The sequence below is a fragment of the Oceanobacillus senegalensis genome (assembly GCF_900176885.1).
In the GTDB taxonomy this organism is placed as follows: Bacteria; Bacillota; Bacilli; order Bacillales; family Amphibacillaceae; genus Oceanobacillus; species Oceanobacillus senegalensis.
In genome coordinates, this window is sequence record NZ_LT839648.1 from 613113 (window position 1) to 670783 (window position 57671).

A 57671-nucleotide genomic window follows, 5' to 3' on the forward strand; every position below is an offset into this window, starting at 1 on the left:
CTAACACAAATTTTAATAACATTTCATAATTTTTCCGAGTAAATTTTAAGTTAATGGTACAAGCTAGATACCGTAAGCCTTAAAACAAAAATTACTTTAGGAGGATTTATTTACTATGGCACAACAACAAAATCAACAACAATTACAACAAGCTGTACAAGCAGCTCAGCAGGCACAGCAAGCTGTTCAACAAGCACAAGCAAATGCAAATCCACAGCAATTGCAACAAGCTCAACAGCAGTTACAACAAGCAGAGCAGCAAGTTCAACAGGCTCAACAACAAGCGGGAGCAAACGCTCAACAAAATCAACAGTTACAGCAGGCACAGCAACAAGTACAGCAAGCCCAACAGCAAATCCAACAAGCTCAAGGAAATGCACAAGCTAACCAAAATAATAATCAAAAATAGAAGTAAAATATATAAAAAGGAAGTTCCTTCAATGAACTTCCTTTTTATTTGGAAATACTTTTGTAAAACTAAATCATGCTTTCATTTGTTTTATTTTGATGATTAGAGCTCCAAATAGAATAACAATAAATGAGATGATTCCCATTCCTACAACTATATATGTGAATGAATACTCTTCATTACTAGAAAAAAGAGTATTCATTGTTATAGCTCCAACCAATAAAGACATCGCAATCTCTGTCATAAATGGATGATTAGATTCATTTGTTTTTTTAAAAGTTTCGTTTTCATAGTGACAAAACAGGATAATAGCTAACATTACCAATAAAATAATAAATTCTCCCACCTCACATTACATCGTATCAAATTTTTAATTATTGGAATAAACACATTGTTACCACCTATTCATATAATGGTTACGTGTTATCTTTATATGTTAGGTGAGGATGTTTTATGGACTATTTAACATTTTATATCTATCCTGAAGCACTCATTTTATTACCCACTTTGTATTTTATCGGATTAATTCTAGATCAAACTCCCATCCTACCAAGATGGTCACATGCATGGATTAAATTGATCTTTGCAGTAGTTGCCTGCCTTATTTATTTTGGTGTTGACATTCGATTTGTCGTTCAAGGTATTTTAGTAACAGGAACAGAAATGATTTTTCGAGATGCTATCCATGATTCTATTATAGATTTAGTTAGTCGTTATTCTAAAAACGAAACAAAAGAGGAGCAAGATGAGTATCATGAATAACGATTTTATAGACGGAATACCAAATGGTTACTATTTACAATAAACTAAATTCGTTAGGGGACTAAAATGTTTTAATTTGCTTCACCGAAATAAAAAGAGCCCTAGATTTTTTGAAACTAGGGCATGTCCTTATCTCATAATATTTCCCGGTTTAAAAAATGGAAGGTAAGGGAGTAAAAGGGAAAACATTGAGCATCTCATGCACAAGTTCTTCCTTATCCTTTAATAGAACTTCTCTAAATCATTTGATTACTGATGGCGTTAGGCTAGACCAAACGTTTTCCTTTGGTATCATACCAACCAACTTTTGATCCGTTATAATTGCTATCGGATAGTTGGTTTTTATTGTCTTATCTATCAAATCCCGTACATAATCTTCTGGGGCAGCAGTTTCATAGTCATTCCTAATAACATGTCGTAACTCTCTTTCCTCTTCCAAACCACTTAATGCATCGTCTAGGGAAACCAATCCTTGTAATATTTGATTTTGATCCACAACATATAAATGTGAAAGGCGATTTAATTGCATTTCTTTTATGGCCACATTCAAGCTTTCTTTGATATTAATGAAAGCATTTGGTTCAAGCATAATACTTTTCGCTTGGATTATTTTAGATCGATCAATGTCCTTGACGAAGTCTTCTATATAGTCATTAACAGGGTTATTAAGGATATCTTCAGGTGTACCGATTTGTTCTACTTTCCCATCCTTCATTACTGCAACACGATCACCAATCTTAAATGCTTCATTGATATCATGTGTAATAAAAATAATAGTTTTTTTGAGTTTCTTTTGTAGGTCCAATAGTTCAAATTGCATTTCACGACGAATTAACGGATCTAATGCACTAAATGGTTCATCCATTAACAAGATGTCTGGGTCATTAGCGAGAGCTCTTGCCAATCCAACACGTTGCTGCATACCACCACTTAATTCATCAGGATATTTATTTTCCCATCCTTTTAGTCCTACTGTTTCTAAGCACTTTTGAGCGATTTCAAGTCGTGTCGCTCGTAATACGTTACGTACTTCTAGACCGTATGCAACATTTTCTATTACTGTCCGGTGATTAAACAATCCAAAATGTTGGAATACCATCGCTATTTTCTTTTGCCTGTACTCTTTTAATTCTCGTTCATTATATTTTGTGATATCTTCACCATCCACATAAATACTTCCATCTGTTGGTTGGTTTAATAGATTAAAACATCGAATTAATGTGGATTTCCCACTACCAGATAATCCCATTATGACAAATAATTCTCCATCTTCAATATTAAACGATACATTTCCAATTCCGACTGTATGGCCTGTTTTCTCTAATATTTCCTGTTTCGACATATCCTCTTTAATATTTTTTAATACTTTTTTAGGGTGAGAGCCGAATATCTTTGATACTCCCTTAATTTCTAATTTAGCTGTCATCTATGTGTACTCCCTTCTTTCAGGACCGTCTTTGGTATTTTTCTGAAATGGCAAGTGTTAGTCGGTCAATTATAATGGCTATAAATACAATACTAATACCAGCCTCGAATCCTTTTGCGACGTCAATTTGGTTTAAGGCAGTCAATACTTCCAAACCAAGACCTTCTACACCAACCATAGAGGCAACAACAACCATTGCGAGTGCCATCATCGTTGTTTGGTTGACACCAGTCATGATGGTAGGCAATGCTTGTGGAATTTGCACCTTTTTTAATAGCTGCCATTTGGAAGAACCAAAAGATAAACCTGCCTCAACAACTTCGCTAGGAACCCCACGAATAGCCAGATTGGTTAGTCTTATGATTGGTGGTAGTGCGTAAATAATGGTGGACAATACACCCGGAACAAGACCTAAACCAAAGAAAAAGATACCCGGTATGAGGTAAACAAAAGTTGGCATGGTTTGCATAGCATCAAGAAGTGGTTTGATAAAAACTTCAAATCTCTTATTGTATGACATTAAAATTCCCAGTGGTATACCAATAATGACAGAGATAACTACACTTGCAATGACAATGGTTAACGTAAACATCGTTGCATCCCATAATCCAAATACACCAATCAAAAATAAAAATACCGAGTATAAAATACCGGATGAAACCGATTTATATTGGCATGCCAGTAAAAAGATGGCTAAAATAAAGTACCACCAAGGCACCCAAGTTAGAAAATCATTAAAATGAAGAAGTAACCATAAAAGACCTGACTTAATCGCTTCAAAAAAGCCACTCCAATGCACCGTCAGCCAATCAACAATATTACTTATATAATTACCTATATGGAAGGTTAAATTTTCTGGAAACTCAAACATGATTAAGGTTGCTTAGGCACAACCTTTCACCTCACTTTCTATTACTACTTGTTTTTACAAAGCTGATTTTATTCTTTCGGCAACATCTTCAGGAACCCATTTCGTCCATAATTCCTGATGTTCTTCAAGCCACCACTTAGCAGCTTCTTTTGTAGTTGCATCCTGTTCTTGCATATAAAGAAGCGCTTCGCCTGTTAATTCATTAGAAGTTTCATAGTTTCTTAGTAATTTAGTAACGTCCGGCGCCTTTTCTGGGAAATCCTTATGAACTACAACATATATTTGATTTTCTGGAAAGGCTGTTCCATAATTCTTGTTCCAAATTTCTTCATCATACGCAGGCTCTTCTAAAAGTGTCATATCGTATTTACTTAAAATCCATGTTGGCGACCAGTAATAGCCAACCCATGGCTCGTGATTTTTAAATGCTTTTTCAATGGATGCACTAGTTGCTCCAGAAGACCCAGGTGAAAAATAATTATAATATTCATCAAGACCATACGTTTTGACTTTTTGCTTCATAATTTCTTGGGCAACTGATCCACTGTGACCACCAACAATTCTTCCTTTAGAAGGGTCTGTCGGGTCTTTGAATAGTTCTGGATATTTTTTTAAATCTTGTACTGTTTTTAAGTCAGGTGCCATTGGTTCAATCCCGTGCTCCGGATCTCCCTCAATTACAAATGTTGGGACAAAAAATCCTTGCTGGTTCGTTGTGAAGTTAGTTGCAAGTTCGATAACTTCTCCTGCTTTTTTTGCCTTGAGATATGGTTCCTCTAAATTGTTCAACCAAAGTTCCATATAAATGTCAATTTCCCCTGTGCGAAGACCTGTAAAAGTGGCAGAAGAGGAACCGTTTATAAAGTCAACATTGTAGTTATAGCCGTTTTCTATCATAAACTTCGCTATTTCGTTATGTACGCGCATACTATCCCATCCAGCATCTGCAATAGTAATGGTCCCGCTACTTTTTTCATTTGCTTCTCCTATGGACACATTACTGTATATACCTAAACCTATTAAAAGGCAAAACATCAATGACCAAATATATTTCCATTTATTTCTCATATTCTCTCTCCTTCCTATTTATTATTAGGTTTAATCTACTATTAAATCCGACAATTTTCAACAAATTTCAAAAGGATTTTCTTTTTAATTTTTTTTAATGAGTAAGAAATGATTAAAATAGTAATATTGAACGTATTAAAGGGTAAAGAATTACTATGGTTTTTTATGGAATCGTTATTACAACCATAATTGGAATGATTGCTGGTTTAATTCAAATACCATCATCCATTATGGGTGAAATTCCAAGCCTTGAATCAACATTTGGTATCGTATTCTCGCATTTACATGAGATTTTCACACCTGAATTACTAGCAGTTATTTTTACTTTTTTATTTGTTGCTTTCTTTGATACGGCCGGGGCATTAATTGCAATTACAAGTCAGGCAGGTATTATGAAGGATAATAAGATTCCTAATATTGGAAGGGCATTATTAGCTGATTCTTCAGCTGGTGCAATCGGAGCAGTACTAGGTACATCCACTCCTGCAACAAGTGTTGAGTTCTCTGCTGGTGTTGCTGTTGGAGGGCGGACAGGATTTACATCTGTCATCATTGCTGCATGTTTTTTGATTGCTTTATTCTTTTCGCCGATTATTTCAGTAATAACCGCTGAGGTAACTGCACCTGCATTAATTATAGTTGGTGCGTTAATGGCAATGGAAATTAGTAAAATTAACTGGGGTAAACTCGAAATTGTTATTCCATCTTTTATAACAATTATCATGATGCCTTTAACGTCAAGTGTAGCAACAGGTATTGGACTAGGATTCGTTCTGTATCCCCTAACATTCATCGCGCAAAGGTGTTTTAAAGAGGTCCATCCAATCATGTATGTACTTGGTTTGTTATTTGTTTTGTATTTTGCTTTTATTGTATAAGTAGAACCGAGAAAATGGTCTTCATTGTTTGTTTAATAAAGCCATTTTAAAATCCAATAAGCCCATCATGTGGAATTCATGAAGGGCTTATTGGATTTTCTATTATATTTTTCCTTTTCCACTAGTCTCTTCATAACCATTCACTCTATTCCTATAGGATATCATCACAATATATCCAAGACCGAGGATGCCAAACATTCCAAGCTTTCCTGGAAGAATAAGTGATGCACTGATATTGAAAAGTAGAGTAGAATGAACTTGCATGATAGAATAAACGAAATGGAAAACAATGTAAACAAGGGGCTATATATATGGAAGTATCTATCGTATTTAAGAAGAATTATCATGTTGATTTGCGAGATGTTGATTTTACCAAACGATTAAAATCGAGTACATTATTTAGCTATTTTCAAGAAATCGCTAGTTTATCAGCTGCGGAGCTTGGAGTAGGAATAGAAGTGTTAGCTGATAAGCATGGGGTTGCGTGGATCTTAACGCGAACTCGTGTAGAAATCATCCGGATGCCAAGTTGGGATGAAGAAATTGTAATAGAAACTTGGCCACAGGAGCCAGGAAGATTAGAATTTGAAAGAGATTTTATTGTACGGGATAAGGAAGGGAATCCAATTATTCGTGCGATATCTGGATGGGTCATTATGGATTTAAAAGAAAGGAAAATAAAACGCCCATCAACCATTTCATTTGACACTTCTTCCATACATGAAGACCGTGCACTGGATGTTAAGTTGAAAAAGTTAAAAAGTCCTGGAGGGCTGGAGGTTGTTTATGAAAAGGTGATAGGTTACAGTGATGTTGATTTTAATGGACATTTAAATAACTCAAGATATGTGGATTATATAATGGATTGCTTCCCAATAGAGGAACATCGGACACATACAGTCAGAGCAATTGAGGTAAATTTCAATCATGAAGCATTACCAGGAGATACGATTGTTCTTCAAAAAAATACGAAAGGCATAGATACAAAAGGTGTATACATAGAAGGCTTGAATAAAAGGAAGGATCTGGTTGTGTTTAAAGCAATGATGGAAGTTGAAGAGAAATAGACTGATAAACAGGGGCATTTGATTAAATTGTCCCTGTTTTTTACCTTCAAAATGGGATAAAGCAGTAATGGATAGAATAAAGGTAAAGCATAGAGAGTTCTGTCTAAATTTTAAATGGTAAGGAGGATTTGTATGGAAAAAAAGTGGTGGAAGGAAGCGGTTGTATATCAAATTTATCCTCGGAGTTTTATGGATTCCAATGGGGATGGAATTGGTGATATTCAAGGAATTATATCTAAATTGGATTACGTAAAAGATTTAGGTATCAATGTGATATGGGTTTGTCCCATTTATCAATCACCAAATGATGATAATGGATACGATATTAGTGATTATAAGGCTATTTCGGAAGATTTCGGTACGATGGATGACTTTGAACAATTATTGGAGGAGGTACACCGCCGAGATATGAAGCTAATTATGGATTTGGTGGTGAATCACACATCTGACGAGCATCCATGGTTTGTTGAATCCCGTTCATCCAAGAATAATCCATACCGAGATTACTATATATGGCGTCCAGGTAAAAATGGGAAGGAACCAAATAATTGGGGATCTATATTTGGTGGTTCTGCTTGGAAATATGATAAGAAAACGGATGAGTATTATCTTCATGTTTTCTCAACCAAGCAACCGGATTTAAATTGGGAAAATCCCAAGGTTAGACAAGATATTTATAAGATGATTAACTGGTGGCTGGATAAAGGGATTGACGGCTTCCGAGTTGATGCAATATCTCATATTAAAAAAGTACGTGGCTTACCAGATTTACCAAATCCCAAAAAATTGGACTATGTTCCATCTTATAAAGGACATATGAACCGGAAAGGAATCCAATCGTTTTTACAAGAATTAAAAAAGGAGACATTTACTAAATATGACATCATGACAGTCGGAGAAGCAAATGGTGTGTCTATCAAAGATGCTGAAGGCTGGGTTGGTAAGGAAAAGGGCATATTTAATATGATTTTTCAGTTTGAACATCTAGACCTTTGGGGGAAGGGAACGGATAAAGGATTGGACATTCATGCACTAAAAGAAACATTAAGCAAATGGCAAAACGGGTTAAATGGAGTTGGTTGGAATGCTTTATTTCTTGAGAATCATGATCAGCCCCGTTCGGTATCAACATGGGGAGATGATCAAGATTATCGTGAAAAATCAGCTAAAAGTTTAGCAACGATGTACTTTCTGATGAAGGGAACTCCTTTTATTTATCAAGGACAGGAAATCGGCATGACAAATGTACAATTCCCTTCCATTGAGGATTATGACGATGTGAATAGTAGAAATTTTTATCATTCGGAGCGAAAGAAGGGAGTCCAGAAGGAAGAAATTATGGAAGTGATATGGAAAACGAGTCGTGATAATTCCCGTACACCAATGCAATGGAATGACCATACTAATGCTGGATTTACAACAGGAACTCCTTGGTTAAAGGTTCATCCAAAGTATAAGGAAATAAATGTGGCAAGAGAATTGAAAGATAAAAATTCTATTTATCATTATTATAAAAAGTTGATTCAGTTACGAAACGAAATCCCTACATTGATTTATGGTAGTTATGAACTCCTTTTAGATAATCATGATTATATTTATAGCTATACAAGAACTTTGGAAAATAATCTTGTCTTGGTATTAACCAATCTGTTTAATGTCGATGCAGATTTTAATTTACCAGAAGAGCTGAAGGTGAATAAGAAAGAGTTGTTGTTATGTAATTATGAAGAGTCTGGTATGGAAGAATTAACATTGAGACCTTATGAGGCTAGAGTTTATTTGCTGGAGATATAGATTATGTCTAGGATTTATGTCACCGAATTGTTGAACAATCAGTACAAACGATGTTGAAAATGATTTTCAATATTGCTTATTATAAAAGTGAGTTCACTTTGGAGGTGGCGTGATGAGCAAAATATTAATGATTTACGCAAGTGGAACTGGTAATACAGATATGATAGCAGATGCCATATTAGATTATTTGAAAGATCATAACTATCATGTGGATGTAAAAGTGTTTGATGAAGATAAAATAAACACCAAAGATGTAATTGATTATGATGTAATACTTATGGGGGTTTACACCTGGTCAGACGGGGAAATACCTTACGAAGTAGAAGATTTTTATGAAGGCTTAGATTTTGTCGACCTTACTAGGAAAATCTGCGGTGTATTCGGTTCTGGAGACCAGTTTTATGATGTGTTTGCAGGAGCGGTAGATATTTTTTATGAACAATTTGAAGAAAATGGTGCAAAGATGATTCCGATACGTCTGAAAATCGACTTAGCCCCTGATGAAGAGGGGATTAAGCAATGTCAGGAGTTTGCGCAGAGTGTGATTGAATTGATGAGTGAGAAGGTTGGAAAGAAAAGGTAAAAAGGACTTTATTCCTAGTGAATTATGTGGAGGAGAAAGCAGATATAACTATTACTTCAAAATGAGAGGACAGTAATTCTTATCATTTTACATTTGTAAGATTGATGAAACTAATTTGTGCTGATCTAGGGTAAATGATTAAAAAAATAAGCTATGATTCATGGAAAAATTTTATTTCCATTAACTTACAATTTATAACTTAGTTATTATTAGCAATGCAGTTATTTTGTCCTACTAGACATTCCGAAATTCATTCTAAAGCCACTTGTTGAGAGTGTTCGTTCCTTATATGCTGAATCTAGGGGAGGAATATGAGTTGACTAAAAAGATGATTGAAGAATTATTAGAACTCATCACAATCTGGTTAGATGATATTAGAGATATTAGGGTCAACAGTCTGCATATGGATGAACTGGTCAATCAGCTGGAGCAACGAGTTAATGATATTGGTTCCAATATTAATGGATTAGAGAAAGATGTTCAAAATATTGAGGAAAGCATAAGTGAAATCTCCGATTGTGTAGTGAATAATAAGCAAAAAGCGATGACACAAAAGGGAGCAAATTAAAAAAGCGTGCGATCTAGCAGGCTTATTTTTTTATAACAAAATTTATCAAATTATTCAAATTCCTCAGTTTTTCATGATACGATAGACATATTGACTGGGGGAGAGAGTATGTCAAAACAAGAAGGAACTTTATTATCCATCCTTAGAAAACGTAAGAGCCTTGTGCGGATTCTTATCTTAATTGTTACCATTTTATGGGGGTATGCTTGGGTGCTAATGAAAGCTTCACTAGAATTTATGGGTCCTTTTGCGTTTTCATCCTATCGATTTGGGATTGGTGCAGTTACATCCCTTTTAATTGTGTACATATTAAAAGTTGGTTTACCACCGAAAAAATACTGGAAGCATCTAGTAGTGCTAGGTATGTTACAAACTAGTGCTGTATTTCTACTTGTTATGTTTGCTTTGCGATATGTCGAAGCTGGTAAGTCATCTGTACTTCTTTATTCTATGCCAATTTGGAGTAGTATCTTAGCTGTGAAAATCCTTGGGGAAAAATTAACAACCATGAAAATAGCTGGCCTTAGTGTAGGAATGCTTGGCTTACTAACGATTTTTGGATGGGATATATGGACTGGACAGAGCATTAAAATTATTTTTGGTGAAATTTTAATCATTATTGCGGCAGTTACATGGGCTGTTTCTAATATCTATTATCGTTTAAAATTACAAGAGTTGTCACAATTACAAGTAAATGCCTTTCAAATGCTATTTGGAGCTATTGGGATCTTCTCTGTTACCATCATTATGGAGTGGGGAGAACCGGTGATTTTAAATATCCAAAGTATTTACTATGTATTATTTACCGGTATTCTTGCTTCTGCTCTATGTTTCACCGTTTGGTTTATCATTATGGGTTTGGTTGATATGGTAACAGCTACAATTTCAACATTATTAGTTCCAATTTTTGGGCTTTTATTTAGTAGTCTTTTATTAGAGGAGGAAATGACCGTTAGTATGTTTATTGGCTCATCAATGATTATAGTCGGTATTGCTCTAGCTCAATTAAAAAATCCTCGGCAAGCGTAATGTTTTGGTGGTTTGCGCCATAAAGCTTTTAATTATAACTAAACGGATTTAAATTGGTTACCGATATAGTAAATGATACGAAATTACTATATAAAATTGATGAACGGACTCTATCGTCTGGGGTAAATCAAGGAGGGAATCAAAAGTTTTAATACGGTTAAACGTTATACCTCTAATCATTTTACTAAAAAGCGAAAGAGAGAAAATGGAGGAAACGAATCATGGCAGAGCTATCAACATACATTATTTTTAAACTTGCAGACCAATCATTTGGAGTTGAAGTAAATCAGGTTATTTCCATAGAGCACCTACAAGAGATTACAGAGATACCTAGAACATCTCATTTTATTAAAGGAATAACGTACATTCGAGATGAAACAACCCCAATACTAGACTTAAAAGAACGACTTTTAATGAAGGAAATAGAAAGCACGAAGGATACGAGAATACTGGTTGTACATATAAATAATCTTCAAATCGGACTTATTGTAGATGCTGCATCAGAAGTAAAGGATATTGATGTAGCATTCATTAATCCAGCTCCTTCCATTATTGGTGGTGTGGATGATACGTTCGTCCAGGGTATTGCTAAATTAGATGAAGGCTTACTTACTTTATTAGATTTAGAGACAATTATTGATTCAAGTGAAACAAAAGAATTGCGAGAAGTAGTTACGAAATAAAGAGGATAAGAGTAGTTTTCCTGCTTTCTTTAAGTATGAACGGCAAATGAAGCAATTCTCCTATAAAGTGCCATATTTCCTGGGAAATCTTTACTTATTTTTAACCTTCGACATTTAATACCTATATTAAAGAAAGATGTAGAGGTGAAGAAGGCATGTAATTTTTCATTTTAAACTTATAGACTTTGAATCTATGCTAAAATGTGTAATATTGATTAATATTAGTATGATGTAGGAAGTGAATTTATGCACTCGCAGCCAAGGAAGTACGGCATACGTGATTTCTATTTTTGGAAAATAACAATCAGCTTAGCCTTTGCATCTTTTTTTGTCTTTGCTGGACTTTACATTGTTCAACCACTACTACCATTATTTGTTGAAGAGTTCGGGGTATCGGTAAATACATCAAGCTATGCTTTGTCATTAGCTATTCTAGGATTGATTGTCGGTTTAATCTCACTAGGGTTTTTATCGGATCGAAATGGTAGGACATTATACATAAAATTTTCGATAATAGGATCAGTCATTCCTTTTTTTATTATGCCACTTTTAGATTCTTTTACCATAATATTGATTCTGCGCTTTTTACAGGGGGTTGCTTTTGCGGGATTGCCTGCAGTAGCTATCGCTTATATAAGTGAAGAAATGGAAAAGCGTAGCATTGGTGTGGCAACGGCCTTATACATTTCTAGTAATGCAATAGGAGGGATGACTGGCAGGGTTGTGACTGGATATATATCGGACCATTACTCCTGGCAATATGCTTTTTATCTTTTCGCTATGATTGGTTTAGTGATAGCTTTACTCGTTATTCTTTTTCTCCCTAAATCACGTTATTTTGAGTCAAGTAACGAATCCTTTCAAAAAGATATAGAGGGTTTTTTCTTTCATCTAAAAAATCCAGCAATGGTATTAATTATAGGAATGGGAATTGTCCTTCAATTATCATTTTCTGGAATTTGGACATACTTACCGTTTTATTTAGAAAAAGAGCCATTTTCTCTTCCTCTTGAAGTTATTTCCTATACCTTTTTTGCTTATGGACTAGGAGTAATCGGCTCACCTATGGCAGGGTGGTTATCTGGAAAATTTGGGTTAGATAAAGTACGAAATTTAGGGATAATTGTCGTATCGTTAGGGGCTTTTTTAACGTTATTTCAATCGCTTATTATTATTATCATAGGTTTATGTGTACTATGTCTTGGATTTTTTACAGCCCACTCTCTAACAGCATCTTCAGTGGGCGAGAAAGCAACCCATCATAAAGGCAGTGCATCCAGCCTTTATTTAGTTGCTTACTATATTGGGGTAATGCTTGGAAGCTCTGCGCTTAGTCCCATTTGGGAATTAGCAGGTTGGAAGGCAATCATCATTGTTTCAGGACTCTTACCTATTGTTTATTTACTTTTTGTAAATATGATGAATAAATACCAAAGAAAACAATCATAAGAGTTTACGAAAATGTGGATTCCATTAGAACAGTATAGTAGCTTATGGGCTATAAATGGTTTTCTTATCGTTTTATCGCAACCTTTGATAAAATGGGTAGAAAAGAAAATATTAAAAGGAGTGTAATGATGGCTAATAACACCAAGATAAAATTAATTGCACTGGATATGGATGGGACGTTACTTACTTCCAATCATGAAGTTTCTCAACGAACAAAAAATGCTATTGCCAAGGCTTTAGAAAAGGACATTCATGTTGTTTTAAGCACGGGACGTGGATTTCAAACTTGTCATCCTTTCGCTAAGGAATTGAAATTGACATCCTATTTAATTACAGCAAATGGTGGAGAAATATGGACGGTGGATAAACGACTTCTCAATCAGCATTTGCTTCAAGCGGAGACTATTGAGAAATTATGGAACACTGGAAAAGAAGTTGGCGTGGATATGTGGATGATATCTACGGATCGAATTTTTCGAAATGAGGCTCCAGATAATTTTTATGATTATAAATGGCTTAAATTTGGGTGCCAATCTAAAGAACAAGATAAATTGGACAGAATGGTAGAAGATCTTTCTTATTATGAGGGATTAGAGCTTACAAACTCTTTACCTATCAATGTTGAAGTAAATCCTAAGGGTGTTAGTAAGGCAAAAGCATTGCATTTCCTTTGTGAAAAAATCGGTATTACCATGGATGAAATCATGGCATGTGGTGATAGCTTGAACGATATTAAAATGATTCAGGAAGCTGGAATTGGAGTAGCTATGGGAAATGCACAAGAAGCTATCAAAAATGTGTCAAACTATGTGACAGATACGAATGATAACGATGGTGTAGCGAAGGCTATTGAAAAATTTGTACTGTATTAGTAAAAGGAACCTCCACAAATGTGTGGGGGTTTTTTGTTAGGTATGAGGAAAAGACGATAGATTAGAAGGAAAGCTGATAAAAGAGGGGAACGCAGAATCAAAGGAAGTCCTTCATAAGTAAAATATACTCCCTAAACAGCATCTCCCCTATACACATAATCTTAAATTCCAGCAATCCAATACATTAATAACGAAACAAGTATAGAAGCTATCAACATTGCTAAAAACGGACGCAATGCTTTTTCACGAACATCTTTTAAACTAACATTAAGGCCTAGTCCAACCATGGCAGAAGTAAGTATGAAGGTAGTTGCTAGACTAATTCCATCCATCACGCCTTCTGTAATAGGAATCACGTTTCCTAAAATATAGCTTCCAAATAGACTCATAGCTATAAAGCCTAGCAGGAACCATGGGAAGGATACTGTGGCATTTTCTCGTTCATCCGATGTTTTACGCTTTTTCATCCAATAAATTAATATAAAGCAAAGAGGAACAAGTAAAAATACACGACCAAGCTTTGCCAGAAGTGCCACAGCCAATGCTCCTTCACCAGAAGGTTCAGCAGCTAGGGCAACATGTGCCAATTCGTGTAAGCTCAAGCCTGACCAAATACCATATTGAAGGTTTGAAATCGGTAGAATCGGTAGCAATAATGCATAAATAATAGAAAATACTGTACCAACTAATGCGATGATTCCTACACTAATAGCAGTGTCTTCATCCTTGGATTTGACAATCGGTGCAACAGCTGCAATTGCTGCAGCCCCGCAGACCCCAGTTCCTACTCCAAGTAAAAGAGCAATTTGAGTATTCCCCTTTAGTAATTTTGCTAAAAATACAGTGACTAAAATAGCAAAGATTATTGTAATGCTTCCTTTAACTAATAGTCCTAGTCCTTCACTAAAAATAACTTCAATGTTTAATTTTAGTCCGTATAAAATGATTGCAAAACGTAATAAGTATTTAGATGAGAACTGTATTCCATTACGGAAAGATTCTGGATATCCAAATATCTGGCGATAAATAATAGCTAACATAATTGCACAAGCTAGTGGACCAATCTGATTAAACCCAGGAATTATAGAAAGTAAATATCCAATAAATGCAATGAAAAAAGTAAATAGTACACCAATAACTATACTTTTGTCTTGATTGCACTCTCTAGTTGTCATATAAACAGTCCTTTCTAAAGATGACTTTTATCATTATAAGTTTTGTCCTATAATAAGGAAAATAAATTATAATTATAATGATAATAAGTAATCCTTATTATAGACAGTCGTATTATAAAAAAGGAGCTATAAAAATGGATCAGCAATTAATCGTTTTTGTAGAAGTGGCTGAACGGAAAAATTTTTCACGTGCTGCAGAGGTTTTACATATGACGCAGCCTGCCGTTAGTCAATATATCGCTTCCTTTGAAAGGGAATTGGGTGTGCCACTTTTAGAAAGAACAAATAAGTTTGTAGAGTTAAACAGGGCAGGGGAAATCGTCTATCCATATGCTAAAACCATATTAAGAAATTACGAGCAAATGAAAACATTGGTTTCCGACATTAAGAACGATCCAAGTGGTGAGTTAAAAATAGGTGCTAGTTATACGATTGGAGAGTATATGCTCCCGAAATTTCTTGCAAGGCTGCAGGAATGGTATCCAAAAATTATTCCAGCTGTATCTATAGGAAATACGGAGGAAATAGGTAAAAAATTGATTAACCATGAAATTGATATTGGATTAATTGAGGGGAAAGTGTCACACACACGTATCGTTACAAAGGAGTTTGCAATGGACGACATGTATATCATTGCAGGTGGTAGGGAAGCCTTAGAAGGAGAAAAAATTTCCAAGTCATTTTTGGAAAAACAGACGTGGATTATACGAGAAGAGGGTTCTGGTACTCGTGCAATGCTGGAGAAATTTTTGGAAAAGAATCATATTACACCAGCACGTCTCATATCCTTTGGTAGTACGCAAACTATTAAAGAGGGTGTAGAATCTGGCTTAGGTATTAGTTTACTTTCTGATTTAACCTTTAAAAACGAATTACAGCTAAAGCGGATACAAAAATTACCAGTAGAAGGGACACCATTACAACGTCATTTTTCCATTATCAAAAACCAACAAGATTTTTACCCTAAAGCATTGCAAGTATTTGAAGCGTTAGTTCAATCCAATGACTAGAGCCCAGCAAAAATGGATGGGCTTCCTTTGCTTGAGGGAAAGATGTATAATAGGAAGTGGATAAAGAAAGGGGATGCTTTCATGGCATTTTCTCGAGGACCGAAAGAACCGGTTCAAGAGGTAGAAACGAACGTATGGTCATGTACAAGTGAAGATTGTCAAGGTTGGATGAGAGAGTCATTTAGTTTTAATGATGAACCATCATGTCCACTTTGTGACTCCTCTATGGAGCGAGAAGTACGCGTACTTCCTGAGGTGAAGTAGAGAAGTATCTCCATCATGTACAAAGCTAAACAAGAACGGTGTCCTAAAAGGCATCTTTTTTATTAGCATCCACAGCCCTGATTCTATTTGAATCGGGGTTTTTGTGATTAGGTAGGTATAAAATTTTACGTGTAATACGATGCATAAGTAGGAATAGCCATGTCCACAATAGGCTAAATCTTTAGGCAGACTTCCTCCACCACATGAAACTTGGTGAAATCCGAGGCTTAGTTGTACTTTTACCCTTGTGGTGGAAGTCAACATCGACCTAAATTCTAGGGAAGGCCTATTAAGAACAGGCTTGCACTTTTAATCCTCATCTCAAGGAAATTATTATCGCAGGTTAAGGGGTAGCAATACCATCACTTTTAGGTGGGGGATGAAAGAAAACTCCCACTGATTGAAGATTAACTTTATAAAATAATTCACTATCCGCCCAATTTTTCATATCCTATACCAGAACCTAAAAAAGGATGTGTCTCTTTGAAGAAATATTATGTAACCGCAAATACGGCAGAAGGGTTTATTAATTTGCTTTCCAGCAATGTAACAAATTTTAATCAAATAATTATATTAAAGCATCCGTCACATACCTTGAAGACAGCATTAATCAAGGATATTTTTGAAACATATTATTCAACAGATGATGTTGAAATATTGCTTAGTGCTTTAGGAAAGCAATATTTAGATGGAATTATTATTCGTAATAAAGCTTTAGCAATAATTGATGACCGGATTGCAACACCGGATTTAAACGGGACGATTGAAATAGATTGTCAGTTATTTATTAAAGAAAAGCCTTATATTAATAAAGAATATGAGGATAAATTTGTTTATTATACACATAGTGCTTATAACCATTTTAAAGAAGGATTAACCATTCATGATGATTTAGAGGGTATTTACATTAAAGAAATGGATTTTGAGAAGGCTGATAAATTAGCGGAAGAGTTTACTGCAAAATTAATTACAAGTCAGCAGAAACAAGTTCGTGATGCAACAACGGTTCGCCGTTTGTTTGGAACCAATACATTTGACGGGGTAGTAAATGAGGTCCCACACATTATCAAAAATCTTTCAAGGGTTTATCACGTAAAGGGACGTGCAGGAACAGGGAAATCCACCTTCATGAAAAAAATCGCAGAAGAAAGTATGAAGTATGGCTATGATGTGGAGTTATATCATTGCAGCTTTGATCCACAAAGCATTGATATGGTACTCGTTCCAGAATTAGACTTTTGTCTTTTTGATAGTACGGATCCACACGAATTTTTTCCGCAGCGGGATGGAGAAGAAATAATTGATCTTTATGAGGAAGCTGTTACCCCTGGAACCGATGAAAAATATAAAGATCAAATCGTGAAAGTAAACAATCGTTACAAATCATATATGAAGCAAGGTGTGAAAGAACTAGCCAAGGCTGGGGGATATCTAGAAAGAGTGGAAAATAGTTTCGTTTATACCCATAAGGAAAAAAATAATATTTCAGGCTATATTAAAAATCAAATAATAAAATAACGCATTTAAGGACAGTGCCAAAAGGTATTCTGTCCTTAAATTATTTAATATCAGAAAATTAAATAAAATTTAAAAAATATCAGGTATTCCTCTTGATATTTTTTAAAAAGTAATGTACAATGAATTAACAATTAACAGAAAATTTTGATAGGTTAACTATCAAAAAATTAAGGGGAGGTGGATTGGATGGTAACAGTTAAAATGTTAAAACCTTACTATATTAAGACAGATAGTAAGTATGTCCGAATTGTGCTTGCATACCAATATTTCTCCGTTGTAATAGACAATAAAGACTACCAGTTTATTCCTATCGAAGCAAATGAGTTTCGAATCAACCGTCGAACCCAGAAGGTGGAAAATATTGATGCGAAATTTGCCTTTCAGCATGGGAAAGAAGTCGTTTACCTCACTTTGGCCAAACTAATTACCCTCCCGGATTTCTTACAACAACTTCATGCTATCGCCGGGTCATATTACATTCGTGAAACAAAAGAGACGAATGAGATGGAAGAAAGTAAGAAGGACAACAGTATTGAAAGCGCAATCATTATTGAGGAATTAGAGAAAATGAATGTTAAACGCTTAATTGATAAGGCATTAGATGATCGCGATGAAGCGGTGTTTAAGGAATTAGTTAAATATCTTTAAGATAATAAAGGAAGCCAGTCGTTAAGGCTAGCTTCTTTTTTTGGAAAGTATTTATCGCAGGTTAAGGGCAGTCATACCCACCTCAATGATGGAGGAAAAACGAATCCTTTTAGGTGAGGATAAACTGCCCCTAAAAGCCCACTTCGTTCGGGTTTACAGGATGTAAATCTCAGGTCGCCTAGCAACGGGAGCTCAGACTTTAGCCTTTGTTCCTGTGCTTTAGTGGGGGATGAAAGACCCCATGGATTGAAGCTTCATTTTATTTACCTGATACATCTCTTAAAATCTTTATAGTTTTCTCTATAGGGTGTCCGTTATTTGCTTTATGCGTATTTTCAACCTTCATTGCTATTACAGAACTGAAGCAAGCTATGAATGAACAAGTGGTGTAGGTCGACGCAAGGTGAATCGTACTTATTTGTACTTCCCCTTGGCATCCTTAATGTCACCATACCCTCTGTAAAAGCATCGGTATCCACAGCTTTTTTAGTAAAATAAATATTATCTGAGCGTGTTTGAGCATCCTTTAAATCAATTGATCCAATAGAGGTTGAAACACGTGTAATCTCATAGTTTCCCCAGGATTCCTTACCCCAAGTTAGTCCATCAATTTCGATTTCCTCATCCGGTTTTATCCATTTTGTAATCCAATGGCAGATGTAACGGGTTTTAGAATGAAACCTGGTGAGAAAGTGGATGTCATCCGGTTAGTTAATAGTTGGTGCTATTCTAATTTTGTCCACATATTTAATGTTGTTCCGTACATAAATTCATTCGCATCAAAACTAGGGATACTTACTAATGCTAATGTTTCCCCGGATTTAGGATGTATAGCCGCGGTTGTATCTAACTGAATGAAAAGATATCGTCTACCACTAGTTATGGATAGGTTATGTATTATATAGTTAATTATATACAGAAAAAATCAACTTGATCATAAGGCTTTAAATTTGAAAGTAGGTGAGAGTACTTGATTGGTGAAAGAATGAAAAGTTTACGTCTAGAAAAGAATATGTCACTATCAGAGCTGGCCGAAAAAGCAGGAGTTGCAAAATCCTATTTAAGTTCGATTGAACGTAACCTTCAATCGAATCCTTCTATTGAATTTATCGAGAAAATTAGTAGTGTTTTAGGTGTTTCCATAAATGACATATTGAATGTTAATAAAGGTCAGGTAGAAGACACTAATGAATTAGATTCGGAATGGTTAGAGATCGTTAAAGAAGCTATGGAATTAGGTGTTTCTAAAGAACAATTTAAAGAGTTCCTGGAGTTTGCGAAATGGCGAAAACAGAATGAGAGTTAATGAGGAACCGTAAAGCAAAATAGCTTTATGGTTTTTTTATCGCAGGTTAAGGGGCAGTAATACCCCCACTGATTGAGATTCATTTTATGTCAATACGATTATCTGGGAGAATAACCAAATTTAATTTATCTTGTATAAGTACTTTCATTTGAAGAATTATTGCATATGATATTGTAAAAAATTAGTAATAATATGAAACTGAATATATCTGTATTGTTGTTACTATCGGGGAATTTATAAGGCATTCCTTACTGTTTTAAATATTGCAATGGTATATCATAGAGACAACAAAAATATTAAAACTTTAGTTAGATTAAAATTAGAGTAGTATATTTCATATCTATGTGATACTATTCTTTTAGGTTATATCGACAGAATAAAACAAAAAATGATCAGCTCATCTAGGATGGACGATATTTTTCAAAAAGGCGGGAAATCCAGGTATGAGGGAACAAGAAAAGTATACAAGGATGCTTAAGCAATTAATTCATGAAACAGAAAACCAACAAATCAAGTCTGCTGAAGAGCTCATACAGAAGTTGATAAAGGAATTATCAAGTAATCAAACCTTAAGTGAACATACACAAATATAAGGAAAAGCTACATTCCTAGAAATGTAGCTTTTTGTATTGGAGTAAGACATTTAAGAATATAGAAATTGACATGATAATATAGTTTGAAAAAACGAATATTATTCAGATGTACTCTTCTCATCTATTTCGATATATTTCGGGTCTAAATCTGAGATTTGGGCTTGGTCATTCGTTAGATCCACGATCCAATCTTTAAAAGGTTCCTCGTCACCATCCTTTACATAGACAATAAACTCAACATTTTCTAAGTAATTTATCGTTTCCAAAATATGTTCAGAGTTACGGATAACATTTTCGAGTTTTCCTAATAGACCATATTCAACGGTAATAGAAACACCTTTCATGAGCTGTCTTTTGACAACACCTGTTGTTTTAATTGCTTGAGAGGTAGTGCTTCCATATGCACGAATTAATCCGCCTGCACCAAGCTTAATGCCTCCGAAATAACGAGTTACAACGACGGCGGTATCTTTTAGGTGTTGTTTTTTCAGCACCTCTAATATGGGAACACCAGCTGTTCCGCTAGGTTCCCCATCATCATTAGCTTTTTGAATTTCGTCATGTTCTCCGATGATATAGGCCGAGCAGTTATGTGTAGCGTCATAATGCCTTTTTTTAATCTCTTGAATAAACGCTTGGGCCTCTTCTTCTGTCGTTACTCGTTTTACATAACCAATAAATCGCGACTTTTGAATTGTTAGTTGGTCACTTCCCTCTGGTTTTACGGTATAATAACTAGATAACATATGGATGAATCCTCCTACATAGGAAAATATAGTTTGACTTTTGGATATAAAGGGTATAATATCCTAGAATATTTTTTTGACCCTCTAAAATTTAGAAATAGTTACGTATAAGTATAACATAGGTTGGTGGAAAACAATGGCGGTGAAATTTAGTGAAAAAGCATTGGATCATGTCATAAATGAGATGATTAATGTCGTTGATCATAGTAAGGATGAGGTTTTCAATATTAGTGAAGGGGCTCGTTCTGAATATGAGCGGCTTTTGGTTGAGCTTAAAGAAACAAAAGAAAAGGTCATAAAGCATATCGAAAATGGAGATAAGCTTGATCAAAAGGTGCGGTTTTCCAGACAACGTTTAGCAGAGGTTAGTAAATATTTTGATAGGTATTCTGAAGAAGAGATACGTCAAGTATATGAAAACACACATAAAATGCAAACAAAGCTTGCCATTTTACGGCAGGAAGAGAAAATTTTACGAGATAAACGGGATGATTTGGAGAGAAGGCTTATAAATCTTTCCAAAACGATAGAACGAGCAGAAGGTCTGGCAAGTAAAATTACGGTTGTATTGAATTATTTACAAGATGACTTCCAGCAAGTAAATGAAATGATTGAAGATGCAAAGGAAAAACAGGAATTTGGTCTTAAAATTATTGAGGCACAAGAGGATGAACGACGCAAAATTTCAAGAGAAATTCATGATGGTCCTGCACAAATGCTTGCTAATATATTACTTCGCTCTGAAATAATCGGGAAAATTTACCAACAGGGTGATGCAAAAAAGGCATTAGATGAAATGCGGAGCATTCGAGAAATGGTCAGATCCTCTTTATATGAAGTCAGAAGAATAATTTATGATCTTCGACCAATGGCATTGGATGATTTAGGATTAATTCCAACGATTAAAAAATATATATCATCTGTTTCAGAATATCAACAATTAGATATTGGATTTGTGTTGTTAGGTGAGGAAAAACGTTTAAATCAAAAATATGAGATAGCGTTTTTCCGTCTTATGCAGGAAGCACTACAAAACGCTATTAAACATGCGGAAGCTTCTTCTATTCAGGTAAAATTAGAAATAGGAGAAAATCAATTAACTTTAATTGTAAAAGATAATGGAAAAGGTTTTGACCCTGGAATAAAAAGTGATAAATCCTTTGGTTTGATTGGAATGAAGGAGCGTGTTGAGATTCTTGATGGAAAGCTTACCATTCAGTCCGTCATTGGAAAAGGGACAACTATATCCATTCAAGTTCCATATAACGCAACATAGCGTTATAATAAATAGATAAAAATAGTTTTTAAGACTAGACTTATAGTAATGGGGATATATTTAACATATATCTAGGAGGAGAAAAGAATGAGTAATGAAAAGCGTATTCGTTTAGTATTAATTGATGACCATAAATTGTTTCGTGAAGGAGTTAAACGAATTTTAGATTTTGAACCTACTTTTGAGGTGGTTGCTGAAGGTAACGATGGTTCAGAAGCAGCGAAGTTAGTAAAGGAAAATAATCCTGACGTTGTTCTTATGGATATTAATATGCCGGAAACGAATGGCGTACAGGCAACAGCAGACCTAGTTCGTTATTTTCCAGAAACCAAAGTGATTATTTTGTCTATTCATGATGATGAAAGTTATGTTACTCATGCATTGAAAACAGGTGCACAAGGTTATCTATTAAAAGAAATGGATGCGGATGCGCTAATTGAGGCGATTAAAGTTGTAAGTGATGGCGGATCTTATTTACATCCAAAAGTAACCCATAATCTAGTAAAAGAATATCGTAGACTTGCTAAAGAAACGTCATCATCTATTGCAAATAAAGGCATTGAATATCGTCAGCCATTACATTTATTAACAAAACGTGAATGTCAGGTTCTACAACTGCTAGCAGATGGAAAAAGTAACCGTGCTGTTGCTGAAACCTTGTACATTAGTGAAAAAACGGTAAAAAACCATGTAAGTAATATCCTACAAAAAATGAATGTCAATGACCGTACTCAAGCAGTCGTCTCTGCTATCCGTAAAGGCTGGGTAGAGGTAATTTAATAAATTACATGATGATTTGATTGACAAAGGATATCATATAATGTCCAACACTCAAGTACCCTGTATTTAAGTGTTGGACATTTTATCGCAGGTTAAGACTTCTGATAGACAATAACTATTAATGCTTTTTTTAAATGAATCATGTAAAATAATGAAGCAAAGGGTTATTCTATGATAGAGGAGAAGATATTACGATGAAGGTAGCTGTCATGACAGATAGTACAGCATATATTCCTGCTGATGTGCGTGAGAAGCATGAAATTCATATGATTCCACTCAGTGTTTTGTTTGGAAATGAAATATACCAAGAAGAAATAGATCTTTCAATGGAACAATTTTACGATAAGTTAAAAAATGTCGAAGAACTACCAACGACTTCTCAACCATCTATTGGGTTGATTACAAATAAACTAGAGGAATTAGCTAAGGACTTTGATGTCGTCATATCTATACATCTTTCTAGTGGAATTAGTGGAACTTACCAAGCAGTAGTAAGTGCTGGAGAAATGGTTGAGGGTATTGATGTTTATGCTTATGATTCCGAAATAAGCTGTATGGCTCAAGGTTATTATGTGATTGAAGCAGCAGAGATGGCGAAACAGGAGAAAACGCCACAAGAGATTATTCAAAGGCTAGATGAAATGAAGCATTCTATGAGAGCATACTTTATGGTAGACGACTTAACGAATTTACATCGCGGTGGACGGTTAAGTGGTGCTCAGGCGTTAGTTGGTGGGTTGCTGCAAATCAAGCCAATCCTTCATTTTGAAGATAAGGTCATTGTACCTTTTGAGAAGATTCGTACCCGCAAAAAAGCTATAAAGCGGATAATGGGAATGCTGGAAGAGGAAGCTTCGAAGGACAAGAAATTGAAAGTTGTTTTTATCCATGGGAACGATGAACAATCAGCAGTAGAACTACAAAATACCTTTTCTGAAAAATACCCAGGAATGGATACCACCATCAGCTATTTCGGACCAGTAATAGGTACACATTTAGGAGAAGGTGCTATTGGTGTCGGCTGGTATGTTACATAACGATTGATACTTCGTACAAATAAAAATCCCACCATTCTTACCGTGATAAGATATAGTGGGACTTATTTTTTACTTATGTCGAATTGTAAAGTTAGTAAATAGACAATCATGATTCACCTTCGCGTATACCTATGTTTTTGTGTACCTTTTCTTTTTATCTATCGGCTTATGAAAATTTAGGATTGCATTAAAAATCCTTTATACTCTTTCGCAGCAACTTTCTCGCATTTCTCTCTATACGGTCCGTACCCACCAACATAGATTTGGAAGCCGCCAGCCTTTCCAGGAATATTGGCGCCTGTATACCAGGATTCTACTTTCGTATAAAGTGTTGAATCCGCTAATTCCCGGCAATGGTTGCTCCAAGCAACCTCTTCCTCTACCTTAGCTTCAATTGTTTCCTTTTCATGGTTACGTAAATAGTCAATACAATCAGCTATCCATTCAACGTGCTGTTCAATCGCTACAGGCATGTTACCTAATACGGATGGGCTTTCTGGTCCGGTAATCATAAACATATTAGGAAAACCATTTGTTGAAATACCGAGATATGTTTGAACACTTGCCCCATTTTCCCATTTCTCTTTCAATGAAATTCCATCTCTACCACGAATATCCATATTGAATAGGGAACCAGTCATTCCATCGTAACCAGTAGCAAATACAATCATGTCCAGTTCATATTCGCTATCCGTTGTACGTATGCCATTTTCTGTAATTTCTTCAATCGGCGCCTGTTTTACATCTATTAAACTAACGTTAGAGCGGTTATAGGTTTCAAAATAATTGGTATCAAGGATGGCACGTTTTGTACCGTAATAGTATGTTGGTGTTAGTTTTCTAGCTATTTCTGGATCTTCCACTATCTCATGTATTTTAGAACGAATGAAGGATGATACGGTTTCGTTTGCTTCTTCGTTAGCAAGCAGGTCGCTATAGGAAAATAGTAAATAAGGTCCCCCCTTTTCCCAAGCTTCTTCGAATACCTTTTCGCGTTCTTCAGGTGTATCGTCTAAGGCAGACTTGTCGGGAGGTGTAATAGGTAGTCCTCCTAATGATGCCCGTACTTTTTTCTTATTCTCATGGAAATTTGCCTTTGCTTCTTCGATATACTCTTTTGAGTATAGATGATTTTTCGCTGGAACACTATATTGTGGTGTCCGCTGGAATACAGTTAGATGGCCAGCTTCCTTTGCAATCTCTGGAATGGCTTGAACACCGCTTGAACCAGTACCGATAATTCCAACTCGTTTTCCTCTAAAATCTACTTTTTCATGAGGCCAATGTCCTGTATGGTACCATTCTCCTTTAAAAGAATCTAGCCCTTTAAAGTTCGGCACGTTTGCTGTGGAAATACATCCAACACCTGTAATAAAATATTTAGCTGTAACCGTTTCACCATCTTTTGTATGAATGAACCAACGATTAGATTCTTCATCGTATTCTGCGGACTGAATACGTGTATTAAATTGGATATCCCTACGAAGTTCGAATTTATCTGCAACAAAATTGAGATATTCTAGTATTTCAGGTTGTGCAGGATATCGGGATGACCAAGTCCATTCCTTATACAATTCTTCGGAAAAAGTGTAATTATAATAAATACTTTCGGAGTCACATTTTGCACCAGGGTATCGGTTCCAATACCATACCCCACCAACATCATCTGCGGCCTCGTAGACACGAGTAGTTAGTCCTGCCTCACGTAATCGATAAAGCATGTATAATCCTGAGAATCCCGCGCCAATCACTACCGCATCCAGCTGATTTACTTGATTATTCTTGTGTAAAGAAGTCAAGAATATCATCCTCCTATTATTTATTATAAAAATGTACGTATTCCCTTCGACTAAAGGGTTTTTAAAAAGCGATTCATGTTAAAGATAGTCCCTTTAATATGTTCCGGAAATAGTGCCATATTGGTAAAGAAACCATGTACTAATCCAGGCTCTGTATAGGATTCCACTTTCACACCAGCATCTTGTAATCGGTTGGCATAGGCGATACCTTCATCCTTTAGTACATCATTTTCAGCTGTTACTACAAAAGCAGGTGGTAGATTGCTTAAGTCGTTAGCAAGCAATGGAGCAACATAGATGTTCTTAGCGTCTAATTCGTTATTAATATAATAATTTCCAAACCAAATCATTAAATCCTTGTCCAGACCAAAGCCTTCGGAAAATTCCTGGTAGGAAGGAGTGCTATAGCTTAAATCAGTAACAGGGTATAGTAATACTTGCGCACTTATTTTCGGTCCATTTAAATCTCTTGACATCATGGACACTACGGTGGATAAATTTCCACCAGCGCTATCTCCACCAACTACTATATCGGAAGCGCTTCCATTTATGGATGCAGCATTTTCACTGACCCATGTTAATGCAGTGTAGGAGTCTTGTAATGGAATTGGAAATTTATATTCTGGTGCAAGTCTGTAGTCAACGGACACAACAACCCTTCCTGTTTGATTAGCAATCATTCGACAACTTGCATCTGATGTTTCAATATCACCTATAACCCAACCGCCCCCATGATAATAGATAAATAGAGGGAAAGGACCATCTCCTTCTGGTGTATAGATTCTTATATTAATCTCAGCATCATCAACAGGAATCTTTCTGTCTTCTACTTTTGCAAGGGGGGCTAATTCAACTTCAATAGGAGGTGCTTGTGCAAACATATCCCTAACCTCTTGTGGTTTTAATGTTTGCAATAGTGGCATTTGATAGAATGCCTCCACGAATTCTTTTGCTTTTGGATCAAGATTTGTCATTATTAAACATCCCTTCTAGAATTTATTGCTCCACTTTTTAGATAATTAAATTTGACTAAAAAGTATGCTTTGAAAAAATGTATGTATTTAATGTTCGGTATATTCCTATCAATCGCGAATGAGACAAATTATTACTGACTTTTTAATACCTGGTTTTATATTTTTAAGGAATTGTTGGAAGTAGTGTGACAAAGCTCATAGAGAGCTAGACTAATTTATGCTATGGTTTATCTATCATAATTTACATTGAAAGCGAGTGAGAAAATGTACCAATTAGACCTATCTCGTCATTACGCGGGTAAAATCCTTTTACGCCAGGAGATTTTGCTAGATGAGGATAAATTACAACAGCTTCTTCAAAAAGGTAACTTCCAGACGATACCATCCATCAATAAAAGAAATTTGAAATATCAATGTGAACGTTGTGGTAATCATAAGCAATCATTATTTGCAAATATTCCTTGCTATAAATGTAAAAGTACGCATCGTTATTGTCGAAAATGTATTGATATGGGACGAGTTTTAGAATGTGAATCAATGTATGTCTGGACCGGGGAAAAGCCGAAATGGGACCACTATGAAAATCCTTGCTCATGGCAAGGAAAACTTACCATTGCACAGCAAAAAGCAGCCAATCGAATGGTAGAGGCTATTAAACAGGAAGAAAAAGAGTTGCTTATCTGGGCAGTTTGTGGTGCTGGGAAAACAGAGATGTTGTTTCCAGGTATAACAGAAGCTTTGAAACAAGGAAAACGCATTTGTATGGCAACGCCGAGGGCGGATGTAGTAAGAGAACTATTACCTAGGATGCAACATGCATTTGAAGATGTACCTATTCAAGCCTTGTACGGCGGAAGTGAAACAAAAGAAGGAACGGCTCAATTCCTTATTGCAACCACCCATCAATTATTACGATACAAAGATGCGTTCGATTTATTAGTCATTGATGAAGTCGATGCATTTCCTTTTCATGCAGATCAATCCCTTCCATATGCAGCGAACCGAGCGAAAAAAGCTAGAAGCACAACAATCTATTTAACCGCTACACCAAGAAAAAATCATGTTCGCCGGATGAAACGAAAGAACCTTCCCCATGTTTTCGTACCTATTCGTTTTCATGGATATCCTCTCCCAATTCCCAAAAAGCAAATTAGCTTTTCTATAAAAAAAGACCTCGAGAAAAATCGTGTACCAAAAGCCTTTATAAATTGGATGAACCATCGAAAAGTCCCCGACCGTCAGTTGTTAATATTTGTCCCAACTATTAAACTTGCAAAAAATATGATAGCTGCCTTCACTAAATTACTTTATTCCAACGGATGGATAGAATCCGAAAATATGATAGCTTCTGTACATGCGGATGATGAAGAAAGGGAGGAAAAGGTTCAACAGTTTCGTAATAAGGAAACAACTGTACTTGTAACAACTACTATTCTAGAACGTGGTGTAACGTTTCCCTCTGTGGACGTAGCAATACTTGATGCTGGTCACATCGTTTTTGATGAGGCAGCACTTGTACAAATTGCTGGACGTGCTGGAAGAAGTGTGGATGATCCAACTGGTGAGGTAATTTTTTTTCACGATGGCAAAACCAATGCGATGGAAATGGCAATCGAATCAATTAAAGCTATGAATAAACGAGGGGGTTTTTCGAAAGCATGAATTGTTTGTCATGTGATGTTGAAATAATTCCGGAAGTGACCTGGAAGAATGTCTTTATATTAGATAGACCAAATCTATTATGTAAGGATTGTGAATCAAGTTTGGAAAAAATAAGTGGCAATCGATGCAAACGTTGCAGTCGTCCTTCAAAAGGAAACGTATGTTCAGACTGTCAGTGGTGGGAAAAACAAATGGATAGAGATAGTCTTGATTTTAATTATTCGACCTTCAAGTATAATACCAGAATGCAGGAAATGATTGCGAAATGGAAATATCGTGGAGATTATTATTTAGGGGAAGCTTTTCGTTTTAGTTTTTTGGCTTCTTTTTATGAGAGGTTTTCTTTTTTGAAAAAAGAAGCCATTGTGGTTCCGATTCCATTAAGTGAAGAGAGACAATTGGAGCGCTGCTTTAATCAAGCTGAGATGCTTGCGGGATTTTTACCGATTAAAATGAAGAATGCATTATCACGGGTTCATGGAGAAAAACAATCCAAAAAGTCACGTAGAGAAAGAATATGTACAGAAAATCCATTTTTTCTAACACAAACACTTAACAAACCTGTCATTCTTGTCGATGATATATATACAACGGGTACAACTTTACGTCATGCAGCTCAGCTATTAAAAGATAGTGGAACACCAAGTGTCTATTCCATGACATTGGTTCGAGGCTAGCTGTATGATATCAGGTGACAAAGAGAAATGAGGGAAATATGATGGCAGATTTAGCAAATTGCTCACGATGTGGTGCGGTATTTGTTAAAGGAATACGAGATCTCTGTCAAAATGGTTATCTAGAAGAAGAAAAGGCATTTCAAACGGTATACAATTTTTTAAAAGAACGCAAAAATAGACAAGCGACTATGAAGGAAATTGTCGAAGCTACGGGTGTAGAAGAAAGGCTTATAACTAAATTTATTAGAGAGAAAAGACTGCTTATATCTAAGTTTCCTAATCTTGCTTACCCATGTGAAGGATGTGGAGCTGATATTACTAGTGGAAAGCTTTGTAGGAATTGTCAGGAATCGTTTAAAAAAGATTTGCAAATCCAAAATGAACTTGATAAAAAATTAGAACAAATACGACAAAAAGAGAACAGTAAATCGAATACTTATTATACATTAAATAAAATAATCATTTTTAGTGGTGGTGTTATCGGTTAGTTAGAATAGAAGGGATGAAAAGGCATGAAAATTAATGGCCCTCATCATACAAATTTTAATAATCCATACAAAAGAATTTTACAAGAACAAGTAGAGATAAAAAAAGGGATAAAAAAAGAGGATCAAATCGAAATATCGACGGAGGCAAAGCAACTACAAGAAAATGGAGGGTTGAATAACAAGCGGGCAGAATATGTTCAATCTATTAAGAATCAAATAGATTCTGGAGAATATCAAGTTAATCCAGAGAAGGTTGCTAAAAAAATGGTTGACTATTGGTCGAATAAATAAGGGGTGTCTTAAGTTATTTAGGTAAAGGAGGACTTTATTTTGTCCGTAAAATCTATCACTGAATCATTGGAAAAACTTATATTTGTTCATCGTGAATTGTTAGGTTTATCCAAACAAAAGACAGAAATTGTAAAAGAAGGCTCGGTTGCCCCCTTACAAGCTTTACTTGTTACGGAGGGGAAGCAGATACGCCTATTAGAGCAAACGGAATTAAAAAGACAACAGGAAGTAGAACAGTGGTTTTCCGATAGAAAATGTAGGCAAGAGGAAAAAAATATCACTAAAATGATAGAAATAATTGAAAGAGAAGCTGATAAAGAGGCATTGGCAAAGGCAATGAAGGATTTAACAGAACTGATTATTGAACTTAGGAATCAGGAAAAATTAAACCAGACTTTATTGCAGCAATCCATGCAATTTGTTCAACTTTCATTAGATATGATGGCCCCATCTATCAAAAATATGAATTACGGAATTCAACAAGTAAAGGCAGATAATCAAACAAATCGATCATTATTTGATTCTCAGGTGTAATAGAATAAGTAAATTAATAGCTTGGTAATCTTAAAATAAGCGGAGTCTACACTTTGTTTAAAGGAGTAACATAATGAGTACTTTTCATGGATTAGAAATGGCAAAACAAGCCCTTTTTGCTCAACAATCGGCATTGCATACAACCGGTCATAATATTTCCAATGCTAATACTGAAGGGTATACAAGGCAACGAGTTGACTTTGAATCAGCTCCTGCATACCCAGCAATCTCACGGAATCACCCAGTAATCGCGGGTCAAATTGGGACAGGGGTTAGGGCTGGTTCAGTTCAAAGAATTAGAAATGAATATTTAGACGACCAATTTCGCGGGGAAAACAGTAAAGTCGGATACTGGCAAGCAAGATCCGGTGCATTAAGCCGTATGGAAAATCTATTAAATGAACCATCAGAAACTGGGTTATCCGCATCATTAGATCAATTCTGGCAATCGTTGCAGGACCTTGCTGTCAATCCAGAAAATTCTGGAGCACGTTCTGTTGTTGTTCAGCGTGGACAAGCATTAGCGGAAACAGTTAACTATTTATCTGATTCGTTATTAAATATTCGAGCAGATATTAAAGGGCAGATAAATACGACTTTAAAAGATGCGAATACCATTACAAATCAAATTAACGAAATTAACCAGCAAGTAAAAAGACTAGAAACAAATGGATATACGGCAAATGATCTATATGATAGAAGAGATAAATTAATTGATGAATTATCAAACATCGTGGATATCGATGTTCAATATGATACAAGTCATACGGAATCGAAAACAGTGGATGGTGTCGCAACAATACGTATTGTCAATGATGTAGGAGATGAAGTAGCTACATTAGTTGATGGTATGACAGATACGGTGAATAAATTTGCTGTGAATGATGAGATTGACTATGTGTTAGATCCAGAAAGTGGAATCGAATCGATTCATATTGATGGTACTGAATCACGTTTTAATATCAATAAACTCCTTCAGTCAGAGGGTTCGTTGAAAGGTTTAGTAGAAGCATATGGCTATCAAAAGGGTGAAGAAACGATAGGATTATATCCTGATATGCTTGCTAATTTGGAGAAGTTAGCAACGAATTATATAGATGAATTCAATATGGTACATGAAGAAGGTTACGGTATAGCAAATGAATCGGACGAAATGGATAATAAAGGAAATGCTTTTTTGACTTTGAAGGAAAAACATTGAAAGTAAATGAAATCATTGTTGAAGATCCCAACTTGATTGCAGCATCTATGACTGGTGACACAGGAGATAGTGAGAATGCTAGTAAAATAGCAGGAGTATTTGATGAGGTAATGGGCTTTGACACAACTAAAACTACGATAAAAGATTTCTATCAATCTGTAATCGGTGAGCTAGGGGTAGTAGCTCAGGGAGCAAATCGAATGGTAAAAAATACCTCCACCCTTCTTTCCCAGGTGGAAAACCAGCGTATGTCTGTTAGCTCTGTATCGTTGGATGAAGAAATGACGAATATGATTAAGTTTCAGCATGCATACAATGCAGCTGCTAGAAGTATGACAGCAACGGATGAATTATTGGACAAGATAATTAATAATATGGGATTGGTAGGAAGGTAGGTGATGAGTAATGCGGGTAACACAATCCATGATTTCTAATAATACATTACGGAATCTATCCAATAGTTATCAAAAAATGGATACTTATATGAATCAACTTAGTACAGGGAAAAAATTAATAAACCTTCCGATGATCCAGTAATAGCAGCTAAGGGTATGGATTACCGTACTGAATTAGTACAAGTTGAACAATTTCAACGTAATACGAATGAGGTTCATAATTGGTTTGATAATACGGATGCATCTTTGGATCAGGCAACTAAGGCATTGCAACGGATGCGCGAATTGGCTGTAAAAGCTAGTAATGATACTTATGGGCCTGATGAACGAAGAAATATTGCGGCTGAAGTAGAACAACTTAAGAATGATTTGATTGAACTTGCCAATACCAAAGTAAATGATAAATACCTTTTTAATGGAACGGATACAAGCAACCCACCATTTACTGAAGATGGTGTAATAAATGATGAGAATCCAGATGATAAAGAGTATGGTACGGTATTTATTGAAGTTGCAAAAGGAACAAAACTTGATGTAAATGTAACTGCTGAGGATGCTGGTTTCACAGAATTATTTAAAAATATCGATGAATTTATAGGGAAACTAAGGGGTGATGGTGAGGATATCGGTGCTAGTATTGAAAAGATTGATGATGGTATTGATCATATTATAAATGCACGAGCGGATTTAGGTGCGCGTATGAATCGGTTAGATTTGGTGGAAAATAGATTAAGTGAACAACAAATCATAGCAACAAAAACAATGTCTCAAAATGAAGATGTTGATTATGCGAAGACTATTACAAAGTTAGTTACACAGGAAAGCTTACATCGTGCTGCTTTATCTGCTGGTGCTAGAATTATACAGCCCACTTTATTAGATTTTCTAAGGTAGCTTCGGACTAATAAGATTCCCCTGGCCCATCAAGGGTTGGGGTTTTTAAGTTGTTAAGGGAGGAGTTATATGCAAATTCCGCAAATCCGGTTGAATTCCCAACCGGCACAAATACGATTCACGCAAACACTAGCAAAGCAAGAAATCAGTCAGCCAAAAGCAGATTTTTCAATTCAACAACCCAAAGCAGATATGACTATACATAAGACACAGGGAAAACTGAGCATGGATCAGACACAAGCATGGGGATGATATGAATTTAATGAGTGTACTCAAGCTAAATGAAAAATTTGTACAAGAAGGAAAAAGTAAAGCACTAGAAGGAACGGCAAGACGTGCATCTGAAGGGAGAGAAATGATGGAAATTGAAAAAGGTGGACATCCATTAATCAATCAAGCCGTTCGAAATGCCTCTGATAACAAGAAACCAATCAATATTGCATTTATTCCTTAGTAATTGAAGGATGATATGACAGAACACGGTAAAGTTCAGTGCATGGTGATTTCCACTGCGGGCATTCGCGGACCTTAGGGAACGCCTCAGCCTTCGCAGCGGTATTTAGGCTCCATATTTTGGGTGAAGTTACTACGCATTCTATTAATTATGCCTAAAAACAACCTACAATAGAGGTGGATTAACATATGAAAATACAAACGAAGTATTTAGGAGAAATGGAAATAGACGAAAGTAAGGTCATTACATTTGCCAATGGTATCCCGGGATTTAATGATGAAAAGGAATTTGTATTATTGAACCTTTTCAATGATACAGTCTATCAACTCTTGCAATCTGTTCATACAAGTACTACGGCTTTTATTGTGATAAATCCATATTTAATCTATCAAGATTATAGCTTTGAATTGGATGATTCAACATTGGAACAATTAGGGATAAAACAGGAAAATGAAGTGGTAGTGCTCTCCATTGTTACATTGAAGGATCCATTCCACGCAAGTACCTTAAATCTAAAAGCTCCCCTTATCATTAATTCAAAACGTATGCTAGGGAAACAATATATTTTAACGAAGGAGGAATATCCGTCCAAAGCATTAATCCATCCTAAGCATACCGTGAAAGGAGTTAAGTGATGCTTGTATTAACTAGAAAAAGCAATGAAGCCATACAAATAGGGGAGAACAATAAAATAAAAGTGATTGGGATAGAAGGAGATCAGGTGAAATTAGGAATCTCTGCTCCCAAGTCCGTTGAGATACATCGTAAAGAGATTTATCTTGAGATCAAAGAACAAAATAATGAAGCAGCAAATGTTTCCGTTGATCTTTTCTCTATGATAAAGGAGAGAGAAAAATAGGAATTTTTCTATAGAAAACTTAAAGAGATCTAAAAATCTTGCCGATAAAAGAGATAGAAGATCCAATAAAGAATCATAAGGAGGAAGGAGATGTCGTTAGAGAAAATGAGCCCATTCCTTTTTCCCTTTAAAGTTGATTCCACCAAGTTATTTCAGCTAAGTCTGTAGTTCTATCTGTTTCAAATGAAGTATGAAAAAGGAGCGAGAAATAGTGGCAATGAATAAAGCATATCATACATACCAAAATAATGCGGTTAATACAGCCTCTGGCGGAGAATTAACATTAATGCTTTACAATGGCTGTATGAAGTTTATTAAGCAATCAATGAGAGATATGGAAGCGAATAATTATGAAGCAAAAAACACAAACATCCAAAAAGCGCAAAATATTATTCAGGAATTAATGATTACATTGGATACAAAAATTGAAATTTCCAAGCAAATGATGCCGCTATATGAATATATACATTTTCAACTAAAAGAAGCCAATGTGAAGAATGATGTAGAAAAATTAAAAGAGGTTCTAGGACTCATTACAGAATTTCGTGATACGTGGAAACAAGTTATTTTACAATCACGTCAACAAAAGTATTCTCAAGGTGAACAGGTAAAATGAATCGAGTACAACCTGTTTACGATATTACGATAACGATGAAGGATATATTAGAGAATGATTTTTTCCCCTAATCAAAGAGAGGTTGTCATAGAAAGATTGAATTCTTTATAAGTAAAAAGAGCAGAACATCTGAAGAAATTAGCCTCCCCCTTTTCAGAAGAAGAAAAAAAACTTGCAAATCAATTGCTACCTGTGAATACATATGTAAAGAATATGATGAAACAATTGTTTGCGGCATTAAAAACAGAAATGAAACAAGTAAAACGATAAAAGAAATCTAAACAAAGCTATACCAATCCATATCGAAATGTACAAATTTTGGATGGCATGTATATGGATAAGAAAATGATAAAACCCTCCTGTTGATAGGAGGTTTTTATCATTTTATTACCTAATTGTTAATAGTATGAAATAGACGTAAAATCATTCATGCGGGAAGGAAGAGTGCTCCTTTAAAAAAAAGAACGAATTTCGACACATCTTATTGTGCATTAAGCATGAATTTTCAGTCAAAATGTAGTATAATTTAAGTATAAGGAAAGGGGGACACTTCATATGAAATTTAACATTCGTGGTGAAAACATTGAGGTGACTGGAGCAATACGTGATTATGTGGAGAAGAAAATCAGTAAATTGGAAAGATACTTCAACACACCTCCAGCATCCGATGTACATGTTAATTTAAGTGTCTATAATGATGAGCAACGTATTGAGGTAACCATTCCTATGACGAATCTATTATTACGTGGGGAAGTACAGCATCTTGATTTATATGCTGCGATTGATTTAGTTGTTGATAAACTAGAAAGACAAATACGGAAGCATAAGACAAAGATTAATCGTAAAATTCGTCAAAACGGTGCTCCTAAGCACGCCTTTGCTAAAATGGAAAAAGAAGCAGTTGCAGTAAAAGATGAAACTGATGATGAACTAGAAATTGTACGAACCAAACGCTTCAATTTAAAACCTATGGATCCAGAAGAAGCTATTCTTCAAATGGACATGTTAGGACATGAATTTTTCGTATTTACTAATGATAAGTCTGGTGAGTCCAATGTCGTCTATCGTCGTAAGGACGGTAAGTACGGCTTAATCGAACCAGTTGTATAATACTTATGAACAAAGCGACGATTCTCGAGTAGGGTCGTCGTTTTTTAGTTGCGATAAAAAGAGAATAGGTAAAAATGGTTCTAAGTCAAATGTTGGGGTGGGGCTATTAGCTCCTACCCCTTTAACCTATTAAATTGGCTACGGATTTAAATTGATGGTGTAATAATACCCTTAATCTCAATCGATCATATCTCTTGAATCCAAAGGCATTTCTCTTGATAACCTTTGTTTGATTATTCAATCCTTCAATAAACCCATTACTATACCCAAAGGCAAAGCTGTTCAATATTTCAGGTTGCCAATTTTGTAGCGTCTGTATCGCTTTTTCAAATTCCTCTAAACCCGCATCTTTTACTTGCGTATAAAACTGATACAGCCCTTCTTTAACCTCTTTCATATTATCTTTTCCTATTTTCTTTGCTTCTTCAAACCAAGTTCGATAAGATTCTTTTAACCCATAAGCTGTTCTCAAATCTTCTGATAACCCTAAATATCTTTCTAAGTACCAATGTTGTTTTGCGCTAAGGGCTTCATAATGCTTATAAAATACATGCTTCATTCGCTTGCACTTTTTACGATCATAAGGGTGGAATTCTTTTTGAACTCGTCTTCGCACACGTTCGAGTGCCCAATAAATATAACGACAGAAATGAAATCGATCCGCTATAATAATAGGATTCCCCAATGCTTGTTGAACAGCTGATTTAAAGCTATGACTCATATCCATAATGACTATTTCTACTTTTTCTCCCTTTTCCTGTAGATACTTTTTCACCGTTTTTACGGACCGATCAGGAAGAATATCCAAAGGCTCACCTGTCTCACCATTACCGATAATGGTCTGATATTTACCTTTATTTGTATCGCCCTTATATTCATCGATCGCTATTACCCGTGGCAGAGCTTTAACCTCACGTAATTTACCAGCTGATACGTTATCAAAACGTCGCATAGCTGTATTGGATGACGTATGAAATTGGGCAGCAGTATCCTTGAAATTCTTCCCCTTTATCACTCGAAAACCTAACGCCTGATTCCATTCCACCGTATGTCGCTGATAACGATAGACAATATTATTGTTTTCTACAAACCTCTTTCCACACTCACACCTATAACGACGCTTACGATAAAAAATATAGGTTCTACGTTCAAACAATTTTAAATGCTGAATTTTTTGCACTCGATAATCATGAATACGCTCTGTTATCTCCCCACAAGAAGGGCATTTATGAGGTTTTTTTGGCAACTGAACATGAATATGAAAGGATCCCTCTATCTCCTCTGTTTTCGTTATTTTCATTTCTTCTAATCCAGGTAATTTCATGTTAAAATACATATACACGCAACTCCTATCCACTTGTTTCTCGTCAATTCAAGTTTAAAGGATATAGGAGCTTGCGTGTTTTTTTATGCTTAAATTTTATTAAAACCCCAACATATATTTTAGAGCCATAATAAAGAAGATAACCCAGATGACTCTTGGGTTATCTTCTTAATTTAAATTACATTATATGAATTGGAGAACCTAACGCTACTTCTGCTGCCTCCATTGTAATTTCACCTAATGTTGGATGAGCATGAATAGTAAGTGCTAAGTCTTCTGCAGTCATACCAGCTTCAACAGCTAGTCCAATTTCAGAAATCATATCACTAGCGTTTGGTCCAGCGATTTGACCTCCTAGAATTAATCCATCCTCTTTACGAGTAATAAGTTTTAAGAAACCGTCTGTATTATTTAAGGATAATGCACGGCCATTTGCCGCGAATGGGAACTTACCAACCTTCACGTCATAGCCTTCTTCTTTTGCTTGTGCTTCAGTAAGACCAACCATAGCCAATTCTGGCTCAACGAAAGCAACAGCAGGAATACCAATATAATCAACTTCAGATTTTTCACCGCTAATTGCTTCTGCAGCAATCTTACCTTCATAAGAAGCTTTATGCGCTAATGGAGCACCTGGTACAATATCACCAATAGCATAGATGTTCTTCACAGTTGTACGGGATTGTTTATCAACTTTAATAAGACCTTTTTCATCTAATTCGATACCCACTTGTTCCAAACCAATTTCACTTGTGTTTGGACGACGGCCTACAGTTACTAAGACATAATCCGCCTCAATTATTTCTTCTTTCCCTTTTACTTCATATGAAACTTTTACACCATCTTTTGTTTCTTCCACGCCTTTAGCCATTGCTTCTGTAATCACTGTAGCGCCTTTTTTCTTCAGACCTTTTTTAACTAATTGAGTCATCGATTTTTCAAATCCGCCTAAAATATCTTTTGCACCTTCTAGGAATGTAACCTCTGTACCAAAGTTAGCATAAGCAGTCCCTAGTTCTGTTCCAACATATCCAGCACCAATTACAACTAGTTTTTTAGGAATTTCTTTCAAANTCTCAATCGATCATATCTCTTGAATCCAAAGGCATTTCTCTTGATAACCTTTGTTTGATTATTCAATCCTTCAATAAACCCATTACTATACCCAAAGGCAAAGCTGTTCAATATTTCAGGTTGCCAATTTTGTAGCGTCTGTATCGCTTTTTCAAATTCCTCTAAACCCGCATCTTTTACTTGCGTATAAAACTGATACAGCCCTTCTTTAACCTCTTTCATATTATCTTTTCCTATTTTCTTTGCTTCTTCAAACCAAGTTCGATAAGATTCTTTTAACCCATAAGCTGTTCTCAAATCTTCTGATAACCCTAAATATCTTTCTAAGTACCAATGTTGTTTTGCGCTAAGGGCTTCATAATGCTTATAAAATACATGCTTCATTCGCTTGCACTTTTTACGATCATAAGGGTGGAATTCTTTTTGAACTCGTCTTCGCACACGTTCGAGTGCCCAATAAATATAACGACAGAAATGAAATCGATCCGCTATAATAATAGGATTCCCCAATGCTTGTTGAACAGCTGATTTAAAGCTATGACTCATATCCATAATGACTATTTCTACTTTTTCTCCCTTTTCCTGTAGATACTTTTTCACCGTTTTTACGGACCGATCAGGAAGAATATCCAAAGGCTCACCTGTCTCACCATTACCGATAATGGTTTGATATTTACCTTTATTTGTATCGCCCTTATATTCATCGATCGCTATTACCCGTGGCAGAGCTTTAACCTCACGTAATTTACCAGCTGATACGTTATCAAAACGTCGCATAGCTGTATTGGATGACGTATGAAATTGGGCAGCAGTATCCTTGAAATTCTTCCCCTTTATCACTCGAAAACCTAACGCCTGATTCCATTCCACCGTATGTCGCTGATAACGATAGACAATATTATTGTTTTCTACAAACCTCTTTCCACACTCACACCTATAACGACGCTTACGATAAAAAATATAGGTTCTACGTTCAAACAATTTTAAATGCTGAATTTTTTGCACTCGATAATCATGAATACGCTCTGTTATCTCCCCACAAGAAGGGCATTTATGAGGTTTTTTTGGCAACTGAACATGAATATGAAAGGATCCCTCTATCTCCTCTGTTTTCGTTATTTTCATTTCTTCTAATCCAGGTAATTTCATGTTAAAATACATATACACGCAACTCCTATCCACTTGTTTCTCGTCAATTCAAGTTTAAAGGATATAGGAGCTTGCGTGTTTTTTTATGCTTAAATTTTATTAAAACCCCAACATATATTTTAGAGCCGTAAAAATGAAGTTTAGATTGATGTTCTTTATATATTGTCGAAATTTGACGAACGAATAACCAAAATTAAATAATAGCTTAAAAAAATACGACAAAAAGCAACAATTGGCTAAAAAACTACTGAAAAATGAGAGAATTGGTTGAAAAAAATGTCGAATTCAATACCAAAATTGAAAAATGGAAATTAGCCAATGTCAGTCTTTTTATGATAAAAATAAGACAGAAGGAACGGGAGGGAATCAGATGAATGAACAGGAGCAAAGGGCATTACATAATTTATTTAAAAGAGTCAAGCAGCAGGAGCAAACCATTGCACAATTAGTAGAAATCATCGCAGCTACCAATCGAAGAATTACCGATCTTGCTACAAATCAAAGTGGAAGTACAGAAAACAATCACTAACGAAATATTTCCCCTTATTATCCTCTTAACTTCCCGCCTTTAGGAGAGTAATCTATCCTCAGATTACTCTCCTTCATTGTTTCTAGATCTGGATATAACGGCTAGTGGTGTATACGGTTGTCATTAATAATTAGGTAGTGTTATGATAAAATAATAGTGTAAGTATTGATTTTTTATCATGTTCTAACTGGCAGTAATCCCCCACTTTAAAAGTACGAGCATCTAAGAGGAGTAAGTGGAGGTAATTGCCTGTAAGAACCTGATTCATTCAGCTACCATTCAGAGAGAGCTAAAAGGTCCCTTTCTGAATGAGTTTCACTTTATTAGGGAGCGTAAATGATGGCAGGATTACTCACAAAAATTTTTGGCGATGGTAATAAAAAGCAACTTAACCGTTTAAGGAAAAAGGTTGATAAAATAGAAGCGTTGGAACCGCAAATTGAAAAGCTATCTGATTCAGAGCTTCAACAAAAAACGGAGGAATTTAAAGAACGTTTCCAGAATGGTGAAAGTTTAGATGATATACTTGTTGAAGCATTTGCTGTAGTCCGTGAATCAGCAAGACGTGTCCTAGGTATGCGTCCATATCCTGTTCAGCTAATGGGTGGGATTGCGATTCATGAAGGGAACATTTCTGAAATGAAGACTGGGGAAGGTAAAACCTTGGCATCTACCTTACCGGCTTATTTAAACGCAATAGAAGGAAAAGGTGTCCATATTATTACAGTTAATGATTACTTAGCAGAACGTGATGCGAAAGAAATGGGAGAGCTTTATGAATTCTTAGGTCTAACAGTTGGGTTGAACACCAATGGCTTATCTAAGGAAGAAAAACGTGAAGCGTATAATTGTGATATTACATACGGTACAAATAATGAATTCGGTTTTGATTATTTACGGGATAATATGGTTCTTTATAAAAATCAAATGGTTCAGCGGCCGCTTCACTTTGCTATAATTGATGAGGTCGACTCCATATTAATTGATGAAGCAAGAACCCCGCTCATTATTTCTGGTTCTGCCAAGAAATCAGCAGCATTGTATACACAAGCTAATAGTTTTGTTACTACTTTAAATAAAGAAACTGATTATACGTACGATGAAAAAACAAAGGGTGTTCAATTAACCGAGGAGGGAATTAATAAAGCGGAGCGTTTTTTCCAAATTGAAAACTTATTCGATTTAAATCATGTTTCCTTAACTCATCATATTAATCAAGCGCTGAAAGCACATGTATCTATGCAACGTGATGTAGATTATATGGTGCAGGAGGGGGAAGTTGTTATTATCGATTCCTTTACAGGCCGTCTTATGAAGGGGCGTCGTTATAGTGATGGTTTGCACCAAGCGATAGAGGCTAAGGAAGGCCTACAAATTCAAAATGAGAGCATGACCCTGGCATCTATCACATTCCAGAACTTTTTCCGAATGTACAATAAATTAGCTGGGATGACAGGTACAGCTAAAACCGAAGAAGAAGAATTTAGAAATATTTATAATATGGATGTTATTGCCATACCAACAAATAAGCCTATTGTTCGTGATGATAGGGCAGACTTAATTTATAAATCCATGGATGGAAAATTCCGTGCTGTAGTCGAAGAAATAAAAGAGAGGTATCAACAAGGGCAACCTGTTTTAGTAGGGACCGTAGCAGTAGAAACATCTGAACTTATATCCAAGTACTTAAAAAAGGCTGGAATAAGACATAATGTCCTAAATGCGAAAAATCACTTTAAGGAAGCAGAGATTATTGAAGATGCCGGTCAACGTGGTGCTGTTACGATTGCGACCAATATGGCGGGTCGTGGTACGGATATCAAACTTGGTGAAGGTGTAAAAGAATTGGGTGGACTTGCTGTTATTGGTACGGAAAGGCATGAATCACGCCGAATCGATAACCAGCTTCGTGGTCGTTCTGGTCGTCAGGGGGATCCAGGTATCACACAATTTTACTTATCAATGGAAGACGAATTAATGCGCCGATTTGGTTCAGATAACCTTAAATCTATGATGGAACGTTTAGGGATGGATGATAGTCAACCAATTGAAAGTAAAATGGTATCCCGTGCAGTTGAATCTGCGCAGAAGCGAGTAGAGGGTAACAACTTTGACGCACGGAAACAAGTGCTTGCATATGATGACGTTCTTCGTGAACAACGAGAAATCATCTATAAACAACGATTTGAAGTCATTGAAGGCTCCGAAGACCTCCGCGAAATTATTGAAAATATGATCAAATCCTCTATCGATAGGGTGGTAGCAACACATACCCAGGATAACGATGAGGAAAATTGGAATCTCCAAGCAATCGTTGATTATGCACATGGTAATTTGCTCAATCAAGAAGAACTTTCTATTAGTGATTTAAAAGAAAAAGAAGCGAATGAAATTTCTGACCTTCTTATGAATAAAGTACAGGATAAGTACGATGAAAAGGCAGAACAGCTTACGGAAGAACAGTTCCAGGAATTCCAGAAGGTTATTGTCTTACGTACGGTTGACACGAAATGGATGGATCATATTGACCAAATGGAACAGCTTAGACAAGGTATCCATTTAAGAGCCTATGGACAAAATGATCCGTTACGTGAGTACCAATTAGAAGGTTTTAATATGTTTGAAGAAATGGTCTCAAATATCGAGGATGAAGTTTCTAAATATATCATGAAGGCTGAAATTCGTGATAATTTACAACGGGAAGAAGTTGTGAAAAATACTCAAGCTGTTTCAGGTGGCGGTGAAAGTAAGAAAAAGGTTAAAAAGCCTTATGTGAAGAAAGTAAATGTTGGACGAAACGACCCATGCCCATGTGGAAGTGGTAAAAAATACAAAAATTGTCATGGGAAAAACTAGGGTAAACTGTCAACATCTCTATAAGAGGAGCTGGGGCATAACGAACGTGTTTAATCAAAAGCCGAATCATGTAATGCTTCGTGAAGTATATCATTGGAACGGTTATATGCTTCAATGAAGTTTGGAGTTGGCTTGGAGAAAATAGTCCCAGTATCTTTTCTAAGTTTTTTATCAAAATTACAGAAATACTAACGAGGTGAATGATATGGAATTAGCAGAAATTAGAAATGAATTAGATAAAATAGCTTCACGAATTGAAGATTTTAGGGGGTCTCTTTGACTTAGAATCGAAAAAAGAACGGGTGAAAGAACTTGAGCAAATGATGACGGCTCCCGAGTTTTGGGATGATCAAAACGCTGCTCAAAAAGTGATAAATGAATCCAATGGCCTAAAAGAATATGTTACAGGTTTTGAAGAAATAGAAGAACGATATCAAGATATGGAAGTATCTTATGAACTGGTGAAAGAAGAAAATGACAAAGAGTTATATGAAGATTTAAATACAGAAATGGAAGCTTTCTTACAAAGCATCAATGAATTTGAATTACAAATGCTTTTAAGCGAACCGTATGATGCAAATAACGCAATTTTAGAGCTTCACCCAGGTGCTGGTGGAACAGAGTCACAGGACTGGGCAAGTATGTTATTACGAATGTATCAAAGATGGGCTGAAGATAGAGGGTTTAAAGTAGAAACGGTTGATTACTTACCTGGTGATGAAGCGGGAGTTAAAAGCGTTACTTTACTTATTAAAGGACATAATGCTTATGGGTATCTAAAAGCTGAAAAAGGGGTACACCGTCTAGTTCGTATATCTCCGTTTGATTCCTCCGGTAGACGACATACATCATTCGTTTCATGCGATGTAACACCAGAAATGTCGGATGATGTAGATATTGAAATTAAAACAGAGGATATTAAGATCGATACGTACCGTGCAAGCGGTGCAGGTGGTCAGCATGTTAATACGACAGATTCTGCAGTCCGTATTACGCATCTGCCGACCAATACCATTGTTACTTGCCAAAATGAGCGTTCTCAAATTAAAAACCGTGAAGCGGCTATGAAAATGTTAAAATCGAAGCTATATCAAATGGAAATTGAAAAGCAGCAGCAGGAACTCGCAGATATTCGTGGAGAACAAAAAGAAATTGGATGGGGTAGTCAAATTCGTTCTTATGTTTTTCATCCATATTCTATGGTGAAGGACCATCGTACAAATACGGAGACAGGAAATACACAGGCTGTTATGGACGGGGATATTGATCCGTTTATCGATGCCTATCTAAGACTACAGATTAATTAAATAATATATAAAAGGAGACAATTTATTGTCTCTTTTTTTAGTATAAAAATGTAAGGTCTTACGTATAAGAAAAACTAGAGAAATAGCTAAATGCTTTTGAATCTAATAACTTTCATAAATTTGCCATAATCTTCCAGAAGCCTTGCCACCATTGAGGTTATCGACTTTATTGTATAGATAAGAAATTTTGAACCTCTTTTTTAAAATCCTTAATTATGGGTATAATAATTTTGATAGCACTTACAACATAAAGTTAGGAGGAATAAAGATGAAAAAATGGTTAGTGGCAGTGTTATTTGGATTCGTTTTAACGCTAGCTGCATGTGGCGGTGGAGATGATGGCGGAACGGAAGAACCAGCAGATAATGGTGATGATGCTGCTACGGAAGAACCGGCAGATAATGGTAATGACACCGCAACGGAAGAACCAGCAGATGAAGGCGGTACAGCTGAAGAAGGTGGTACTGTTGATGCTGCGGCAGCTGAGGATGTTTATGCAAATAACTGTGCTATGTGTCATGGCGCAGATTTAACAGGTGGCGGTGGTCCTGACTTAACAGCTGTAGGTTCTAAGTACTCCGCTGATGAAATTGCAGAAATTATTCAAAACGGTACTGGTAGTATGCCAGCACAAAGCCAAGTAACTGGTGAAGATTTAGACAATCTATCCAATTGGTTAGCTGAAAAACAGTAAAAAATGAAGGATGTCGTTTAAGAAAATAAACGACTCCTTTTCCTGATTATTCCTACAATAAATTCAGGTTACATGCTCAGATATTCTGAGCATTTTTTTCTCTCTTATTTCTTCAAACATTTTCTCCCATCTTCTTTATTATCGACAGTTCTCTACAATATTTCTAAAATTTAACACTGAAACATAAATGTAATAATTTTATCCCTAAAAAGTTTGCCGAAAAATGATATAATGTATTAGACTAATTAAGGGTTAGAAGATAATTTTCAACAAAATATAAATAATTTAATTATTGTTCGACAATATCATATTAAAATTCAAAATTTGCAAAGGTGATTTATACATGATAGCAATGAAAGATATTTATAAAACGTATCCCAATGGTGTTACAGCTTTAAATGGTGTGAGTGTTCAAATTGATCAAGGTGAATTTGTCTATATCGTCGGTCCAAGTGGGGCTGGAAAATCCACATTTATTAAATTAATTTTTCGAGAGGAAAAGCCCTCCAGTGGATCAATTATTATAAATGACACTAATTTAGCAGAAATAAAGGAGAAAATGGTTCCTTATCTTAGAAGGGAAATTGGTGTAGTTTTTCAGGATTTCAGGCTTTTGCCTAAACTAACAGTCTATGAAAATATTGCATTTGCATTAGAGGTAATTAATGAATCTCCCCGTAATATACGCAAGCGTGTCATGGAAGTACTAGAAATAGTTGGATTGAAAAACAAAGCGCGTTTTAGGCCTGATGAGTTATCAGGTGGAGAGCAGCAACGTGTTTCCATTGCACGAGCCATCGTTAATCAACCAAAAATCGTTATCGCTGATGAACCTACAGGTAACTTAGATCCCGAAACATCACTTGAAATTATGAAAACCTTTGAATCTATCAATGAACGAGGAACAACTATTATTATGGCTACCCATAGTAAAGAAATTGTAAATCGATTCAAAAGACGTGTAATTGCGATAGAGGATGGAATCATAGCAAGAGATCAACAACGAGGAGAATATGGTTATGAAGTTTAGAACATTCTTAAGGCATATACGGGTAGGGAGCAGTAACATTGTTCGTAATGGGTGGATGACCGTTGCCTCCATTGGTGCGGTGACAACCACCTTAATTTTAGTGGCGGTGTTCCTTGCGCTAATGTTGAATTTAAATGAAATGGCTAAAAACATAGAAGATGATGTTGAAATCCAGACATTAATTGATTTAACTGCAACGGAAGAAGATATTCAAAGTCTAGGAAAGCAGATTGAGGAGATAAAAGGTGTCGATACGGTTATCTTTTCTTCTAATGACGATGAGTTAAATAAACTTATTGAAGGAATGGGTGAACAAGGGGAAGCATGGAAATTATTGGAACAGGACAACCCACTAAATCATGCATTTATTGTACGAGCATTGGATCCCCAGGATACCGAAGCTATTGCTAAGGAAATTCAGAAATTGGATTCTGTAGATAAAGTAATTTATGGAAAAGACGTAGTAGAACAATTGTTTGAATTTAATAATTATGCACGGGTAATTGGACTTGTATTAATTGCTGCATTAGTCTTTACAGCAATTTTCTTAATATCGAATACGATTAAGATTACAATTATGGCTCGTAGTAGAGAAATAGGGATTATGAAATTAGTAGGTGCAACAAATTGGTTTATTAGATGGCCATTCTTTGTAGAGGGAATGTTGTTAGGAATGTTAGGATCCATTCTACCAATCATTCTAATTATGGTTGGATATCATTTCGTGGTAAAAATGTTATCTGGACAAGTATCCTTTAACTTTGTGGAAATCTTGCCATACAACCCATTTGCTTGGCAGCTTTCCCTGATTATCCTAGCCACTGGTGCAATTATTGGTGTTTGGGGAAGTATTATGAGTATCCGTAAATTCTTAAAAGTTTAATAGATTAATAGATTATTAAGTAATAAGAAGATTATTAAGTAATAAGACCTGTCTCCCTCTTAGTAAGAGAGGGGAGTTGATAGGTCTTCTCATTCTGTTATTAATGGAAATTTTTGGAGATAAAGGGGAATTTTAGGATGAAAAGGAGTTTTTCTTATTTGCTACTTGCTGCCTTAGTTCTAATAGGCGGCTTAACAAACGGCACTACCGTCGAAGCAGAACCTTCTATTAATGAATTAAATGAAGAGATAAATGAAATTAAACAAGAGCAACAATCACTTTCTGAAAAACGTAAAGAAATTCAGAGTAATCAAAAGGAAACAGAAAATAAAATAAAAGCAAATGAAAAACAACAAAAAAGTGTGGAAGATGAAATAAATGATATTGATAAGAAACTAACGGATACAAGAAATGAAATTCAATCCAAACAAAATGAAATAGAAAAAACGAATCAGGAAATTAAAACGTTAACCAATAAAATCAAAAAACTTACAGCAGAAATTAAAGAATTACAAGAAAGAATCGAAAAACGTGATCGATTACTTAAAGAACGTTTACGATCTATTCAACAGAATGGTGGGGATATGAAGTACATAGAAGTTATCTTCGGTGCTCAAAGTTTTGGTGATTTTATCAGTAGGGCAATCTCTGTTAACAAAATCATGGATTCAGATAAAGAAATCATGGATCAGCAAAAAAAAGATAAATTGACGTTAGAAAAAAGTAAAAAAGAATTAGTCAAAAGCAAACAGGCAGTAGAACAGAAAAAAGCTGACTTGGAAGAACAAAAAACAGAACTAATTACTTTGAAAAATCAATTAGACGATCAAATGGCTGAAAAAGAAGCATTGTTGAAAAAACTAGAAGAGGAAGAAAAGGTGTTAGAAGATCATAAAATGAGCCTAGATGAGGAACAGCAAATCATTGCAAATCAAGAAGCTGCACTTAAGAAGGCAAAGGAAGAAGCTGAAAAGCAAAAAAAACAGCTACAACAAACGGATAAGCAGCCTGCTCAGAAAAATTCTAGTAATTCTTCTAACATTTCTAGTGGGGGGAGCGGGTCATTTATTTGGCCTGTCTCTGGTTATTTAACAGACACCTATGGTACTAGAGGTGGAAATCATAAAGGAATTGATGTTGGTAATGCAACAGCAAAATCCGGTGGTGATGTTCCTATTTACGCAGTAGCATCCGGTGTTGTAACGAGAGCATACCATTCTAGTTCTTATGGAAATGTTGTTTTCATTACTCACTATATCGATGGAAAGCAATATGAAACAGTATATGCTCATATGAAATATTCGCCGATGGTACGGACATTTCAATCGGTTAAGAAAGGTCAGCAAATTGGTGTAATGGGTTCGACTGGCCGTTCTTCTGGACCGCATTTGCATTTTGAGCTCCATAGTCCTTCATGGAATATTAATAAGTCCAATAGTTTAAATCCTTTAAGTTACTTAAAATAAAACCAACAAACTTATGTAATAAAGGCATTTGTCCACAAATTGGGCAAATGCCTTTTGAATTTGTTATCATAAATGATATAAATAATAGTTATTTTAAGCATATAATGGTATGCTTTCTAATATATTACATATGTTATCCGGGTTAGTAATTTAGGTTATTCTAGTGGATATCATGGTGTTATATAGTATTTTCAAATATTGAGGTGAAATAATGAGATTAAAGAAATCGTATATTATTCTGATATTAATTGGTGCCTTAGTATTAGGTGGCGTCGGTGCATTTTCTGGTGTGAAGCTTGCTCAATCAGGTGATGATGGAATAGGAGAGGGAACTAAAAACTTTTCTTCTGGTTTATTGAATAATAAAGAAGAACAATTGGACATGCCTTCAGATATGTCAAAAGTAGCCCAAGCTTATTCGCTTATTAAAAATAATTACATAGAAAATGTGAAAGATAAACAATTAATTGAAGGTGCAATTGAAGGGATGCTTGCTACATTGGAGGACCCTCATAGCTCTTATATGGATGTCGAAATGATGGGGCATTTTAATGAACAAATTGAATCTTCTTTTGAAGGAATAGGTGCAGAGGTAAGTATGGTAAATGGGATTGTTACTATTGTGGCTCCAATAAAAGATTCTCCAGCCGAAAAATCTGGTCTTCGGCCAAATGATGAGGTTTTATCTGTTGATGGGGAAAGTTTAGAAGGGTTAAATTTAAATGAGGCTGTTGCAAAAATTCGAGGGGAAAAAGGAACAGATGTTGTATTAGAGGTACGTCGTGCAGGGGTATCTGAACCATTTGAAGTTACTATTACCCGCGATGAGATTCCAGTCGAAACGGTATATAATCAGATTAAAACAATTAATGGAAAGAAAACCGGTATTCTTGAGATTACTAATTTCTCGGAACATACCTTTACAGAATTCAACGAGCAATTAAATATGCTTGAAAAAGAAGGAATTGAAGGATTAGTAATTGATGTTAGAGGAAACCCTGGTGGTCTTCTTAATGTAATCGAGGAAATACTACGCTTATTTGTTCCTAAGGATATGCCGTATTTACAAATCGAGGATGCAAATGGCAATAAAACACCATATTATTCAGATCTCACAGAAAAGAAAGATTATCCTATAAGTGTTCTTATTGACGAAGGAAGTGCTTCTGCTTCTGAGATTTTAGCAGTAGCTATGAAGGAAATGGGATATGATATTGTAGGTCACAATAGTTATGGTAAAGGTACCGTACAACAGGCTGTACCACTTGGGGATGGTAGCACCATTAAATTGACGACAAATAAGTGGTTATCACCTGAAGGAAATTGGATTAACGAGGTTGGGGTAGAACCAACTATTAAAGTAAGTCAACCGGATTACTACTATACCAATCCAATTATTATTGATGAACCACTAAAACTTGATCAATCAGATGAAGCGATTGAAAATATGCAAGTTATGTTAACAGGCCTGGGCTATACAACTGGCAGAACGGATGGCTATTTTAACGAGCAAACGGAGTCTGCGGTTAAAGAATTTCAAAGTGATAATGAGCTTAAAGCAACCGGTATAGTGGATCAAGAAACTGCTGGTCTTATTGAAGCAAAAGTGGTAGAACATATTCGAAATGGAGAAAATGACCGTCAATTGGAAAGAGCTTTAGAAGAATTATACAAATAAGAAAATCCACGGAGTCCCCGTGGATTTTTTTGTGGAGAGAAAAGTTTATAAGAAGGGGGATGGATGAGGGAGGGGCCCCTCCTCATAGTACGGCCGTGTAAACTCGATACTTCAACACCTGCCCCTTATGCGAAAAGTTAATCCCATGCGCTTCGTATCTACGATTTTCTACCATTCTATGATATACTTCTATTATTAAATTAGGAAAATCATGATAACTATTGGATAGTTAGAGAACAGGTATCATTCCTGGATGGAAGGTGATCGGTTTGATTGAAACTTGGCTCACGGAAGTATGGAAGGGGATTGGAGGTTTATTTCTTAATCCATTAATATATTGGTTCATTATTCTTCTGTTTGTTGTTGGATATAAACGAATTAAAGTGGAGAGAATGGATTTTGGTTCAAAAATATTTGATATACTTTCGGAAAGTAAAGGGACTTGGCGTACGGCTTTTATAGCAGGTATCATTCTCTCGCTTGTTACCTTAGGTAGTGGGATGGTTTTCCATTATGAAACCATCTTGTTTATCAGTATTGTCATAATAGTTTTAAGTATTACTATGAGGTTTTCGTTGCTTTCTCCTAGCTATACTATTGGAATTTCTTATTTACTACTATTCTTTCTACCAGTTCTTTTAGACAATCAATCTACGTTTATTAAAGGCATTGTTGTGGATACGAACTTTTCGGCATTATCGATTTTACTTGGACTATTTTTAATCGTTGAGGCAGTGCTTTTACGTCGTATTGATCGTAATGAAACATACCCAAGTCTTACACGAAGTGACCGGGGAATTTGGGTTGGACAGCATCGTTTAAAAAAGGCTACCATCGTACCTTTTTTCACCTTAATTCCAGGTGGAATGATTGCCCCAATAGAGCCAATTTGGCCATATTTGACCATTGGTGGAGAAACATATGGGTTATTACTCATTCCATTTATCATCGGATTTGACATCCCCGTACGTGGTCGTTTGCCGAAGGAAGCTGCAATCAAGCTTTCCAATTATATTCTTTTAATAGGAATCGTTGTGACTGTAGGTGCAATTGGCAGTGTTTTCTTTCATTGGCTTTCTTTAATGGTTGTTGTACTTGCTATCCTTGCCAAAGAATACCTCTATTATAGGTTTAGAAATGGAGAAAAGCTAAGAGCACCGTTTTTCCATCCAGCAACAAATAGAGGTATAAAAATATTAAGTATCATTCCTGGGACCCCCGGTGATCGGCTTGATATATGGGTTGGGGAAACAATTGTAAAAGTAAATGGAATGAAAATTAATCATGCTCAAGATTTCTATATTGGGTTGCAAAATAGTGGGGCCTATTTCAAATTGGATGTCTTGGATGATAATAAAGAGATAAGATTTATTCAAGGCGCCTTTTATGAGGGAGATCATCATGAGTTAGGCCTAGTTTTTACAGAAAAGCCACATCGAAAAAACTTGAAAAAAGTAGATTAAAAGACTTCTATTGTTTGGTGGAAGTCTTTTTTCTATTGACTGATTGTATTGATTGTTGCCTTGACACAACATGTATATGATGCGCAGTAACCTAATTTATGAAAAAGGCCTTTTCCATTAAAGACCATTGTCTTATTTTCAAACATAAAGATGGGTAAAATAGGATACAGAGGCAATTCAATCGAATATTCGTTCGCTGCTATGTTAAAATATATTATTGGATATGTTAGAATAAGGGAAAGAATGAACGGAGGCGGGACACTTGGAAAAAACATTTGAACTAGTTTCAAAATATGAGCCAGCTGGTGATCAGCCACAAGCTATTAAAGAGATTACGGAAAAAGTATTAGCAGGTCAGCGACATCAGACATTGTTGGGGGCAACTGGTACTGGTAAAACGTTTACGATGTCTAATGTTGTAAAAGAAATTAATCGACCAACACTTGTCATTGCCCATAATAAGACTTTAGCAGGCCAACTTTATAGTGAATTTAAGGAATTTTTTCCGAATAATGCAGTGGAGTATTTTGTTAGTTATTATGATTACTATCAACCAGAGGCATATGTCCCATCATCAGATACATTTATTGAAAAGGATGCTAGCATCAATGATGAAATTGATAAATTACGACACTCGGCAACATCTTCCTTATTTGAACGAGAGGATGTATTAATCGTTGCAAGTGTTTCTTGTATTTATGGCTTAGGTAATCCGGACGAATATCGAAATCAGGTTCTTTCACTAAGAATGGGAATGGAAAAGGATCGAGATCAATTACTGCATGATTTAGTCGATATACAATATGCTAGAAATGATATCGACTTTCAGCGTGGTACTTTTCGTGTACGTGGTGATTCGGTCGAAATTATTCCAGCTTCTAGAGAAGAACATTGTTTAAGAATTGAATTTTTTGGTGATGAAATTGATAGAATTCGTGAGGTAGATGCATTGACTGGTGAAATTATTGGCGACCGAGAACATGCAGCTATTTTTCCAGCGTCCCACTTCGTAACCGGGGAAGAAAAGATGAAAATAGCCATTGCTAATATTGAAAAAGAATTGGAAGAACGATTAAAAGAATTACGTGAGGAAGATAAATTATTAGAAGCGCAAAGATTGGAACAGCGAACGAATTATGACCTCGAGATGATGCGTGAGATGGGTTTTTGCTCCGGTATTGAGAATTACTCAAGACATTTAACACTAAGGGAAGCTGGGGCAACACCGTATACATTATTAGATTATTTTCCTGAGGATTTTCTCATTGTCATTGATGAGTCTCATGTTACATTACCACAAATTAGAGGAATGTATAATGGGGATAGAGCAAGAAAACAAGTATTAGTGGATCACGGTTTCCGTTTACCATCTGCCTTAGATAACCGACCATTAAAGTTTGAGGAATTTGAACAGAAAGCTAATCAATTAATTTATGTTTCGGCGACACCGGGTCCATATGAATTAGAGCATACCCCGGAAATGACGGAACAAATTATTCGTCCTACAGGATTATTGGATCCGAAAATTGATGTCCGTCCCATTGAAGGGCAAATCGATAATTTAATCAAAGAAATTAATGAAAGAATAGAACGAAACGAACGTGTTCTAGTGACGACATTAACGAAAAAAATGTCTGAGGATTTAACGGACTATTTAAAAGAACTAGGTATGAAGGTAGCATACTTGCATTCAGAAATTAAGACATTGGAACGTATTGAAATTATTCGAGATTTACGTGTAGGAAAATACGATGTTTTAATTGGAATTAACTTATTGCGTGAGGGATTGGATATACCTGAAGTTTCTTTAGTAGCCATTTTAGATGCGGATAAAGAAGGATTTTTACGTTCAGAAAGGTCCCTTATACAGACGGCTGGGCGTGCCGCACGAAATGCAGGTGGAGAAGTTATTATGTATGCCGATAAGATTACGGATTCAATGCAGAAGGCTATCGATGAGACTAATCGTCGACGCGAAAAACAAATTGCGTATAATAAGAAACATAACATCACACCTAAGACAATTAAGAAAGATGTACGTGACGTCATTCGAGCTACAGTAGCTGCTGAGGAAACAGAGCAATATGATAGTAAGTCTAAGGTGATTGAAAAGCTGCCGAAGAAGGAAAAATCAAAGGTAATCGAAGAAATGGAAAAGGAAATGAAGGAAGCTGCAAAAGCGCTCGATTTCGAAAGGGCAGCAGAGCTTCGAGATATTATTTTGGAATTGAAAGCAGGAGCGTGATAGCAGATGTCGAGTAAGTTTATCGAAATTCAGGGAGCAAGAGCACATAATCTAAAAAACATTAGCTTAAAGATACCTAAAAATAAACTAATCGTAGTAACCGGTCTATCGGGATCAGGAAAGTCGTCGCTCGCTTTCGATACGATATATTCAGAAGGACAACGACGTTACGTTGAATCATTGTCTGCTTATGCCAGACAGTTTTTGGGGCAAATGGATAAGCCGGATGTAGATGTTATTGAAGGTTTATCCCCGGCGATTTCTATTGATCAGAAAACAACCAGTAAAAATCCAAGATCTACAGTTGGTACAGTAACGGAGATTTATGATTATTTACGTTTGTTATTTGCTAGGATTGGACGTCCGACTTGTCCAAAACATGGAATAGAGATTACATCGCAAACTGTTCAGCAAATGGTAGATCGAATTATGGAATACCCTGAGCGAACAAAAATGCAAATACTAGCACCAGTAGTATCCGGTCGTAAAGGAAAGCATGTTAAAGTACTTGAGAAATTGAAAAAGGAAGGTTATGTCCGAATTCGTGTTGACAAAGAGATGCGTGAAGTAACAGAAGACATTGATTTGGATAAGAATAAAAAACATTCCATTGAAGTTGTGGTGGATAGGGTTGTCGTTAAACCTGGTATAGAAGGGCGCTTAAGTGATTCTATCGAGACAGCCCTAGGACTTGGTGGGGGAAATATTATGGTTGATGTCATTGGGGAAGATGAATTAACCTTCTCTGAGAATCATGCCTGCCCAATTTGTGGTTTTTCTATAGGAGAATTAGAACCGCGCTTATTTTCATTTAATAGTCCGTTTGGTGCTTGTTCATCCTGTGACGGATTAGGAACCAAATTAGAAGTGGATATAGACTTAGTTATACCTGATTGGAATAAAACCTTGAATGAACATGCAATTGCTGCTTGGGAGCCAATTAGCTCACAATATTATCCACAGCTATTAAAGAGTGTTTGTGATCACTATGGAATTAATATGGATATCCCCGTTAAAGATATTCCGGAAGAGCAAATGCATAAAATCTTATATGGTAGTGGTTCAGAGAAAATCCATTTTTATTATAAAAGCGAGTTCGGAAATATAAGGGATACAGACATTTATTTTGAAGGTGTTATGAATAATGTTGCTCGGCGTTATAATGAAACAAGTTCCGACTTCACTCGAGAAGCATTGCAAAAATACATGATACAGAAGGCTTGTGCAAACTGTAAAGGCTATCGCTTAAAAGAGGAAGCATTATCTGTACTGATAAATGGTTTACATATTAGTAAAGTAACCGATTATTCTATTGCAGAGTCAATGAAATTCTTTCAACAAGTCGATTTAACGGAGAAAGAACAGCAAATTGCTAAACAAATTTTAAAGGAAATCCACAATCGGTTGGAATTCCTACATAATGTGGGTCTCGACTATTTAACTTTATCACGGTCTGCTGGAACATTATCTGGTGGAGAGGCTCAGCGTATTCGTTTGGCGACCCAAATTGGTTCTGCTTTAACAGGCGTTTTATATGTTCTTGATGAACCATCTATTGGGCTACACCAACGAGACAATGATCGATTAATTGAAACATTGAAACGAATGAGGGACCTTGATAACACGTTAATCGTTGTAGAACATGATGAGGATACGATGCTTGCTGCAGACTGGCTGGTTGATATTGGCCCCGGTGCTGGCGAGCATGGTGGTGAGGTTATCGCAAATGATAAGCCAGAAAATGTGATGAAGAATGAACACTCTCTAACTGGGAAGTACTTATCCGGGAAAAAGTTCATCCCTCTCCCAGCTAAAAGACGAAAACCTGATAAACGGAAGATAGAGATTATTGGTGCAAGTGAAAATAACTTAAAAAAGGTGTCGGCTAAAATTCCGATTGGATTGATGAATGTTGTAACAGGAGTATCTGGATCTGGAAAAAGTACACTTGTCAATGAGATTCTTTTCAAGGGTTTATCAACGGAAGTGTCTCGAGCCAAGCATAAACCAGGAAAGCATAAGGAGATTAAGGGGATAGAACATATTGATAAGGTTATTGATATTGATCAATCTCCAATAGGTCGTACACCGCGCTCGAACCCAGCTACATATACTGGTGTATTTGATGACATTCGAGACGTCTTTGCCCAAACGAATGAAGCAAAAATACGTGGATATAAGAAAGGGCGCTTTAGTTTTAATGTAAAAGGCGGTCGTTGTGAAGCATGCCGTGGGGATGGAATTATTAAAATTGAGATGCACTTTTTACCAGATGTTTATGTACCATGTGAGGTATGCCATGGAAAACGTTACAACAGGGAAACATTAGAAGTGAAATACAAAGGAAAAAGTATTGCTGATGTTCTAGAAATGCGAGTCGAGGAAGCACTTGAATTTTTTGGTCCAATTCCAAAAATCAAACGGAAAATTCAGACCATTGCTGATGTTGGATTAGGTTATGTACGTCTTGGTCAACCAGCAACTACATTATCTGGTGGGGAAGCACAACGTGTTAAACTAGCTAGTGAACTTCATAAACGCTCAACCGGAAAAACATTTTATATTTTAGATGAACCAACAACAGGACTTCATGTTGATGATATCAAGAGATTGCTTGATGTTCTACAGCGTCTTGTAGATAACGGAGATACCGTCTTAATCATTGAACATAATTTAGATGTTATTAAATGCGCAGATAATATCATTGATTTAGGTCCAGAGGGTGGAGACCGTGGTGGACAGATTGTTGTTACTGGAACTCCTGAAGAAGTTGCTGAAGCAGCAGATATTTCCTATACAGGACGATATTTGAAACATGTATTAGAACGTGATCGCATCAGAATGGAAAAGCATTTGTCCGAAAAAGAAAAAGTTGGTACTGAAAAATAACCAAAGTAGCAGACCCATATAAACGTGGATCTGCTACTTTTCATTTAGGAAACAGTAAGAGTTTTTTATCAAGTTGGAATAAAGAGTATTGCTGAATCCGATAATTAGTGGGGAATTAATTAACTTCTAAAAATAAAAGAATAGATAATTCAATTCAATCCTTTGACGGATTTTTGTTCATTGGTTACAGTTAGTTATAAGAAAGAATTGGAGGAACGGAAATGAAACCAATTGATATAGAGAAAGTCCAAAAAAAGTTAGACGAGTTTAAAAATAAAGAAGTTTACGTTCATCTTGAAACGACAAATGGTGCGTATGCAAGTCATTTTAATGAACAGGCATATAATGTTGGTGCATATATACGTAATGCAAAAATTTCATTTAATCAAGCAAAAATTGTTGGGGATGGAAAATCCTATCGTGTAGGTCTTAAAATGGAAATGGGTTGGGTATATGCTGAAGGTTTAACTGACTGGACCATTCATGAAGAAGAAAAATTATTAATGGCTGGACATGATCGTGAAGGGCGGTTAATGGTTTCTTTAGAAATTAGTGAAGCTCCGTTTAGATACTAAAAAGATTCTCATAAAATATTACATAGCACCGTGAACATAATATATTAGCGTTAAAGGAAGGCTGATAAGATGGAGAAACATGTTGTTGTGATTTACCCGCACCCTGATGATGAATCATTCGGTGCTGCTGGAACGATTGCAAAATTTAGAGAAGAAGGTGTACCTGTTACCTATCTATGTGGTACATTAGGTGAGATGGGAAGAAATATGGGATCCCCTACATTCGCGAATCGTGAGACATTACCAGAAATTCGGAAAAAGGAATTAATAAATGCTTGCCAAAAACTAGATATTAAATTAGAGATGCTTGGTTATCGAGATAAGACCTTAGAATTTGAAGATCGAACAGAGCTTGCTAAAAACCTAAAATTATATCTTGATAAAATCAAACCTAGCTTGGTTATAACACATTATCCAGAATATGCCGTTCACCCAGACCATAATGCATTAGGTGCGGCCGCAATCGAAGCGGTTGAAATGATGCCAACTGAAGATCGTCCTACTGTTTGGGCACAGGCAATTTCAAATGATTTTCCGGCAGTTTTAGGAAAACCTGATATTACAAACGATATTACTGCTAATTTTGATAAAAAGTTTGAGGCAATTCTTGCACATCAATCCCAAGCAATGGGGGTTCTTGGTCAACATAGAGAAAAGGAAGCAAAGAACGATTTAAAGGAAATCGCAAAACAAAGGTTAGGATTTGAGCAATTTTATATATGGAAATATTAAGGAAAAAAGCC

At 35.8% G+C, this 57671-nt stretch carries 56 protein-coding genes and 3 pseudogenes; 47 read left to right on the forward strand and 12 right to left on the reverse strand.

From position 1 onward, the window contains the following. The first annotated feature begins 115 nt into the window (after positions 1-115). Positions 116-409: a hypothetical protein gene (locus CAO17_RS02850; protein ID WP_085991317.1), complete on the forward strand. Its 294-nt coding sequence runs from the start codon at positions 116-118 to the stop codon at positions 407-409. A gap of 73 nt (positions 410-482) precedes the next feature. On the opposite strand, the gene CAO17_RS02855 is transcribed toward CAO17_RS02850, so the two are convergent. Beyond that, on the reverse strand, positions 483-734 hold the full coding sequence (locus tag CAO17_RS02855) for a hypothetical protein (protein ID WP_143833711.1): 252 nt from the start codon (positions 732-734) through the stop codon (positions 483-485). Positions 735-862: 128 nt separating this feature from the next. Between CAO17_RS02855 and CAO17_RS02860 the strand changes: the two genes are divergently transcribed. After that, positions 863-1171, forward strand: coding sequence for a phage holin family protein (locus tag CAO17_RS02860; protein ID WP_085991319.1), 309 nt, complete (start codon positions 863-865; stop codon positions 1169-1171). 241 nt (positions 1172-1412) lie between these two features. Here CAO17_RS02860 and CAO17_RS02865 read toward each other — a convergent pair whose 3' ends face one another. From CAO17_RS02865 to CAO17_RS02875, 3 genes are read right to left on the reverse strand one after another with little or no spacing between them, the layout of a single operon-like run. Beyond that, on the reverse strand, positions 1413-2597 hold the full coding sequence (locus CAO17_RS02865) for a quaternary amine ABC transporter ATP-binding protein (RefSeq protein ID WP_085991320.1): 1185 nt from the start codon (positions 2595-2597) through the stop codon (positions 1413-1415). A gap of 19 nt (positions 2598-2616) precedes the next feature. Next, positions 2617-3468: an ABC transporter permease gene (locus CAO17_RS02870; RefSeq protein ID WP_085991321.1), complete on the reverse strand. Its 852-nt coding sequence runs from the start codon at positions 3466-3468 to the stop codon at positions 2617-2619. 54 nt (positions 3469-3522) lie between these two features. Then, positions 3523-4536 (reverse strand): ABC transporter substrate-binding protein, encoded by a 1014-nt coding sequence (locus tag CAO17_RS02875; RefSeq protein WP_085991322.1) that lies wholly within the window; start codon positions 4534-4536, stop codon positions 3523-3525. A gap of 158 nt (positions 4537-4694) precedes the next feature. On the opposite strand from CAO17_RS02875, the pseudogene CAO17_RS02880 reads away from it, so the two are divergent. After that, positions 4695-5414 (forward strand): annotated as a pseudogene (locus tag CAO17_RS02880) (solute carrier family 23 protein); the annotation flags it as partial. A 102-nt stretch (positions 5415-5516) separates the two neighbouring features. On the opposite strand, the gene CAO17_RS21295 reads toward CAO17_RS02880, so the two are convergent. Next, a complete protein-coding gene (locus CAO17_RS21295) occupies positions 5517-5678 on the reverse strand; it encodes a hypothetical protein (RefSeq protein ID WP_218775524.1) in 162 nt (53 codons plus the stop codon). 47 nt (positions 5679-5725) lie between these two features. On the opposite strand from CAO17_RS21295, the gene CAO17_RS02885 reads away from it, so the two are divergent. From CAO17_RS02885 to CAO17_RS02920, 8 genes are all read left to right on the forward strand, one after another. Further along, on the forward strand, positions 5726-6481 hold the full coding sequence (locus CAO17_RS02885; protein ID WP_085991324.1) for an acyl-[acyl-carrier-protein] thioesterase: 756 nt from the start codon (positions 5726-5728) through the stop codon (positions 6479-6481). A 132-nt stretch (positions 6482-6613) separates the two neighbouring features. Further along, positions 6614-8275 carry a glycoside hydrolase family 13 protein gene (locus CAO17_RS02890; protein ID WP_085991325.1) on the forward strand — a complete coding sequence of 554 codons (1662 nt, stop codon included), beginning with the start codon at positions 6614-6616 and terminating at the stop codon, positions 8273-8275. 112 nt (positions 8276-8387) lie between these two features. Then, positions 8388-8858: a flavodoxin gene (locus CAO17_RS02895; RefSeq protein WP_085991326.1), complete on the forward strand. Its 471-nt coding sequence runs from the start codon at positions 8388-8390 to the stop codon at positions 8856-8858. 316 nt (positions 8859-9174) lie between these two features. Beyond that, on the forward strand, positions 9175-9426 hold the full coding sequence (locus tag CAO17_RS02900; protein WP_085991327.1) for a hypothetical protein: 252 nt from the start codon (positions 9175-9177) through the stop codon (positions 9424-9426). Between the two features lie 108 nt (positions 9427-9534). Continuing rightward, positions 9535-10455, forward strand: a complete 921-nt coding sequence (locus CAO17_RS02905; protein WP_085991328.1) for a DMT family transporter — start codon at positions 9535-9537, stop codon at positions 10453-10455. Positions 10456-10676: 221 nt separating this feature from the next. Beyond that, positions 10677-11138: a chemotaxis protein CheW gene (locus tag CAO17_RS02910; RefSeq protein ID WP_085991329.1), complete on the forward strand. Its 462-nt coding sequence runs from the start codon at positions 10677-10679 to the stop codon at positions 11136-11138. Positions 11139-11384: 246 nt separating this feature from the next. After that, positions 11385-12587 carry an MFS transporter gene (locus CAO17_RS02915; RefSeq protein ID WP_085991330.1) on the forward strand — a complete coding sequence of 401 codons (1203 nt, stop codon included), beginning with the start codon at positions 11385-11387 and terminating at the stop codon, positions 12585-12587. Between the two features lie 44 nt (positions 12588-12631). Continuing rightward, positions 12632-13459, forward strand: a complete 828-nt coding sequence (locus CAO17_RS02920) for a Cof-type HAD-IIB family hydrolase (protein ID WP_245831750.1) — start codon at positions 12632-12634, stop codon at positions 13457-13459. A 161-nt stretch (positions 13460-13620) separates the two neighbouring features. Here the strand turns inward: CAO17_RS02920 and CAO17_RS02925 are convergent, their stop codons facing one another. Beyond that, positions 13621-14634: a YeiH family protein gene (locus CAO17_RS02925; RefSeq protein WP_085991332.1), complete on the reverse strand. Its 1014-nt coding sequence runs from the start codon at positions 14632-14634 to the stop codon at positions 13621-13623. A 134-nt stretch (positions 14635-14768) separates the two neighbouring features. Here CAO17_RS02925 and CAO17_RS02930 point away from each other — a divergent pair, with 134 nt between their 5' ends. The 6 genes from CAO17_RS02930 (at position 14769) to CAO17_RS20920 (ending at position 19973) form a co-directional block, all read left to right on the forward strand. Next, complete coding sequence (locus CAO17_RS02930; RefSeq protein ID WP_085991333.1) at positions 14769-15644, forward strand: LysR substrate-binding domain-containing protein; 876 nt, start codon at positions 14769-14771, stop codon at positions 15642-15644. An 81-nt stretch (positions 15645-15725) separates the two neighbouring features. Then, positions 15726-15908, forward strand: coding sequence for a cold-shock protein (locus CAO17_RS02935; RefSeq protein WP_085994391.1), 183 nt, complete (start codon positions 15726-15728; stop codon positions 15906-15908). Positions 15909-16391: 483 nt separating this feature from the next. Then, positions 16392-17426: a hypothetical protein gene (locus tag CAO17_RS02940; RefSeq protein WP_085991334.1), complete on the forward strand. Its 1035-nt coding sequence runs from the start codon at positions 16392-16394 to the stop codon at positions 17424-17426. 186 nt (positions 17427-17612) lie between these two features. After that, on the forward strand, positions 17613-18074 hold the full coding sequence (locus tag CAO17_RS02945; RefSeq protein WP_085991335.1) for an IDEAL domain-containing protein: 462 nt from the start codon (positions 17613-17615) through the stop codon (positions 18072-18074). Positions 18075-19044: 970 nt separating this feature from the next. Continuing rightward, complete coding sequence (locus CAO17_RS02950; RefSeq protein WP_085991336.1) at positions 19045-19380, forward strand: helix-turn-helix domain-containing protein; 336 nt, start codon at positions 19045-19047, stop codon at positions 19378-19380. A gap of 443 nt (positions 19381-19823) precedes the next feature. Next, complete coding sequence (locus CAO17_RS20920; protein WP_179151878.1) at positions 19824-19973, forward strand: hypothetical protein; 150 nt, start codon at positions 19824-19826, stop codon at positions 19971-19973. Positions 19974-20071: 98 nt separating this feature from the next. Here CAO17_RS20920 and CAO17_RS02955 read toward each other — a convergent pair whose 3' ends face one another. Beyond that, the gene (locus tag CAO17_RS02955) at positions 20072-20719 is read right to left on the reverse strand and encodes a YigZ family protein (protein WP_085991337.1); all 648 of its coding nucleotides are present in this window, start codon (positions 20717-20719) and stop codon (positions 20072-20074) included. 136 nt (positions 20720-20855) lie between these two features. On the opposite strand from CAO17_RS02955, the gene CAO17_RS02960 reads away from it, so the two are divergent. The 3 genes from CAO17_RS02960 (at position 20856) to CAO17_RS02970 (ending at position 23812) form a co-directional block, all read left to right on the forward strand. Beyond that, complete coding sequence (locus tag CAO17_RS02960; RefSeq protein ID WP_085991338.1) at positions 20856-21995, forward strand: sensor histidine kinase; 1140 nt, start codon at positions 20856-20858, stop codon at positions 21993-21995. A gap of 87 nt (positions 21996-22082) precedes the next feature. Beyond that, positions 22083-22775: a response regulator gene (locus tag CAO17_RS02965; protein WP_085991339.1), complete on the forward strand. Its 693-nt coding sequence runs from the start codon at positions 22083-22085 to the stop codon at positions 22773-22775. A 194-nt stretch (positions 22776-22969) separates the two neighbouring features. Then, complete coding sequence (locus tag CAO17_RS02970) at positions 22970-23812, forward strand: DegV family protein (protein WP_085991340.1); 843 nt, start codon at positions 22970-22972, stop codon at positions 23810-23812. Positions 23813-23988: 176 nt separating this feature from the next. On the opposite strand, the gene CAO17_RS02975 is transcribed toward CAO17_RS02970, so the two are convergent. Together CAO17_RS02975 and CAO17_RS02980 are read right to left on the reverse strand one after the other, a co-directional pair. Further along, entirely contained in the window at positions 23989-25611 is a 1623-nt protein-coding gene (locus tag CAO17_RS02975; protein WP_281252908.1) for a flavin-containing monooxygenase, read from the reverse strand. 50 nt (positions 25612-25661) lie between these two features. Beyond that, a complete protein-coding gene (locus tag CAO17_RS02980) occupies positions 25662-26585 on the reverse strand; it encodes an alpha/beta hydrolase (protein ID WP_085991342.1) in 924 nt (307 codons plus the stop codon). A 264-nt stretch (positions 26586-26849) separates the two neighbouring features. Here CAO17_RS02980 and CAO17_RS02985 point away from each other — a divergent pair, with 264 nt between their 5' ends. The 14 genes and pseudogenes from CAO17_RS02985 to hpf all read left to right on the forward strand — a co-directional run bounded on the left by CAO17_RS02985 (position 26850) and on the right by hpf (position 35766). After that, positions 26850-28247, forward strand: a complete 1398-nt coding sequence (locus tag CAO17_RS02985) for an ATP-dependent helicase ComFA (protein ID WP_085991343.1) — start codon at positions 26850-26852, stop codon at positions 28245-28247. Beyond that, the gene (locus CAO17_RS02990) at positions 28244-28924 is read left to right on the forward strand and encodes a ComFC family protein (protein ID WP_085991344.1); all 681 of its coding nucleotides are present in this window, start codon (positions 28244-28246) and stop codon (positions 28922-28924) included. The genes CAO17_RS02985 and CAO17_RS02990 overlap by 4 nt, the downstream gene beginning before the upstream one ends. 41 nt (positions 28925-28965) lie before the next feature. Continuing rightward, positions 28966-29412: a TIGR03826 family flagellar region protein gene (locus tag CAO17_RS02995; protein WP_085991345.1), complete on the forward strand. Its 447-nt coding sequence runs from the start codon at positions 28966-28968 to the stop codon at positions 29410-29412. Positions 29413-29436: 24 nt separating this feature from the next. Next, positions 29437-29703 carry a flagellar biosynthesis anti-sigma factor FlgM gene (gene flgM / locus CAO17_RS03000; RefSeq protein ID WP_085991346.1) on the forward strand — a complete coding sequence of 89 codons (267 nt, stop codon included), beginning with the start codon at positions 29437-29439 and terminating at the stop codon, positions 29701-29703. 39 nt (positions 29704-29742) lie between these two features. Then, a complete protein-coding gene (locus CAO17_RS03005) occupies positions 29743-30237 on the forward strand; it encodes a flagellar protein FlgN (RefSeq protein WP_179151879.1) in 495 nt (164 codons plus the stop codon). A gap of 73 nt (positions 30238-30310) precedes the next feature. Continuing rightward, entirely contained in the window at positions 30311-31438 is a 1128-nt protein-coding gene (gene flgK / locus CAO17_RS03010; protein WP_245831751.1) for a flagellar hook-associated protein FlgK, read from the forward strand. Then, the gene (locus tag CAO17_RS21590) at positions 31435-31833 is read left to right on the forward strand and encodes a flagellar basal body rod C-terminal domain-containing protein (protein ID WP_245831752.1); all 399 of its coding nucleotides are present in this window, start codon (positions 31435-31437) and stop codon (positions 31831-31833) included. The genes flgK and CAO17_RS21590 overlap by 4 nt, the downstream gene beginning before the upstream one ends. 10 nt (positions 31834-31843) lie before the next feature. After that, positions 31844-32727: pseudogene (gene flgL, locus CAO17_RS03015) on the forward strand (flagellar hook-associated protein FlgL). A gap of 69 nt (positions 32728-32796) precedes the next feature. Next, entirely contained in the window at positions 32797-32979 is a 183-nt protein-coding gene (locus tag CAO17_RS21835) for a DUF6470 family protein (RefSeq protein ID WP_085991348.1), read from the forward strand. 10 nt (positions 32980-32989) lie between these two features. Continuing rightward, positions 32990-33181, forward strand: a complete 192-nt coding sequence (locus CAO17_RS21840; protein WP_218775525.1) for a DUF6470 family protein — start codon at positions 32990-32992, stop codon at positions 33179-33181. A gap of 188 nt (positions 33182-33369) precedes the next feature. Then, complete coding sequence (gene fliW / locus CAO17_RS03030; RefSeq protein ID WP_085991350.1) at positions 33370-33816, forward strand: flagellar assembly protein FliW; 447 nt, start codon at positions 33370-33372, stop codon at positions 33814-33816. Beyond that, positions 33816-34040 (forward strand): carbon storage regulator CsrA, encoded by a 225-nt coding sequence (csrA, locus tag CAO17_RS03035; protein WP_085991351.1) that lies wholly within the window; start codon positions 33816-33818, stop codon positions 34038-34040. The genes fliW and csrA overlap by 1 nt, the downstream gene beginning before the upstream one ends. A gap of 211 nt (positions 34041-34251) precedes the next feature. After that, entirely contained in the window at positions 34252-34656 is a 405-nt protein-coding gene (gene fliS, locus CAO17_RS03040) for a flagellar export chaperone FliS (protein WP_143833712.1), read from the forward strand. A gap of 555 nt (positions 34657-35211) precedes the next feature. Next, positions 35212-35766 carry a ribosome hibernation-promoting factor, HPF/YfiA family gene (hpf, locus tag CAO17_RS03045; protein WP_085991353.1) on the forward strand — a complete coding sequence of 185 codons (555 nt, stop codon included), beginning with the start codon at positions 35212-35214 and terminating at the stop codon, positions 35764-35766. Positions 35767-35887: 121 nt separating this feature from the next. On the opposite strand, the gene CAO17_RS03050 is transcribed toward hpf, so the two are convergent. The 3 genes and pseudogenes from CAO17_RS03050 to CAO17_RS03060 all read right to left on the reverse strand — a co-directional run bounded on the left by CAO17_RS03050 (position 35888) and on the right by CAO17_RS03060 (position 39331). Further along, complete coding sequence (locus CAO17_RS03050) at positions 35888-37108, reverse strand: ISL3 family transposase (RefSeq protein WP_085991354.1); 1221 nt, start codon at positions 37106-37108, stop codon at positions 35888-35890. 160 nt (positions 37109-37268) lie between these two features. Beyond that, positions 37269-38162 (reverse strand): annotated as a pseudogene (locus CAO17_RS03055) (FAD-dependent oxidoreductase); the annotation flags it as partial. Then, complete coding sequence (locus tag CAO17_RS03060) at positions 38159-39331, reverse strand: ISL3 family transposase (protein ID WP_085991355.1); 1173 nt, start codon at positions 39329-39331, stop codon at positions 38159-38161. The pseudogene CAO17_RS03055 and the gene CAO17_RS03060, both read right to left, overlap by 4 nt. A gap of 286 nt (positions 39332-39617) precedes the next feature. On the opposite strand from CAO17_RS03060, the gene CAO17_RS20925 reads away from it, so the two are divergent. From CAO17_RS20925 to bshB2, 13 genes are all read left to right on the forward strand, one after another. Beyond that, positions 39618-39842 (forward strand): hypothetical protein, encoded by a 225-nt coding sequence (locus tag CAO17_RS20925; RefSeq protein ID WP_218775526.1) that lies wholly within the window; start codon positions 39618-39620, stop codon positions 39840-39842. A 339-nt stretch (positions 39843-40181) separates the two neighbouring features. Beyond that, entirely contained in the window at positions 40182-42698 is a 2517-nt protein-coding gene (gene secA, locus CAO17_RS03065) for a preprotein translocase subunit SecA (protein ID WP_085991356.1), read from the forward strand. A gap of 205 nt (positions 42699-42903) precedes the next feature. Next, positions 42904-44005 (forward strand): peptide chain release factor 2 gene (prfB, locus tag CAO17_RS03070; RefSeq protein ID WP_143833713.1). Its coding sequence is split into 2 segments (ribosomal slippage): positions 42904-42975 and positions 42977-44005, totalling 1101 coding nucleotides; the frame shifts between segments, so codons are not numbered across the junction. A 268-nt stretch (positions 44006-44273) separates the two neighbouring features. Next, a complete protein-coding gene (cccB, locus tag CAO17_RS03075; protein WP_085991358.1) occupies positions 44274-44699 on the forward strand; it encodes a cytochrome c551 in 426 nt (141 codons plus the stop codon). A gap of 343 nt (positions 44700-45042) precedes the next feature. Beyond that, a complete protein-coding gene (ftsE, locus tag CAO17_RS03080) occupies positions 45043-45729 on the forward strand; it encodes a cell division ATP-binding protein FtsE (protein ID WP_085991359.1) in 687 nt (228 codons plus the stop codon). After that, positions 45719-46612, forward strand: coding sequence for a permease-like cell division protein FtsX (gene ftsX / locus CAO17_RS03085; RefSeq protein WP_085991360.1), 894 nt, complete (start codon positions 45719-45721; stop codon positions 46610-46612). The genes ftsE and ftsX overlap by 11 nt, the downstream gene beginning before the upstream one ends. A gap of 137 nt (positions 46613-46749) precedes the next feature. Then, complete coding sequence (locus tag CAO17_RS03090; RefSeq protein WP_085991361.1) at positions 46750-48078, forward strand: murein hydrolase activator EnvC family protein; 1329 nt, start codon at positions 46750-46752, stop codon at positions 48076-48078. A gap of 211 nt (positions 48079-48289) precedes the next feature. Continuing rightward, complete coding sequence (locus CAO17_RS03095; protein WP_085991362.1) at positions 48290-49756, forward strand: S41 family peptidase; 1467 nt, start codon at positions 48290-48292, stop codon at positions 49754-49756. 269 nt (positions 49757-50025) lie between these two features. Then, the gene (locus tag CAO17_RS03100; RefSeq protein WP_085991363.1) at positions 50026-51219 is read left to right on the forward strand and encodes a PDZ domain-containing protein; all 1194 of its coding nucleotides are present in this window, start codon (positions 50026-50028) and stop codon (positions 51217-51219) included. Between the two features lie 262 nt (positions 51220-51481). Next, a complete protein-coding gene (gene uvrB, locus CAO17_RS03105) occupies positions 51482-53464 on the forward strand; it encodes an excinuclease ABC subunit UvrB (RefSeq protein WP_085991364.1) in 1983 nt (660 codons plus the stop codon). A gap of 6 nt (positions 53465-53470) precedes the next feature. Then, positions 53471-56353, forward strand: a complete 2883-nt coding sequence (gene uvrA / locus CAO17_RS03110) for an excinuclease ABC subunit UvrA (protein WP_085991365.1) — start codon at positions 53471-53473, stop codon at positions 56351-56353. 221 nt (positions 56354-56574) lie between these two features. Then, positions 56575-56928: a YojF family protein gene (locus tag CAO17_RS03115; protein WP_085991366.1), complete on the forward strand. Its 354-nt coding sequence runs from the start codon at positions 56575-56577 to the stop codon at positions 56926-56928. 69 nt (positions 56929-56997) lie between these two features. Next, on the forward strand, positions 56998-57660 hold the full coding sequence (gene bshB2, locus CAO17_RS03120) for a bacillithiol biosynthesis deacetylase BshB2 (protein ID WP_085991367.1): 663 nt from the start codon (positions 56998-57000) through the stop codon (positions 57658-57660). Positions 57661-57671: the final 11 nt, after the last annotated feature.

Coding starts and splice junctions, on each gene's coding strand:
- CAO17_RS02850 (WP_085991317.1), top strand. CDS start 116: ATGGCACAACAACAAAATCAACAACAATTACAACAAGCTGTACAAGCA.
- CAO17_RS02860 (WP_085991319.1), top strand. CDS start 863: ATGGACTATTTAACATTTTATATCTATCCTGAAGCACTCATTTTATTA.
- CAO17_RS02865 (WP_085991320.1), bottom strand. CDS start 2,597: ATGACAGCTAAATTAGAAATTAAGGGAGTATCAAAGATATTCGGCTCT.
- CAO17_RS02870 (WP_085991321.1), bottom strand. CDS start 3,468: ATGTTTGAGTTTCCAGAAAATTTAACCTTCCATATAGGTAATTATATA.
- CAO17_RS02875 (WP_085991322.1), bottom strand. CDS start 4,536: ATGAGAAATAAATGGAAATATATTTGGTCATTGATGTTTTGCCTTTTA.
- CAO17_RS21295 (WP_218775524.1), bottom strand. CDS start 5,678: ATGCAAGTTCATTCTACTCTACTTTTCAATATCAGTGCATCACTTATT.
- CAO17_RS02885 (WP_085991324.1), top strand. CDS start 5,726: ATGGAAGTATCTATCGTATTTAAGAAGAATTATCATGTTGATTTGCGA.
- CAO17_RS02890 (WP_085991325.1), top strand. CDS start 6,614: ATGGAAAAAAAGTGGTGGAAGGAAGCGGTTGTATATCAAATTTATCCT.
- CAO17_RS02895 (WP_085991326.1), top strand. CDS start 8,388: ATGAGCAAAATATTAATGATTTACGCAAGTGGAACTGGTAATACAGAT.
- CAO17_RS02905 (WP_085991328.1), top strand. CDS start 9,535: ATGTCAAAACAAGAAGGAACTTTATTATCCATCCTTAGAAAACGTAAG.
- CAO17_RS02910 (WP_085991329.1), top strand. CDS start 10,677: ATGGCAGAGCTATCAACATACATTATTTTTAAACTTGCAGACCAATCA.
- CAO17_RS02915 (WP_085991330.1), top strand. CDS start 11,385: ATGCACTCGCAGCCAAGGAAGTACGGCATACGTGATTTCTATTTTTGG.
- CAO17_RS02920 (WP_245831750.1), top strand. CDS start 12,632: ATGGGCTATAAATGGTTTTCTTATCGTTTTATCGCAACCTTTGATAAA.
- CAO17_RS02925 (WP_085991332.1), bottom strand. CDS start 14,634: ATGACAACTAGAGAGTGCAATCAAGACAAAAGTATAGTTATTGGTGTA.
- CAO17_RS02930 (WP_085991333.1), top strand. CDS start 14,769: ATGGATCAGCAATTAATCGTTTTTGTAGAAGTGGCTGAACGGAAAAAT.
- CAO17_RS02935 (WP_085994391.1), top strand. CDS start 15,726: ATGGCATTTTCTCGAGGACCGAAAGAACCGGTTCAAGAGGTAGAAACG.
- CAO17_RS02945 (WP_085991335.1), top strand. CDS start 17,613: ATGGTAACAGTTAAAATGTTAAAACCTTACTATATTAAGACAGATAGT.
- CAO17_RS20920 (WP_179151878.1), top strand. CDS start 19,824: ATGAGGGAACAAGAAAAGTATACAAGGATGCTTAAGCAATTAATTCAT.
- CAO17_RS02955 (WP_085991337.1), bottom strand. CDS start 20,719: ATGTTATCTAGTTATTATACCGTAAAACCAGAGGGAAGTGACCAACTA.
- CAO17_RS02960 (WP_085991338.1), top strand. CDS start 20,856: ATGGCGGTGAAATTTAGTGAAAAAGCATTGGATCATGTCATAAATGAG.
- CAO17_RS02965 (WP_085991339.1), top strand. CDS start 22,083: ATGAGTAATGAAAAGCGTATTCGTTTAGTATTAATTGATGACCATAAA.
- CAO17_RS02970 (WP_085991340.1), top strand. CDS start 22,970: ATGAAGGTAGCTGTCATGACAGATAGTACAGCATATATTCCTGCTGAT.
- CAO17_RS02980 (WP_085991342.1), bottom strand. CDS start 26,585: ATGACAAATCTTGATCCAAAAGCAAAAGAATTCGTGGAGGCATTCTAT.
- CAO17_RS02985 (WP_085991343.1), top strand. CDS start 26,850: ATGTACCAATTAGACCTATCTCGTCATTACGCGGGTAAAATCCTTTTA.
- CAO17_RS02990 (WP_085991344.1), top strand. CDS start 28,244: ATGAATTGTTTGTCATGTGATGTTGAAATAATTCCGGAAGTGACCTGG.
- CAO17_RS02995 (WP_085991345.1), top strand. CDS start 28,966: ATGGCAGATTTAGCAAATTGCTCACGATGTGGTGCGGTATTTGTTAAA.
- flgM (WP_085991346.1), top strand. CDS start 29,437: ATGAAAATTAATGGCCCTCATCATACAAATTTTAATAATCCATACAAA.
- flgK (WP_245831751.1), top strand. CDS start 30,311: ATGAGTACTTTTCATGGATTAGAAATGGCAAAACAAGCCCTTTTTGCT.
- CAO17_RS21835 (WP_085991348.1), top strand. CDS start 32,797: ATGCAAATTCCGCAAATCCGGTTGAATTCCCAACCGGCACAAATACGA.
- CAO17_RS21840 (WP_218775525.1), top strand. CDS start 32,990: ATGAGTGTACTCAAGCTAAATGAAAAATTTGTACAAGAAGGAAAAAGT.
- fliW (WP_085991350.1), top strand. CDS start 33,370: ATGAAAATACAAACGAAGTATTTAGGAGAAATGGAAATAGACGAAAGT.
- csrA (WP_085991351.1), top strand. CDS start 33,816: ATGCTTGTATTAACTAGAAAAAGCAATGAAGCCATACAAATAGGGGAG.
- hpf (WP_085991353.1), top strand. CDS start 35,212: ATGAAATTTAACATTCGTGGTGAAAACATTGAGGTGACTGGAGCAATA.
- CAO17_RS20925 (WP_218775526.1), top strand. CDS start 39,618: ATGGAAATTAGCCAATGTCAGTCTTTTTATGATAAAAATAAGACAGAA.
- secA (WP_085991356.1), top strand. CDS start 40,182: ATGGCAGGATTACTCACAAAAATTTTTGGCGATGGTAATAAAAAGCAA.
- cccB (WP_085991358.1), top strand. CDS start 44,274: ATGAAAAAATGGTTAGTGGCAGTGTTATTTGGATTCGTTTTAACGCTA.
- ftsE (WP_085991359.1), top strand. CDS start 45,043: ATGATAGCAATGAAAGATATTTATAAAACGTATCCCAATGGTGTTACA.
- ftsX (WP_085991360.1), top strand. CDS start 45,719: ATGAAGTTTAGAACATTCTTAAGGCATATACGGGTAGGGAGCAGTAAC.
- CAO17_RS03090 (WP_085991361.1), top strand. CDS start 46,750: ATGAAAAGGAGTTTTTCTTATTTGCTACTTGCTGCCTTAGTTCTAATA.
- CAO17_RS03095 (WP_085991362.1), top strand. CDS start 48,290: ATGAGATTAAAGAAATCGTATATTATTCTGATATTAATTGGTGCCTTA.
- uvrA (WP_085991365.1), top strand. CDS start 53,471: ATGTCGAGTAAGTTTATCGAAATTCAGGGAGCAAGAGCACATAATCTA.
- CAO17_RS03115 (WP_085991366.1), top strand. CDS start 56,575: ATGAAACCAATTGATATAGAGAAAGTCCAAAAAAAGTTAGACGAGTTT.
- bshB2 (WP_085991367.1), top strand. CDS start 56,998: ATGGAGAAACATGTTGTTGTGATTTACCCGCACCCTGATGATGAATCA.